Consider the following 57,671-nt stretch of genomic DNA (forward strand, 5'->3'; position numbering starts at 1 on the left):
GTCTCGGACGGCCCGGAGCGGTTCAGCGATTGGGTGACCGTCGAGTTCGCGGCGTCGGCAGTCACTCGGACAGTGACTCCGTTGTCGATCTGGGACTGCGAGATCGCGGGCGCCTCTGCGCCGCCGCCGTCGTCGGTCTCGTCCGACTCGTCGTCGAGATCGAAGCCGCCACCGCCACCGCCTCCGCCGCCGCCACCGCCTCCGCCACCGCCGTCACTACTGCTTTCGGCTTCGACAGCAAGCGTTTCAGTGGCGGCGTTGCCAATAGCGAGCGAGCGGTTGCCCTCGTTGTCGAAGGAGATACTGAAGGAGACAGTTACTGTTTCACCGCCGGCAATCGGGCCGATAGTTCTGGACTTGAGCGTCTGGTTGGTCTCTGTAAGCGCCGCGGTGTAGTTCCCACTCTCTGTCCCGACGTTTGCGACAGTCGCTGTCACGTCCACTGACTCGCCGGTTTCGGTGGACGAATTACTCAGTCGGGCGTCGCGAACCTCGAACGTCGCGGGTTGGGTCACTGAGATGTTTCCGCCGGAGTCACCGTTGACCGCCACGTCGTACTCTCCGCCGCTCTCGAAGACGTAGACGAAGGAGACCTCGGTCTGTTGACCGCCCGAGAGCGTGACGTTCCTCGTGTCCACGATGTCGTCGTTGGTCTGGAGGCGCACCGGGGAGGTCCCTGTCTCGTCGCCGTTGTTGACAACGGTGGCAGTCACCTCAATCGGTTCGCCTGTCCGAGCGCTCGTCCGGTTCAGGTCGACGGCAGCCGTGTCGAATGCCGCCGGCTCCTTGACCGTGACAGTGCCAGCCCGCTGGCCGTTGATGTCGACTACGTAGTTCCCGCTGTCGTTGAAGACGTGGTTATACGTGATTTCCGTCGCTTCACCGCCCTCCAGCGTCACTTCTCGGCTCTCCGCGATGGAGCCCGCGACGGCGAATTCACCGGTGACAGTCCCCGCTTGGCCACCGGTGTTCGTGAGGGTCGCGCTAAGCTCGACAGAGCCGCCCTGAGTCACGGACTCGCTACTGACCGCCGCGTTGCTGACCTCGAACGTCGCCGGTTCCGTGACCGTCACGCTGGCTCCGAACTGGTTGTCGACGGCGATGTCCCGCGTCCCCGCATCGCTGAACGACTGGACGAACGTGACGGTCGCTTCCTCGCCGCCGTCGAGTGTCACCGACTGCGTGTCTATCGTGTTGCCGTCCTCCTGCAGCCGTACATCGGCTGTCCCGGTCTGATCGCCTTCGTTCCGGACGGACGCGGTGACAGCTATCGGCTCCCCGGTGACGACGTCCGTTCGGTTCAGGTCGACGCTAGTGGTTTCGAACGTCGCCGCCTCGGAGACTCGAACTGTTCCGACCCGCTCGCCGTCGAGGTCGATAGGGTACGTGCCGACGGCGGTGAACGACTCCGTGAACGAGACAGTCGTCGATTCTCCAGGGCCTAATTGCAGTTCCGTGGCGTTCACCCGCTCGTCAGCGACTGTAAGCGGGACCTCGTAGGTACCGGTCTGGTCGCCAGTGTTCGTAACCGTCGCGGTCACCGCGACGCTCTCGCCCTCGCCCACCCTCGTCGTGTTCAGCGCCCTTTCGGAGACTTCGAACGTCGCTGGCTGCTCCACCGTGACGGTCTGAGTCTCGCTACCGACCGTGAACTGGTACGTGCCGGGCTCCTCGAACGTGTGCACGTACGTGTCCGTATCGGATGCATCGGGTTCCAGATCGAACGAGACGGCGTCGACGGCTTCATTCTCCGTTTCGACCCAGAACTCCTGCTTCGCGGTCACGGTCCCATCGTTTCTGGCCGTCACCGTCAGTTCTGCCGCGTCGCCCCGGGTGACCGTTGTTCTGTTCCACTTCGCGTCGGTGACCTGAATATCGGGCTGGCCGACAGTCAGGGTGCCGGCGGTGACACCGCCGACCGTGACCTCGTGGTCGCCCTCGTCAACAATATCTTCGAGTCGATAGCGGACCGTCTCGTTGACTGTCTCTCCGGTCGGGACCGGTATCGACTTCTGGCCGACCTGCGTGCCGCCGACTTCGATAGGCAGTGTAATTGTTCCGCTCTGTCCGCCGGTGTTCTCCACCGTAACCCACAGCTCCGGCTCACGGGTCCCGATGCCGCCCGTGTCCGTGTCAGTATTGACCTGGGTGTCGATGAGCCCGGCGTCCCGAACCTGAATTGAGGCCTCGTCCGCAACTTCGACAGACCCGACCGACTCCCCGTTTATTGTCAGATCGTACGTCCCTTCACTGTCGAAGGTCGGTGAGAACTCCAGCGTCTTCGTACCGCCGTTCTCGATTTCGACGGTCCGGGTGGCGATTTCAGTGCCGTCAGCCCGCAGAACGACATCCTCCGTTGCCGTCCCGTCCCCGTCTCTGGGGTTTTCCATCCAGACGGTTAGCTCAACTGGGTCGTCCGTTACTGTCGATTCGTCACTTAGCTGCCAGTAATCGACCGTGAACAGCGTCAACTCCTCGATAGTGATGGTCGGGCTCGAGCCGGAACCGTCCTGCAGTTCGTATTCCCCGGCAGACAGCTCGTCGAGGGTCCCGGTGTCCAGCGTCCACGAAGCTGTTTCCGTGTCACCGCCACCGACCTCGACATCGAGTTCGTTGACCATCTGAGACTCTCCGGTGTCCGTGTTCTTCAGCGTCGGTGTGACGGTCAGCGCGCCGGTTTTCCCGCCAGTGTTTTCCAGCGTGTGAGTTACTTCGATGTGTTCACCTCGCGTGACCGTAGTTCGGTTGACAGCCGTCTCAGTGACCGTGATATTCGGCGGTTCGACGACGGTCACCGTCCCGGCTGAGACACCGCCGACGGCGAGGTCGTGCTCGCCGGTGTCGTCGAGCGCGACAGGAACGGTCTTGTTCGTCTGCTGGCCGCTGTCGAGTGCAACGTCGACTTGCTCGACTTGCTCGCCGTCAACCGTGACGGCTACTTGTTTCGTGCTGTCGCGGTCTCCGGTGTTTGTAGCCGTGAACTCTACCTGAAACTCCATGTCGGGAACGACCGAGAACGGCGCGTCGTGCGTTCCGGAGCTGTTGGTCTTTGTCGTCGAGGCGTCGGTCACCTTGATAGTCCCTGTCTCGTGATTAGACGCAGCCGCAACGCCCGGCCCAAACATCGGGGCCGTCGACACCGCAACCACAGCCAGTAGCATCATCGCTGATAGCCACAGGCCCGTAATCTTACCCATGGGTTGGCCGATGACAGTATGGTAATTAGTTAGCGGGAACGAATCGCCAAGTAAGGTCCTATTATCGCGCCTACCGTCCGCTACTGCCGGTTCTAGTCTAATAAGGGATGCAGCCAGACATTACAGGTAATGGCCTAGTCACACCACTCCGGCAGTACAGCTGTCACGTCGGTATACATATAGTACCTCAAATGACGTCTGTCCTTTCAATCGTCGCCCAGCACCCGTGGCGCGGTGGCGGCACCGCACGCTGAGCGGACACACAACATCGCAGTTCTGTAGCTATGGGCCACTCACAAGCCGTGCGGTTACACGGTAGCGATGGGAAAGTCAGGTCGGAACGCTATCAGAGGCGCTTGCTCACGTACGGGCCGTCCTGCTTGTACCCCAGTTTCTCCCGGTAGTACTGCCGGACACCGATGCCGGAAATGACGGCCAGTTTCGGGAAGCCGGCGTCCCGGGCCAGTGCCTCCGCTTTCTCCAGCAGTTTCTTTCCGTAGCCTTTGTGCTGGTGGTCCTCATCGTCACCTTCCTGCCCGACGCCGACGGCGTTGCCGTAGACATGGAGTTCGCGGACGATTGCGGCGTCCTGTAGCTCCCGGCGCACCGGGTCGTTGGGGAACCGAAGCCGACAGAAGCCGACGAGGACATCGTTCTCGAAGTCCTCGAAGGAGATGAAGTGTTCCGTGCCGCCACAGGCCTCGTAGGTCATCACGTCGAGTTCGATGTTCTCGGCGACGTCATCGCTGTGTCCGGCCTCCCGACAGCGGATACAGTCACACGTCCAGTCGTGTTCTTCCATCCGCTTCCAGGCGAGTTGCCGGAGGTTCGACTTCCAGACCCCGCCTTCGATGAAGTCAGCCGGGATGTCCCGCTGGACGCGCTGAAGTCGGGTGTAGCGGGGAATCATGTCCTTGATTTCGGCGACTAACTCAGCGGCCTCGTCGTTGTCCAGCGGGTCGAACTCGTCGTTGCGCCACCAGTCGTATGTGACGGTTCCCTCGACAATCAGCGTCGGGTATATCTTGAGGTAGTCGGGCCGCCAGTCCGTCTGGTCGAAGATGCGCCGGAAGTCCTCCAGACACATCTCCTTGGACATCCCGGGCTGGCCTGGCATCATGTGAAAGCCCACCTTGAACCCGGAATCGCGCAGGCGGCGGTTCGCGTCGATGGAGGCCTGCACGCCGTGGCCGCGGTGCATCTCGCGGTTGATCCGCTCGAAGGTCGTCTGGACGCCGACCTCGACTTTCGTCCCGCCGAGGTCGAGCATCCGGTCGATCTGTTCCGGATCACACCAGTCCGGCTTCGTCTCGAACGTGGTGGCGACGTTGCGGACGTCAGCGGTCTCGTTTTCCGCGATGACATCTTCCAGATACCGGAACTCGTAGTCGTCCTCGGCGAAGCTCACGTCCTCCGCGGGCGTCGGTTCTCCGTCCACGTCGAAGTCGTTCATCGCCTCCAGGGCCCGCTTGACGAACCACTCCTGGTAGTCGTGGCTCCGGGCCGTCATCGTCCCGCCCATCACGATGAGTTCGGCCTTGTCGACAGGATGGCCGATCTCCCGCAGTTGGTTGAGTCGGAGGGTCACCTGGCCGTAGGGGTCGTAGTCGTTCTGTTCGCCGCGTGCGGCCGCGGGCTCGTGGCCGGTGTAGGACTGCGCGGAGGAGAACTCCGAATCCGGGCCGCCCGGACAGTACAGGCACTTCCCGTGAGGACACCGCTCGGGTGAGGTCATGATAGCGATAGGGGAGACACCCGAGGCAGTCCGAACGGGCTTGCGCTGGAGGACCTCCTCCAGCACCTCGCGGTGCTCCTGTGGCGCGTAATCGAGCAGTTCGGAGTTTTTCGGCACTTTCGGCGCGGAATACTCTCGACAGACATCTATCTTGGCCGATTCGACGTCGTCGCGCTCGACCTCGCCTGCGAGAATCCGGTCGACCAGCTCCGCACACACCTGCTGGAAGGTCTCTGTCTCGTCTGGGTCCGGCGTCTCCGTGCTCATCGGCGTTGTGCGAAATCGGCGTCTCGGCCGAATAAGCGTGTCGCTCGGGTATCGTCAGCGACGGGGGTGGCCGTGGGGTTCATTGTGCTGTCACACCAAAGAGAGGTATGAGAAGCGAAACGGACGACACCAGGAGCCCCGACCGACCTTCCGCGGCTGTGTGTTCTGTTACAGCGCGGAGTGGGCGTACTACGGTGCGAAGAAGGCAGCCAGGTCCGTCTCGGCGACTGATACGTAGCGGGACCCGGGTCGCAGTCGGCAGCGAATGAGCTGTCTGAAAACAACTCCAGAGTCGTTGAAGCCCCGCCTCAGGCGCTCTACCCCGTTATTTCGAATGATACTGCCAGGGGAGTCTTTTAGTCATTGCTCTCCTCGACTGTGTATATATGCCAGACACGACCAGTGGGTCTGCACAAACTCGCTCCCGGGAATTGACGCCGACGGAACGGTTCCAAGAGTTCATTGCATACATTCCGAGTGGCGATACGATCCCCGACGAGACATGGCGCGGCCGACACCGTAATATCCTCATTCTGCTGCTTGCGCATGTGCCGTTCCTGCTGGCACTCGGGCTGTATTCGGGAACTGAGTCGCTCGTCACGGGCGCGACGCTTCCCGAGATAGACACGCTCCACGTTCTCGCAGAGGTCGGGGTCGTCGTCGGCCTCGCCGTGTTAGCGAGGTTGCCCTGGTTCGGTCGGCGAACGCGAACCGCGCTGGCGACGATGGGACTCGTCACGACGTCCGGGTTCCTGGTCCACTTCTCCGGCGGGTACATCGAGGCTCACTTCCACTTTTTCATCGTGATGGCTGTGGTTGCCGTCTACGAAGACTGGCTGCCGTTCTTCCTCGGCATCGGGTACGTCTCCGTCCAGCACGGGATTTTCGGCATGATCGACCCGAGTCGGGTGTACAACCACTCGGCGGCGATCAACAACCCGTGGGTGTGGGCGTTCATCCACGCGGGCTTCGTTCTGATGCTGGCCGCGGCGCTGATGGCGCACTGGTCGTCGACCGAGCGATCCCGTGAAGCGGCGGAACAACAACTCGAACAGGCCAGAGAGAAGACCCAAGAGGTCGAAAACCTGGAGGAGAAGAAAGCCGAGATGGAACAGGCTATCGCCGAAGCCGAGGAGGCAAAAGCCGAGGCCGAGGCCCGACAGCAAGAGGTCGAAGAGTTCAACGAGCACCTCGAAGCCACGGCCGACGCTTACAGCGCGGCGATGTCCCGGGCGGCCGACGGAGACCTCACGGTCCGGATTGACCCCGACAGCGAGAGTGACGCGATGGCACAGATCGCCGAGTCGTTCAACAAGATGATGACGGAGACGGAGTCGGCGATGGCCGAAATACAGACGTTCTCGCAGGAGGTCGCGTCGACGAGCGACCAGGCCACGGCCGGTGCCAACGAGGCAACGGGGGCCAGCGAAGACATGAGCGAATCGATTCAGGGCATCGCCAGCGGGGCGGTCGACCAGCGTGAGATGCTCGAAACCGTCTCAAGCGAGATGACCGACCTGTCAGCCACCGTCGAGGAGGTCGCCGCTTCGGCCGAAACCGTCGCGGAACGGTCCCGCGAGACAGCCAAGATCGCGGACGACGGCGAGGAGACCGCACAGGAAGCGATAGCGGGCTCCCGAGAGGTCCAGACGGCCATCGATTCGACCGTCGAAAACGTGGAGCGACTGGACGAGAAGATGGCAGAGATCGGTGAGATCGTCGATCTCATCGGCGACATCGCCGAGCAGACGAACATGCTGGCCCTGAATGCCAACATCGAGGCCGCACGGGCCGGAAACGGGTCGGGCGGCGATGGGTTCGCCGTCGTCGCAGACGAGGTCAAACAGCTGGCAGAGGAGACCCAGGCATCGGCGACCGAAATCGAACAGCTCATCGCGGAGACCCAGGCCCAGACCGAAACCACGGTCACAGAGGCACGGGGGGCAAAGCAGGATATGCAGGAGAGTACAGAAGCCGTCGAAGACGTCGTCGACACGTTCACGCAGGTGGCCGAGAACGCCGAGGCGACCGACGACGGGATTCAGGAGATCAGCGACACGACCGACGACCAGGCCGCCACGACCGAGGAAGCGGTGTCGATGGTCGAGGAGGCCGTGGACATCAGCGAGGCGACCGCCGCGGAGACCGAGACCGCCTCCGCGACCGCGCAGGAACAGGCCGCGTCCATGTCGCAGGTCAGTGCCAGCATCGAATCACTCGCCGAGCAGTCCGAACGGCTCCAGACGATGCTGTCGGAGTTCGAAGTCGACAGCCGATAGCGGCTCACTCCTCCCAGTACTCTTTTTCCGCGTTCCTGTCGAGATACGTCGACAGCGTTCGGTCCGCTTTCTCGCCGCCCGGGGGTGACCCGGCGTACAGCCCGACCATCTCCCGGTCGGGGTACACGGTGATATCCGGTTCTTCCATCGTCGAAACCATCAGCAGTCGGAGTTCAGACTCGCCGGCTTCGATTTCGTGCGCACTCTCCTCGCCGGCCGGAAGCGCGACGAAATCGCCCGGCTTGAGTGCGTGTTCCTCAGCGTCGGGGCCGAGCCAGAGCGTGCCGGTCCCGGCCTGGACAAATATCGCTTCCTCGTTGCCTTCGTGGTAGTGGCGCACCCAGAGCCGTTTCCCCGGTGGGACGGCATAGAGGCTCGCGCCGAGTTGTTCGCCCCCGGCGGCGTCACCAAGCTGCTTGCGCCTGAACGTCCGGTCGCCGTGGTCGTGGTCGGTCCAGTCGAGGTCGGCTTCGTTGACGGGGCCGTCGCTCATGCCCGGTCAGACTGCCGGCGGATAGAAAAAGTCCTCTGCGCTACAGTTCGTCGGCCAGCACGTCGAGCGTGGCGTCGAGGACGGCCGGGCGCTCGCCAGCCAGATAGCGGATGGTCCCCTCGCGGACGCTCCGCGTCGCGACGCCGCCTTCGGGAACTCGCTCGCTGACTTCGCTGACTAGCTCGTGCAGGTCCAGGTCGCCGTTGGCACGGACGTACATCGTGTCCGTCGAGATGCCGAGCACGGCGTCGCTCTCGTCGCGGACATCCCGGTGGAGTTCATCCAGCAGGAGCGACTCCGGCGGGAACTCGTACTGGTGGGTAAAGGCGTCCGTGTCGAGCACGGCGATGTCCACGTCACCGACGGTCCGGTGGTCGAGGTTGGCCCGGGCGGTGGACACCTCTTCGTCGACCTTCTCGCGGAACTGCTCGGCGATGTGGCCGGCCAGGCCGCCCACGTCCTCCTCGTCGTCGCCGAACACGAGGTCGGTGATGAGTTCGCGCTTGTCCTCGTAGGACTGGTAGTGGGCTTCGAGCGCGACGGCTTCGCGGAGTTCCGACACGGCGGTCTCGTCGTAGCCGGCCTCGCTGGCGGCCTCGACGTACGGCTCGGGGATGTCCTCCCAGAAGCTCACGGCCGGAAGGTGTTGCAGGTCGTCACGAACGTCTTCGTTGACGTGTGCGGCGACGTTGGCCGCAAGCGCCGTCGAGGTGGTCTCGGAAACGGCGTCAGCGGAGGGGGAGACAACGGCGTCGACCGTGTCGACGACCGCGCCGTCGACGTCGATGTCGTCGATGACGACGCTCGGCGCGCCGTAGACGTTCAGCAGGTCGAAGCCGTCAAGGCTCTCGCGCGTGCCGCCGGCGGCGACGAAGACGAACAGCGGGAGTTTCTCCTCGTGGCGCTCCCGGTTGTCGAGCATCGTCGTCGTGTCCTTCGTCGCGTCGTCCATGTCGTAGACGCCGCCCTCGATTGGTCGCCGGTCGAAGTAGTGGTACTTCGCGTCGGCGCGGCGGTGCTGCTCGGTGACCAGCGGGAGTGCGGCGCGTTCGAGCGCGCTGCCGGCGAGATAGCCGTCCGCGGTGTTGGCGTGGCGGACGATGACCGGACGGTCCGTCAGCACTGCCTTCCGGATCTGGGTCGCCGCTTCGACCAGATCATCGGAGAGGGCCGCAACCGCCGTATCATCGGCGAGCGGTTCGGCCGTGTCAGGTCGGGCCTCGTCGTCGAGGGCGTCGGCGAGCCGCTGTTCGACTTCCTCGCGCTCCTCGGCTTCGAGGACATCGAGCTCCTCGGTCTCGACCTGCAGTTCACCGCGACGCTCGCGGACTTCGCCCGAGAGTCGGACGTAGTCGTCTTCTTCGACCTCGGGGTAGGCGCGGACGCCTGCCTCGACGAAGGCCGCGCAGTCGACAGTGCCGGTCTCGTCCTGCAGTTCGAACACCGTCGGCCCGGAGGTCTGTCGGATGCCGACGACTTCGCCTTCCAGTCGAACGTCCGCACCGACGTGGTCGTCGAGATCGCCGATAGCCGCGGCGACCGGTTCGGCCGTGGTCGCCTCGTCCGTCTGCTCCTCGCTTTCGTCGCTCTCTGCGTCGGCTTCCTCGTCGGACTCGGTCATGACGGCGGTGTTCGACCCGCTGTCGTTGCCGCCGACGGCCGCAGTGCCTTCGACGCGGTCGTCATCGCTGGCCCGACTGACTGCGCCGGCGTTCGTGGCGCTGCTGTCGTCGGATTCGGTGCCTTCGTCCGCGTCCGATTCGTCGTCGCTTTGTCCCGCTGACTCGTCAGTTGAGGGTCGAGACGCCTCCTCGTCCGAATCGTCGGACTGTGTCTCGTCTTCGTCGTCTTCGTTCTCAAGCAGGACGGAGTGACCGATTTCCGGGTCGTCGACGAGGACGCCGCGGAACTCGCGTTCGGACTGGCGGATCGACCAGCCGAGGTCGACGTTGCCGTTGTCCCGTACGTTCTTGACCTGGACGTAGACGGTGTCGCCCGAGTCCCAGTCGAGGGAATCGAGCCGCTGGTCCAGTTCGCTCCGGTGGAGCAGCCCCGTTACGCTGTCGCCGATGTCGACGAACACGCCGAACTCGGCGAAGCCGTCAACACTGCCGCGGTAGTAGCGGTCGACCGATAGCTGGTCGGCACGCGAGCCACGGAACTCGAACAGGGCGTCCTCCTCGTGGAGGTCACAGATGCGTCCTTCGACAGATTTGCCGCAGATGATACACGAACCCATTACACGGTGCAAGCATGTCGGGCCTAAAACGGTTGTCGAATTCCGGACGAACCAAACGGGGCCGCTATTCGAACATCTCGCTCTCTTCTTCCAGTAGTTCGAGCCCTGAAGCGACCGCTTTCGCCTGTTCAGGGAACAGAGCGACCTCGATTTCGCTTCCCTGTTCGTCTTCGAAGGCAATTTTCACGCGCTTGTCGCCGTACTCGCGAACGTCGACGCCCTCCACATCGTACATCTTGATCGTCGCTTCCTTGTTCGACGGGCCGACGCTCTTGAACGCTCCATCTTTGAGTTCCAGCATGAACTGGTCGATGTCGATACTGAGCATCGTGTGGAAACGCACGCCGGCGGACCCTAAAACCCGTAGTCAGCGGCCAGCACCGAGACGGCCTGAAAGCCCCGGAAGCCGTAGCCGAAAATAATTGCGGCGGGGACGGCTCCGACGATTGCGGCCACGGGGAGCCGGATATTGTGGACGACGGCAGTGCCGAGCAGGTACAGGCCCGCGCCCCAGGCGGTGACGAGCACCCGGACTTCTGCGCTGGGCAGACCCGCCAGCAGACAGGGGGCCATCGCGTAGCACATCACTTGGACGGTTTCGCTCACGCCGCCGCGGTCCGACGCGACGGGGAGCAGTCCGAGGGGAAGCAACAGCAGCGTCTGTAGCGCCGCCGTCAGATGCACCGTCGCCGGCGTGACGAACACGAGAATAGCAAACAGCGCCAGTACCGCGACGCCGGGCGAGAAGCCACCGATAGCGGGGTAGTCGAACGGCCCCGTAGACAGCAGTCCCCGCTGGGCCAGCTTGACGACGGCGTAACGGCTCACCTCCTCGAAGAGGACTACTGTCGCCGCAAACACCAGCCCCGGGGCCTGGTCACCCGGCGCGACGCCGGTCCGGAAGAACCGCCGCGGACGGCGGAGTATTTCCACCCACGCACGCACCAGCGCGGCTGGCCCGCGGTCCCGGCCACCGGTCGGATTCTCGACCCACTGAGTCACGCCTGAAACTTGGGCGCGAGCCGGTTTGACCGTTTCCTTCTATCCGTCAGCGATCCCCTTCGGCTCGGACACGCACAGCGGTCCTCACGGCTAATCGTCCGCTCCGACGTTCTCCGTACTCTCGAAACACGCCGAGTCCGGCTCGATGTTCGCGTACTTGACTGCTTCCTCACCGAGCGACGTCACGCGTTCCTCGATATCGGCGTCGACTATCTGACCGTCAGCGATGTGATTGTGTGCGTTCGGAACCGCGGCCTGATGCGGGATGACCCAGCAGTTCAGCGCCCGGCAGACCGAGCGGAGGTGTTCGAGCGCGGTGATGGGAAAGCCCCCGCCGGCGACCGCTAGCAATCCCACGGTTTTGTGTTCGAACTCGTCGAAGCCACAGTAGTCGAGTGCGTTCTTCAGCACGCCGGAATAGGACCCGTGATACACCGGCGTCCCCAGCAGAATTGAATCAGCCGCGTGAACTCTATCGGCGAACTCGACAGCGTCGCCGACCTCGCGATGGTCGGCATCGAACACCGGTAGGTCGAATTCCTGAAGATCCAGCAGTTCCGTGGTCGCCCCCAACTCCTCGGCGGCGACGAGCGCGCGCTCGATACCGACCCTGGTGTAGCTCTCCTCTCTGAGACTGCCGACGACACCGACGATGTGTGGTTCGGACATGTCGGGTCTATGGAGTGGGGCCGGTATATCGATGGGGGAGACGAGGCGCAGCGCTAGTCCCTTTCCGGCTGTCGGTTTGTCAGGCCATGAAGGTCGCTCTGGCCGACGCTCAGTTGTCGTGGTAGACGTAGAGGAGGTTCGGATACGGGATGTACGCGACACGTTCGAGCCCGCCACTGCCGACCTCCTTCTTCAGATGGACACCGTTCGACCCCTCGACCACGTCGTGAATGTTCTTGATTTCGGTGCCGTCACTCAGCTCAGCTGTCATGTGTGACATTATACTCCATAGGGACCCTGGTCGTAAAGCACCCCGGGCTGTGCGTGGTCGACGACAGCAGTCGATGAGTGGCTGGCGGATTACGCATGTTCGCTACGCTAACGGCTGCAAAAGGAGTCCGTGGCTCAGGAGCCGAGCTGAACCTTCTCGGACGACGCTTCCTCACGGGAGCGGTGGCCGAGGTCGGCTTTCAACGCCTCGATAGCCTCCTCAGGGTCGGTCTCCGAATCGAAGACCCGGTCGAAACCGAGCGCTTTGAACGTCTCGCGCGTCTCCTCGAAGGAGTCCTGCCCGACAGCGAGGTTGCCGCCGATGTAGGTCGTCACGTCCAGACCCGCCTCGTTGATCTGCTGCTGGAACCCCTGACAATCCTGCTCGGCGTGGCCGTACAGCGACGAAACGAGTATCGCTTCGGCGTCGTGTTCATCCGCGGCGTCGATGAACTCCGACTGGGACGACTGGACACCGAGGTTGACTACGTTGAACCCTGCCGCTTCGAACGCTCGTTCCAGAATGGTAATCCCAACGACGTGCGCGTCGGAGCCGATGACACCGAGGATGACTGTCCTCATACAAGACCACCAATGGGTGTCAACTACATAAACCTAATGATAAACCATGATAGATTATGGGAATGGTTCACACACCGGGGAGAGGATATTAGCCATGATAGCCCAAACGAACCGATAGACACAGCATCTATGGTACGCGACACGATTCAGCATCTGGCAGATCCCCGGGTACTGCGCCGCCTATCGCGTCAGTCCACCCACTGTGGCACCCGCTCGGAACAATCTGTCTGTCCGTCGTCGGGACACGCATGACGACCATCCGCCGAGCCTTCGACGCCGACGCCGACGGCATCCGCCGGGTCGCACGGGCGGCGTGGCACGACGCCTACGACTCGCTGGACTCCGACGTCATCGACGAGACGATATCCGACTGGTACGCCGACCCGCTGGGCAGCGCGCTCCACGGGTGGGCCGGCGGCGTCCCCGCCAACGACCTCGACGACATCGAGGCGACGTTACTGGTTGCCGAACAGGACGGCGAAATCATCGGCTTCACCCAGGGCATCACCATGCATACGATGGGGACGATGCTGCGGCTGTACGTCCACCCGGACTACCACGGGGAGGGTGTCGGGACGGCGCTGTACGACCGGCTCGAAGACATCTTTCTGGAACACGGCGTTGAGCAGTTCCGGGCGCTCGACCTGGCCTCGAACGACCGGAGCCGGGAGTTCTTCGAGAACCTCGGCTTCGAGCGGACCAAGACTCGGACACTCACTATCGGCGGCGATCCCTACGACGAGGCCGTGTATTCCCGCGAGCTGTCGCCCGAAGAAGGCGACGAGTAGCGTCAGCAAACGCGATCCGTCTCAGATACCACTGACCGTCTCGATGAGCCCGACCGATTCGAGGGCCATCCAGCAGACGAACACCACGTACAGACCAAGCAACGTGTACGCTTCGCGGTCAGAGAGTTCGAGGTCCGTCCGGATGAACACGATGAACACCAGCGTCACGAACCCCAGAAACCCCATCGTCGGAATCGCCACGAGAAAGTCGATTGTCGCCCGCCCTGCAAGGAGGACGCCGACGGGAATCGCCACCAGCAGATTGAACGTATTGCTTCCCAGAACGTTCGTCAGACTCGTGACGCTGTCGTCGTTTTTCGCGGCCCGGACGCTGACGAAGGCATCAGGGAGGCTCGTCCCGGCGGCGATGACGGTCAACCCCCAGAGGAACGTCGGCGTGTCGAAGATGACACCGAGGGCGAGCGCGCCCTGAACCATCCCCTCGACGCCGACCGTGATGACGACGAGTCCGACCCCCAGCATTCCCCACTCCCGTCCCGGACGGACGCTGTGGGTTTCGTCTGCGACGTGCTCGCTGGCGTCCTGCTGGTGCAAGAAGACGTAGATACCGTAGGCCATGAGCGGAACGGCGACGAGCGTCGGGGTCAGGATAGCCGCCCGATTGGTCCCGCCCGGAACGTACGTCGCCCCGAGCGCGAACACGATGAACAGGATGAGGACGCTGATGACGTAGAACTGGGCGTCTTTGTGGACGATGTCACGCGTCGACCGGAGTTCTTCGCTCGACAGCGCCGCGAGGGCCGGAATCACGAGCAGATTGAATATCGCGCTCCCGACGATTGCACCGACGCCCAGCGAGAACTCGTCGTGGACGACGGTGCTGATAACGACCGAACTTATCTCGGGAAAGCTCGACCCGACGGCGACGACGATTGCGCCGTGAACCGCCACCGGTAACCCGTAGTACTTGCTCAGCCGTTCTGCGGCCCGCTCGAAGTACGCGCTCCCTTTCCAGATGACAGCGGTTGCGACGACGATGAGAGCGACCGAACCCAGCAAGCCAGCCATTGTGGACGTATTGACCGCACGGGTTCAAGGGTGTATGCCACTGGCGGTCAGCGCTGGAGGCGCGCGACCGCCTCGCCGTCGCTGTTCTCGACATCGACTAGCCCGTCGTCGGCCAAATCCTCCAGAAGCCCTCGGAGCCATTCGCGGCCGTACTCCCCCTCGGGCGCGTAGTCCACGCGCACACGCGGCCCCAACTGGTCCAGTTGTAGCTCGTCGTACTCCTTGAGCGCCGAGATGACGCGGCCGCGCATCTGTCGACGGCTCCCCTCGAACTCGGGCTGGGTCGGGACGTCCGGCGCGGTGAAATCGCCCGTTTCGTAGGCCGAACACCACTCACGCCACGGGCACTGCGCGCCGTCACAATCCGGCGTCTTTTCGCAGGCAACCCCGCCCAGTTCCATGATGGCGTTGTTCCAGACTCGCGACTGGCCCCCGGGCATGAGTTTGCTTGCGGCCGCTTCAAACTCTGAATCGTCGTCCGGCACGTCGAAGACGCGGTACAGGACACGCTTGACGTTCGTATCGACGACGGCGTTCCCGTTGTTGAACGCGAAGGAGGCGACGGCGTTGGCGGTGTAGGGACCGACACCCATCAGGTCGCTGAGGCCGTCCGGGTCGCGGGGCCACTCGCCGTCGTAGTCGTCGACCACTTGGCCGGCCGCCTCGTGGAGGTACTTCGCACGATTGTTGTAGCCCAGCGAGTGACTGGTCCAGAAGCCCACGACATCCGAACGGTCGGCCTCGGCCAGGGCCGCCGCAGTCGGCCAGCGGTCCAGAAAGTCCTCCCAGGCGTCGACGACCCGGTCCAGTTGGGTCTGCTGGCTCATCACTTCGGAAACGAGAATCTCGTAGGGGTCAGTCGTCTCCCGCCACGGGTACGAGCGGTGGTCCGCCTCGTACCACTCCACGAGCGCGTCCTGGACAGCCGACGGGTCCGCGGGCACGGCCCCATGACGGTCCGTCGCTGTCGACTGGTCGGTCATACCCCCGTTTAGCCCTGTCCCGATTTGTGCGTGGCGGTCGTTGCCGCCCATCCCGTCGGCTGTACGTCTGGAAAGAATCGCCGCCCTGAGATGGCGGATATCTTACAGTAGTTACAGCCAACAGTATCAGTCGTCGACTTCGGACCGTCCCCACTCGAACTCGGTCCCGTACCAGTCCGGCTCGTCCTCGCTGAACACGTCCGCGAACACGAACATCGCGCCGTCGGGGTAGGTCGTATCGATGTACAGCCGCCAACCGTGGGCCTCCGCGATGGTCTTGACGATAGAGAGGCCGAGCCCGGTACCGTCCGCGCTCGTCGTGTGACCGTACTCGAAGATGTTGTCGACCGCTTCGCTCGGAATCCCCGGCCCGTCGTCGGCAACGTAGAAGCCGTGTTCCGTCAGCCCGACCGTGACGGTCACCTTCGGGCCGACGTGGTCGAGGGCGTTGCGAAACAGGTTCTCGAGGGCTCGCAAGAGCCGCGTCCGGTCGGCGTCGATGGTTCGACTGCCCGCGACCTCGATGCTGGCGCTTTTGTTGTCGATGTTGTCCCACGCATCGGTGACGACGGCCTCCAGCGGAACCGGGGCCGTCTCCTCGACGCTTGCGCCCTTTCTCGTCAGCGTCAACACGTCGTCGATTATGGACTCGATACGGTCGTGTGCGTCTTCGAGTTTCTCGATGTGTGACTGGAGGTCGGTCGAATCCGTCTCCGGGTCCGACAGCCGCGTCGCAAGCAGTTCGACGTGGCCCCGGGCGACCGTAAGCGGGTTTCGGAGATCGTGGCTCAGTGTCGACGCGAACTCGTCCAGCCGCTCGTTCTGACGTTCGAGTTCGTGGCTCGACCGCTCGGCCTCCTCGCGGGCCGCCTGGGCCTGGCGGATCTGACTCCGGAGCGTGTCCCGCATATTTCCGAAGGCGTCGTACAGCCTCCCGATCTCGTCCTGCCGGGCTGTCGAGATGTCAACGCCGAGGTCACCCTGTTCCATGGCCTGCGTCCGGTTACGGAGCTGTCTCAGGGGCCGAACCGTATGCCGTCCGAAAAGATATCCCGCGATGCCCAGCGCGGCGACTGCCGTCCCGATGACAGCGAGGAAGCCCCAGCGGACGAGCCGACTCGTTCCGTACAGTGTCTCTTGCGTCGCACTCGTCGTGACCACCCACGACGTACCGTTGACGGGCGTGTACGTCGCGACATGGGACCCCGTTTCGATAGTCGTCGTTCGGCCCGCTGTTGCGGCCCGGAGACCGTCCTGACTGATGGGCACGGAACCACCCTGGCCCCCGATAAGCGGGTCTCCGTCCCCAGTGAGCAGTTGCGTCTCGAACCCGTCGCGCCCGTCCTGAAACTGCTCGACCGGGACCCGGGCAACCAGCACTAGTGCTCCATCGCCATCGGAGACGGGAGTCACGAACGCCATCGAGTGGTTGTCACCGTCCGCGTATGCTGTCGAGTGGATAACTGTGCCAGTGTCGGTGGAGCCGTTCATCGTCGCCATCACGGGGGACTCCCACGCGGGTTCGACCGCCCGCGGTGGCCGGCCTTCTGTGTTCGTTCCGGTGCTCGCGACGACTATCTGAGAGTTGTCGACGGTGGAGACGTAGTGAAGCGAACGAATCTGTGACGACTCTGCCGTGGCTGCTGTCGTAAGGTACTGTCTGATATCTGCGGGCGTCCCAGTGACGTACACCCCTGCGGCTGCGATAGCGATGGCCTCCGTCTCGGTGGTCGTCCGCCACTGCCCGATACTGTCGGCGCGATGCGTGGCCGACGTTTCGAGGTCCGTCACCGCGTCGCTGACGACCCGGTCCTGTATCTGCAGGTAGCTGCCGAAGCCGACGGCTGCGAGTACGACGACGATTACCGCCAGCGCGACAGCGAACTTCGCCACGTAGTTACGCGTGTACACGTCCGGGAGGACTGCGTGAAGCCGCTCTAGCAGCCCGTCGGGCTGGCTGGACGCTGCTGTCTCGTCCCCACCACCTGTCATTATCTAATCTGAATCCTTCGGTAGTTGACCGCTACCAACCGTTATGTTCAGTCCATGATATAATTTATCATATGTTATAATCGTAGACATCCGTGTTTCGAGGGAGCGGTCCCAGACGAGTCGTAAGGGGTTTCCTCGCGCTCACCGTCCCCGTTCGTATGAGCCTCGACGATCTACAGGAGGATATCGAAGCGGCGTACGGCGACTTCGACGACGAGTTCGAACTGTCCATCGACCGCGAGACGCGCAACGAACTCGCGATGCTGTCAGTCGCACTCGACCCGGACGACCCGGACGAACTCGTCAGGCGCGCGGTCCATATGCTGTTTCAGTCGACCGTCGACCGCGGGACGCTGGATTTCCACCTCCGGTCGAGCTACGACTGTACGTACGACGAGTACCTCTCGGGGATGACCTTCGACCAGATGACCGGGAACGACTTCCCTCAGCAACAGGACAAGGACGACCGGCGCTACCAGTTTTAAACGAAGAGCCCAAGCGCCGGCACCGTTACCGTACCGAGGACGACCGAACGAAACATCCCGAGCGCCCCGCAAGCAGAATACGAAACACGGTCGTCTGAATCGGCTCCAGGGATCGCTGCAAGAGGGCCGACATAGCTCCCATATACATGAGATTAGTTAACAGTTAGTGGTGCTATAGAGTCTTTCCTCGCTACTTGTACGGCGAAGATATCCGCGACACGGCAACTGCCTCACCCAGCTATCCGTCAGGACAGCGTCTCTGCCGGGAACCGCCCCTGGGTTGAGAGCCCCGCTGACACGAAATAGGCAGTGCGTCCCAACAATGATCGGGGTCGAATCGCGTACCCCACTCACCACCGCCCATAGCCAAGACAGACTACCATCTGTTTCCGATAGTCTTTGCCAAAATATCAATAAATGAAACAGATGTTCCGAGCTACTGTCTTTTATCTTCCGTTAAATACAGCACAAACGGCCGATTCTAACACAATATGTGAGGTGTCGAACAGACTTATTCAAGTTTGATAGTTGGAGGGGAATTATAAAACGACCCTAAATCAACGCTGACGTGTGGGATTATCGCCAGGCATACCGACGTGGGTTCTCCTCATCGCGTTCGGCATAAACCTGGGAATTGCCGGTATTGCCGTTCGTCGGCGGAGTGTACGCGGGGCAGTGCCGCTCGCCGCGATAATGATCTCTGTCGCACTTTATTCGCTCGGCAACGGCGTTCTGTCGGCAAGCACGACAATGCCGACGTACCGGACCGGTCTCGTTATCAAATACATCGGGGCGGTCGGGCTCGGGCCAACACAGTTCTGGTTCGGGCTGACATACAGCGGCCGGGAATCACTCCTGACCCGCCGACGCTGGGCGCTACTGCTCGCTCCCCCAGTCGTCGTTTTCGGGCTTGTCGTGACTGCACAGTCACACAACCTGCTGTGGACCCTCGACGGGTTCGTGCAGGGACCGCCGCTCGCGAGTCCGGAGCGCGTGAACGGCCCCGTCTTCTGGTTCAATCTCCTGTACCAGTACATTCTGATAGGGACGACGTACGTCATCGTCGGGCTCTTCGGACTCAAGCGAAGCGGTCGGTATCGAACACAGGCGACGTTGATGTTGCTTGGCGGCATTATTCCGCTGATTGCGAGTTTAGTGTTCGTCTTCGGCAGTGATCCGATGGGGTCCGCTGACCCGACAGCGTTCGCGTTCACGTTTACGGGGGTTGTCTTCGCTATCGCGCTCTTTCGCTTTGACCTCCTCGACCTGATGCCCGTCGCGAGACACACGCTCGTTGAAGAGATGTCTGATCCCGTCTTCGTCGTTGATAAAGACGGGCGGCTTGTCGACGTAAACGAGACTGGCACAGACCTCCTCGACGATGAAGGGACGGCGATTGGCCGGTCTGCGTCGGAAGTCATGCCGTCCTACGACTCGCTACCAGACGACGACGGCAATGCCGACGCCGATGTCGTCATCGAAGCTGACGGCGGACCACACTACTTTGATATCAACCGTTCAACGCTCACCGACCAAACCGGCTCAGTGATCGGACAGCTGCTCATCTACCGTGACGTGACTGAGCGCCGTATCGCGGAAGAGCGCTTCCAGCGCCTCATCGAACGGTCTTCGGACATGGTGACGGTTCTGGACGAAGACGGGGAGTTCACGTACGTCAGCCAGCCAGTTAAGAAGATACTCGGATACGAACCTCCCGAGTTGGTCGGTGAGAACGCCGTCGAATACATCCATCCCGACGACAGACAGCGCGTTGTTGAGGACCTGGCCAGATACGTCGACGATTACGGCTACTCCGGCACGTACGTCGTGCGATTCCGCGACGCAGCGGGTAACTGGCGTTTCATCGAAGCGCACGCAACAAATCTGCTCGCCGACCCGTTCGTCGAGGGGATCGTCCTCAATTCCCGAGACGTGACCGAGCAACTACAGCGAAAGCGGAAACTGGAACGGCAGAACGAACGGCTCGACCAGTTTGCGAGCATCGTTGCGCACGACCTCCGGAACCCACTGAACGTCGCAAGTGGACGACTTAGCCTACTTGAGAGCGATGTCGCTAGCCACGACGCGTCGATCGGGACGATTCAGGAGCAACTCGAGCGCATGGAGTCGATCATCGACGACTCGCTCACGTTGGCTCGCTCAGGAGAAACGGTGACTGAGACCGACGAGGTAGACCTCGAACTGATCGCATACGATGCCTGGCAGAGCGTCGAGACTGGCGGGGCGACCCTCGTCGTCGAAACAACGCTCCAGATCGATGGCGACCGTAATCGGCTCCGGAATATGCTCGAAAACCTGTTCCGAAACAGCGTCGAGCACAACGAGTCGGCTGACCTGACCGTCAAAGCCGGGTCCTTACCCGACGCGGTCGGGTTCTACGTTGAAGACACCGGGGCAGGTATCCCCAGCGAAGAACGTGACGCAGTGTTCGAACAGGGATATACCACAAACGCGGAGGGGACAGGATTCGGCCTCGCTATCGTTAAAGACATCGTGCAGGCCCACGGGTGGGACATATCAGCCACTGAGGGCGAGAGCGGCGGAGCCAGGTTCGTGATCGAGTGCCACGAGTCACCTATGGTGAACCAACCCGACACCACATGACGCTGAACGACTCCAGCGACGAATGCCGTCATCGTAGCGTTACCCGCTCCCGTCACTGAAGACGGACCCACCGCTACCGACGATACGACGGCCTCAGCACAAGGGGCGGTGCGACACTCTTACAGGTCGACGTACTGGTCTTCCCATTCGCGGCGGGCGTCGATCTCACGACGCCCGCGGCGCGTAAGCGTATAGAAGTTGGTCCGGCGGTCGCGCTGGCCCTTCTCGACCAGTCCCTTGTCGACCAGAGTGTCGAGGTTCGGGTACAGACGACCGTGATGGATCTCCTTCTCGTAGTACGCTTCGAGCTCCTCCTTGATAGCTAAGCCGTGGGGCTCTTCCCTGCCAGCGATCACGTAGAGAAGGTCACGCTGGAATCCTGTCAAGTCGTGCATCGGTTTTCCTATGTAATGATTTAGTATCTATACTGTTAAATATATCGGCCCAGAGAACTTGATGTTGTTTCGGTAGTCCAGAGTGTCGAATTTTCTGTATTTAGGCCCTCAGTCATCGTTTTGTTCAAATGGTAAATACAGTCAGTATATCATCATTCTTCGGAAACTGATGGCGACAGTATTATTTGTCACTGGAGGGCACTGAGAGGTTGGTAGAAACAGTCCTGCTCGAAAGCGAGCAAGGACTCGACCACAGCGCCGTCGCAGCATATCTCAGAACGGTGGTCGACTCTCCGGGAGATAGATCTGAGATCACGCTCAGCGCAGGGAGGGGTCGGGGCCACGTCGCGCCGCCATCACAGGCGGAGTTCGAGGTGAACGCCGAGCGCGCGAGTCCGGAGTGGGCGACGGTAACTCAGTATCGGAGTCGAACCGGAGTGGCCCGAGAACGCGACAGACACAGAGTGGTCTATCGAGTACGTCGTATCGTCCAGCGGTTCCTTTTCGGATGTACAGCAATCGCTCGTATCTGGTCGTTAGCAGCGAAGTAAGTGGAAAGCGGTCGCGAAAAACGCGACCGCTTGCCGCCCTGAATTGGTCCCCGCTGACGCTTCGGCCCTCCAAGCGAAGCGTCACTTGGTCGAATGGGGCAGAATAACTTAAAAGTACCGGCCCCGTCCAGCAGATGTTAGTTATCGAATTAGAAGCGAATGTAAGCTGTAACTAACCTAGATATGTTCCTCCTCGAGCACCCATCCAAGTGCCCGCTTGTAGTGGGTGAACATCATACGGACCCGCTCGTGATCCATCTCCTCGTCGTCTAGCTGTTCAGCAAGGAACTCGTACTGCTCGCGGATCTCGTCTTCCGAGCGCATACGTTGGCGTAGACAGCCCTCACGGAACAATCTTGAGGGCTGGCCTCTCAGCATCACGTATGAAAGTCCGCGGGGAGCGCGAGTGCCAGGACTGTGGCACGCGATGGCGGTACTACGAGACGGGGAGCATCGCCTGTCCGGACTGTGGCAGCATCCACAGCGTCGGCATCGACGAGCACACCGAACACACGGACGCACCGGCCACCCTCGACCTGACGCCGGTCCGGAGCCGGATCGACGCAGACCCGACCCGGGAGCTCGCTGACGCGGCCGCCGAGCGCTGTCGGGAGTACACACGCAAGCGGGGGTTCATCGACGCGGGCGAGCTTCGCTCGCTCAACCCGACGTTCGTCGCCGCGGTCGAACTCCAGCACGTCGGTGCACACCTCTCCCGGGAGTTGCGCAGCGGCGACCCGGCGGAGCGGTACTTCTACGAACTTCTCGGCAGTGCTGACGACGGCGACCGTCCGGCTGTCGAGTCGGTCCCGTCGGAGCTTCGAGTGCCGTACGGCCTGGCGATGGCGGCCGCCGTCGATAGCTATCAGCGCGACGTACGGACGTATCTGGACGCCAATTCGGAACCGACCGCACGACAGCTCTCCGGACGGATTCGCGACCATCGAAAGCGGATCGAGGCGCTGGACGGCGATGTCGACCCCGCGGACGCCAACCGTCTCGTTCACGCGGCGCGGGACCTGGGGTCGTACATTACCGGCGACGAGAGCGCATTCGTCAGAGCCGAGAACTGGCTTGCCGGAATCGAGAACGACACGGTCTAAGCGGTCACTGGAGCCGCCGTACGAGGGTTTCGTCCAGACAGTTTTCCGGAACCGCATCCCGCCACGCTACGGTCTCTATCGACTCGCCGTCGAGTCCGGGGTCCGACGCGAGGTCCGTGGAGTCAGCCGTCGCGCGATAGGTCCCGAAAAAGAACGTCGCCTCTCGGCCGCCATCGGTCACCGTGACCTCGGTGACGGCAGCCAGTTCGTCGACGGTACTCTCGACGCCCGTCTCCTCGCGTACCTCGCGGCGCACCGCCTCTTGGCGCGTCTCGCCGGCTTCGACGCCGCCGCCCGGAAGCTTCCAGCTCTCGTCCTCGTAGACGAACAGTATCCGGTCCGCCGGGTCGGTGACGAGCGCGCCGACCGCCCAGTGGAGCCCCCGGTCAGCACGGGCGCGGACCCCTTCTACACCCGCTGTGTCGGTCTCGCGAGTCACCCGACGGGTGAGCACGTCACGGTTCTCGAAGGCCGCAAGCGACGGCATTCAGGGCAGGTCGACGTCGATGTCGTGTTGCAGGCCCGTCGCTTTCACCGTGTTGTACAGGAGCATTGCGCGGGTCATCGGGCCGACGCCGCCGGGAACCGGCGTGATCGCGCCCGCGACCTCCTTCGCGCTCTCGTATTCCACGTCGCCGACCAGTTCGTACCCCTTCTCGGTATCAGCGTCGACGCGGTTGATGCCCACGTCGATGACCGTCGCGCCCTCCCCAATCATGTCGCCGTCGATCATCTCCGGGACGCCGGCCGCAGCGACGAGAATGTCGGCGTTGCGGGTCCGCTCGGCGAGGTTCTCGGTGCGGGAGTGACACACCGTCGTCGTCGCATTGCCGCCCGGTGCCTTCTGGATGAGCAGGTTCGCCATCGGCTTACCGACGATGTCCGACCGGCCGACGACGACGGCGTCCTTGCCTTCTGTGTCCACACCCACGCTCTCGATGAGCTTCTGGATGCCGTGGGGTGTGCAGGGCTTGTAGCGGGCGTCACCGGCGACGAGTCGGCCAACGTTCTCCGGGTGGAAGCCGTCGACGTCTTTCATCGGGTCGATGGCTCGCAGGACCGACCTGTCCTCGACGTGGTCGGGGACCGGCATCTGGACCAGGATGCCGTTGACGTCGTCGTCGGCGTTGAGGTCCTCGATAGTGTCGTACAGTTCGGCAGCGTCCGCGTCGGGGTCGATGTCGATGTCGATTGCCTCGATACCGACCTCCTCGCAGTCGTTCTGTTTCATCGAGACGTAGGTCTCGCTGGCCGGGTCCTCGGACATCAGGACCGTCGCCAGCGACGGGCGCTCGCCCGCGTCGGCGAGGTGGTCGATGGACGCGACCAGGTCATCCCGAATCGACTGTGCGACGGCGTCGCCGTCGATAATCTCTGTCATTGGGTACAACGGCGGCGCGGGGCGGTATGAACGTCCCGGATTTCGGCCGGCCGCGACAGGCAGGCGCGCGCTCGCTCAGGGACAGTCCGACTCGGCGACCGACTTCCGCTCGGCCCCCTGCCGGATGGCCCGTGTCGGGCCGCCCGGGACAGCCACCGTCATCGCCTGGCCGCCGTAGCCGTGGGTCTGGTCGTGGCCCGGACTACGACACAGGTCGTATCGTCGGGAACAGTAATGGTCTCCGACCGGGTGAACGGAGCCGTCGAGTGAGCGTGCCGGAGATCACGGCGACCGAGTCGGTCGCCCGCCAGCGTTTCGACCTGCCACCAGTTCGCGTAGCCGTCCTCGCCGTCGTCATCGTGATAGAGTGTTACGTCGAAGCGGTAGTCGTCGCCTTCGTCCGTGAGTTCGACCCCGACGACGTTGGCCTCCCGCAGGTCGAGTTCTGTGGCTGTTTCGGTCTGTCCAGCAGTCGACTCCTGGCCTGTGGGGGTAGCGGCGTCTGTCTCCGCCGCCGTGGCCGTCACTGTCGGCTCGCTCGCGCCGCCGTCGCTTTGCCCGGTTTCCGCCCCTGACTCGCTCTCGAACTGCGTACAGCCAGCGAACACCGACAGGGAGGCACCCAGTGCATAGAGCGTCCGGCGTCGGGTTGTGCGGGGCATACCAGTCGTATCGGAGAGAGATGCCAAAAAGGAGGATGCCAGTGGGCGGACAGCAGAATCCGCGCTCCAGGGCTAGCCTGTCGCTACTCGTACAGCGTGTACTCGTCGGTCATCTCGTCCACGCGGTCGCTGACTTCCGCCACGACATCGTCGTCGTGGGGGGCGTCGACGACCTTGTAGATGAGATCGGCGACCTCGCGGCAGGCGTCCTCGTCGAAACCACGGGTGGTGAGCGCGGGCGTGCCGGCGCGGATGCCCGAGGGGTTGAACGCCGAGCGGGTCTCGCCGGGGACGGTGTTGGCGTTGAGGACGATGCCGGCCTCTTCGAGCGCTTCCTCGACTTCCTTGCCAGTCGTATCCGGATGGGACGGACGGAGGTCGATGAGCACGAGGTGGTTGTCCGTGCCACCGGAGACCAGGTCCAGGCCGTGTTCCTTGAGTCGGTCACCGAGGGCGACGGCGTTGTCGACGGTCTGCTGGGCGTATTGCTCGAACTCAGGGGCCAGCGCCTCGCCGAAGCCGACGGCCTTGCCGGCGACGTTGTGCATCAGCGGGCCGCCCTGGGAGCCGGGGAACACCGCGCTGTCGATGTCGTCGGCGTACTCCTCGTCGCACATGATGATGCCACCGCGGCCGGCGCGGATGGTCTTGTGCGTCGAGCCGGTGACGAAGTCGGCGACGCCGACCGGCGACTCGTGGACGCCAGCGGCGACGAGGCCGGTGATGTGGGCGATGTCCGCGAGGTGGTACGCGTCGACCGCGTCGGCGGCTTCCTGAATCCGCTCGAAGTCGACTTCCCGGGGGTACGCGGAGTAGCCCGAAACGATGATGTCCGGCTCGAACTCCTCTGCGTGGTCGTGGAGGCCCTCGTAGTCGATGTAGCCGGTTTCCTCGTCGACCTTGTACTGTTCGACCTCGTACACCTGGCCGGCGAAGTTCGCTGGGTGGCCGTGCGAGAGGTGGCCGCCGTGCGTCAGGTCCAGCGAGAGGATCTTGTCGCCGGGTTCGAGCACGCCGAGGTAGACGCCCATGTTGGCCTGGGAGCCGGAGTGTGGCTGGACGTTGACGTGGTCCGCGCCCCACAGTTCCTTCGCGCGGTCGATTGCCAGTTCCTCGACGTCGTCGGCGTACTCGCAGCCGCCGTAGTAGCGCTCACCGGGGTAGCCCTCGGCGTACTTGTTCGTCAGTTCGGAGCTCTGTGCCTCCATCACAGCCTCGCTGACGTGGTTCTCACTGGCGATCATCGCCAGCGTGTCGTTCTGCCGGCCTCGTTCGCCCTCCAGGGCGTCTGCGACTGCCGGGTCCGCTTCCCGTACGGTTTCGTAGCTCATGTATCCGAGTCAGGACCGATACGACAATAATCTACCCTTTGGGCCACGTATGTGCTATGTTATCACACATTGTCCGGTGCCGCGGGTACAGTTGGGGAGACGACATCCTGACACCCGTACGTATATATCAGATGACGTTCCACATGTCTATGCATGGTCACCTGGGGGGTGGCAGGCGAGCGGGTGGACCGGAACAGCAGTAACACGCCGGAGTGGGATGGAGAAACGGTCGACCCGAGCGCACTGGTGCGCCAGTTACACGATCGAGAAGTTACGGACGGCGAACAGTTACCACATCGTGTCGACGACTGCTACAGCGGGTCCGTCACCGAGTTAGCACTGCCGGCGGTGGATGCCACGGTAACCCGAGTCGCTACTGACACGAATACTGGAGCAGTTGATTCACCGACGACCCTAGAGGAGGGGGAGTACCTGCTGACGATGGAGGCCCGTGCTGCGGATAGCGACCGAGGGTCGCCGTTGGGCGTCGTTGACGACATTCGGATCCACGTCCGCTTCGACGGGCCGGCGTCGCTCCACTCGGCCGGCATTACCTCTGTCCTCGGTTTCCAAGAGCCGACGAGTATTACCGTCGGGTTCGTCTGGGAGACGAGCGCGGAGCGGCCGCATCTGCAGGTCCCCGCGACACCTGCCGGACTCGCAACGGCGATTACCCATCTGAGTGGGGCCCATCATACGATGCAGCCGTCCCGCTCACATCCGGAACTCCGCGGCCATCCGCCGATAGTCACGACCGGCGAGACGACCCGTATTCCCGAACCGGTTCGGCAGAACCGTCCGGAGACTGGCATCACGCTCCGTGTTCCGGAGTGCGAGGCGGAACTGCTCGTCAGCGCCCCGCTGGCGTACTATCTCGGGGCCGAAGTGGTAGTCGAGTCACGGGATGCAGCACTGTTGACGGCCGACGGCACGTCGGTACACCGCTCTTTCGACGCGTGGCCGTCGCTACAGGCCGGCGTCGCGGCGCTGCTCCGGAAGGTGTTCTACCTCGACTGTCTGGTCAGACGCGTCGATCCAGCCGAGAGTGGCGCTCGTATCACGTCCGCGCTCTCGCTCGACCCGGACACAGTTCGGTCGCTGTCGCCGGCTGGACGGCTCGAGCGGTACATCGATGTCTCCGACGAGGCCGTGAACTCGATTCTGCCGGAGTGGCCACTCTCGACGTACGTCTCACCCGAACCGGAACGAGTCCGATGCCTGCCGTTCCTGCTCGACCGACTCAGTCTCATCTACCTGCCGGACAGCTCCCGGCTCGACCAGGATGAGCTTCTCGACAGGACGCTGTCGGATTCGTATCTGAGCCGCGGTTCGGCCGAGCGCCCACCGGTCATCGAGCCGAACCTACGCGAGGGCCAACTGCACTCGTGGCTCGCTCCGGGGAACCCGATAGACGCCTGTAAAACGCCGGCGGAGGCGTACGTGAACCGCTACCGGAGTCAGAACCGGGATGCCGACAGCCAACGGGTCGCGGTCGTCCTCAACGACGAGGAGATGGCCGGCGAACACACGGAAGTCACAGAGATATACCGGGCCGCGGACCTGCCGATGGACGTCCAGGTCAGCGAACTGCTGTCGGTCAACGAACTGGCCGACGTGTTCGAACAGCCGGCCGATTTCGTCCACTTCATCGGCCACTGCGACGAGGAGGGACTGCGCTGTCCCGACGGCAATCTGGCGCTGTCGTCGCTGTCGGAAGCCCGAACGCAGACGTTCTTCCTGAACGCCTGTGGCTCCTATGACGAAGGGCTTGACCTCGTCAAACAGGGCGCGGTCGCCGGTGCGGTGACACTCACCGACGTGCTGGACAAACACGCCGCCCTGGTCGGGACCGCCTTCGCGCGCCTACTCAGTAACGGATTCAGCATTCAGCGAGCGCTGGAACTCGCTCGCCGGCGGATAATGATGTGCAAGGACTACGCGGTCGTCGGCGACGGCACCTACTCTATCGTTCCCAATCCCGCACACCCCGCGGTCGTCTGGGTCTCCAAAGGGGAAATGGGATTCGACGTCCAGTGTACGGTCGTGTCCCCGGAACGGCCCGGTGAGAGCTACCGCCTGCCGTTCGACGACAGCGCCGCGCTGAACGGCGAACAGACGAGCCACTCGCTCGGCGCTACGGAGTTGGCCGACGCGCTGGGCCAGACCTCACTGCCCGTCATCTTCGACGGGGAGTTTCACTGGTCCGACGACCTCGCTGCGCGTCTCCGGACGGACTTCTGACGAGCGCGAAGCTGTCAGACTCCGTGACGGAAGCCGAGACGGCCGTCATCTATTTTCGAACCGGCCACCCGAGGAGCCGTATTGATGCGACACTCTCCGTACGCACTCAGGTACAGATTTGATACTGTGCTCCAGTCGTGGCTTCCGGCGGGTAGGAGACAGTGACAGTAACCACTGATTCGAGCGAATTCGCGTGACGACGACGAGCAGAACAGATGGTTCAGTCCGTGAGACGAACGGCTTCTGCTTAGGACAGTTGACCAATATTTTATCGCCTCTCATCGGTGGGTGTTGTCGGATTGTTGGCGAAATCAACACAGTATGGCCGGTAAAATTAAATATAATAATACACTATATACTTGGAAGGGACAATGACTGAAAATCTCCTGCAAGACGACGTTGGGTCTATGTTGACCACGGTGTTTGGGGCAACTGACGAGCCGGTGTACGTCGTGAACCCGTCGCGGCGGACCATCTCTGAGCTTGTATCGACACTGGACGCGGATTCGGGCGCTCCCGAAGTTCGGCTGCTCGCCGACGAGCGCGCACTGAAAGACGTCATGGACGACTTCCTCGTTGCGAGCACCGCGGCCGACCTCATCGACGAGGAGCGGCTCACGATGCGACTGCTCGACGACGTGCCGAACCACTCGGTCGCGGTAACTGTCGATACGGTGTACGCACTCGTCACCATCAGCGACACGGTCGGCGGTCTCGGGACCGACGACGCGGCGTTCGTCGACAACGCCTACGACTACTACGGCTCGACCTGGGAAGACGCCGACGAGTACTCGCTCCGGACGCCGCCGCTCAACCGCGTCCAGAGCACGCTGGAAGCCGACATCGGCCCGGAAACCGCGTCGGACTTCAACGACGTTCTCAGCTCTCTGTCGACGGCTCGTGGCGACGGCGACGGTCTCGACGAGGTCACCATCAGCCTGCTCGTGGCCGCACGGAACGGCGAACTGCTGTACGACATCAGCAAATGGGGCGAAGACGTCGGACTGGCGAGCAAGGCGACGTTCTCGCGGACGAAGACGAAGCTCGAAGACATGAACCTCATCGACACGGAGAAGGTCCCGATCGACGTGGGCCGACCGCGGCTCCGCCTGATGCTCGGTGACGACCGGCTCAAAGACGCCGAGCCGGACGAGCTGGCCTCCGTGGCTCAGTCGATCCTCGCCGCGTAGGTTTTTCCCGCTCCACCGCGAGGGGTTCGGCATGCAAACTGTCGAAGTCGTCGGGCGTGGACCGGCCGTCGACGCACTCACTGCGTTTCTCGCTGATATCGACGTTACAGTAGCACAGCCGTCGACACCGGCGAACAGTAGTGGCGACCTCGCCGTCGTCGTCGATACTGTCGGGTCAGAGACGTTTGCGGCGTGGAACGACCGAGCGAAAGGCGATGACGTCCCGTGGGTCGCCGTCGAACTGGGCGGCGTCGGCGGCGTCCCGGTGACTGACGCCGCGATCAGCGGCTTCGGACCCGAAACGGGCTGTTTCGACTGTCTGCGGACTCGGGTCGAGGCGACGGTCGACGAGACCGAGGAGATCACAGAAGCCCCGGCGGCGGCCACGCAACGATTCACGGGAGCGCTGGCGGGCCGACTGGTAACCCAGTTTCTCGACGGCGACACTGCCCTCTTCGGGACAGTTACGGAACTCCCACATACGCAGCGCCGGTTCCTCCCCGTCCCGGGCTGTGACTGCAGTGAGACGCCGAGCCGTACCCTCGGCGACGGTCGCCGAACGGCCCCGGACAGCGAGGCGCTCTCGCGGGCGGAACTGGGCCTCGACGACCGGGTCGGTATCGCCACGGAGGTCGGCGAAGTCGAGTCGTTCCCCGCCCCGTACTACCTGTCGACGCTCGCCGAGACTGCCGGTTTCAGCGACGTATCGGCCGCCGCCAAGGCCGCCGGTGTTGCCATCGACTGGGACACGGCGTTCATGAAAGCGCTGGGCGAGAACTACGAGCGGTACGCGGCCGGGGTCTACCGAGAAAGGAATCTGCGGCACGGGACGGTCGTCGATGTTCCGGATGCCGTCGCACCCGACGCGTTCGTCAGGGACGAGGCCGAATGGGACGACTCGACGGCGCTTCCCTGGGTCCCGGCCGAAAATCTGCTGACCGACGAACGGCGGTCGCTTCCCGCCGAGACCGTCCACTATCCGCCGCCATCGAACGTGGTTAGACCGGCAACGACGACCGGGCTCGGGCTCGGAAACACCGTCACCGAGGCGCTGCTGACCGGGCTCTACGAGGTCATCGAGCGCGACGCCGCGATGCTGTCGTGGTACTCGACGTTCGAGCCGCTTCGAGTTGCCGTCGACGACCACGAGCGGTACGACACGCTCCGGCGTCGCGCGGCGTCCGAGGGGCTCGAGGTGACGGCGCTGTTACTGACACAGGACGTGGACGTGCCGGTCATCACCGTCGCACTGGAACAGGACGAGTGGCCTCGCTTCGCACTCGGCACCGATGCGGATCTGGACCCGGGTACGGCCGCCGTCGGTGCGCTGGAAGAGGCGCTCCAGAACTGGATGGAACTCGACAGCATGGGTCCCGAGGCGGCCATGGACGCACAGGGTGCAATCGGGCGCTACGCCGAATCACCCGGCGAGGGGGCCGACCTGACGGCCACCGAGACGGCGGTCCCGCTGGACTCGCTCGGCCCGGACGCAGACCTCTCCGGCGAGGCGGAGCTAGAGACGTTGTGTGACCGGGCAGCTGACGCGGGACTCACGCCCTACGGAGCGCGGCTGACGACGCGCGACCTCGAACAGCTCGGGTTCGAGGCCGTCCGTGTCGTCTGTCCGTCGGCACAGCCGCTGTTCTTCGGTGATTCGTTCTTCGGCGAGCGGGCCGAAGCCGTGCCTGCTGACCTGGGCTTCGAGCCGCGGCTCGACAGGGAGCATCATCCGTTCCCGTAGCAACAGCCGACGAGCGAGAGTCAGATACCGGACAGTCCGTATTCAGATGCCGAACGTCGCCCGCAGCATGTCCCGCGTGCCCGGCCCGAGGCCGACCGCGGTAACGGCGATGAGCAACAGCAGCGCGTACCGCGGGCTGTCGTCGATGAACTCCTGGTTGAACAGCGAGACGACCAGCGAGGCGACAGCGAGCTTGACAATCAGGAACGGCCACGACGTGCCGATAGCAGCAGTCAGACCGGCTGACTGGAGAGATTCGGTGGCTTCAATGATGAATGCGTTGGCCGGGTGTTTCGGGTAGTACGTCAGCGGGACGTTGAGCGCGTCAAGCCAGTCAGCCAGCAGGACGTTCGCGACGCCGTCGATGGCGTGGCCCCAGATGACCAGCAAGCCGATATAGCCGGTTCCGTCGTTCAGCGCCGGTCGATAGGACTCGAACAGGCGGTACAGACCGTACGACAGCGCCGATGCCAGTGCGACAGTCGTGATGAGGACTGACGGGTACAGCGTCGCGTACTCGCGTGTGAGCGCGACAAACGTAAGATAGAGTAGCGTCACGGCGACGAAAATGCTACCAACAGCGCCAGTCGTCCGGTAGTAGCTGTCGACGATGCCGCGCTGTTCGAGGTCCACGCAGACGACGAGGACGAGCAGCGTCAGTAGGAACACCGTGCCGTAAATAACGGGACTGATGATGAGTGAACTCAGCGGATACTCGACGATGGGTGAGACGCCGGCATCCACCGCGCGGTCGGTCGCGTCCTCGACAGTCCGCAACGCGCCGCCGAGCAACATGAACGGCACGAACGCGAAGTAGAGCTTCGGGTCCTCGGCGATGTCCAGTCGCTCGAGGAGGAAGTAGACGCCGACGAGCATATACACCAGAATCAACATGTAGCCGATCTCGGAGACGATAGTGTATCCCGGCTCGGCGATGAGCCGTCCCTCCTGAATAGCCGCCCTACAGCCATCGTACAGCGGTTGTGGCCCGGATGCAGTCATCTCGGCACAGCTGGCCGCCTTGGCGTCCGCGTACACTGGCCCCCAGAAGTACTGCCAGAGGAACCGATCCCAGACGGCCTGTGGAGCGGCCATAACGGCTCCGACCGCGACGAGGAGGACGGCAGCGAAAGAGCCCACCCAGAGCTGGCCGGGCCCGTACTCATCGACGGCTCGCTCGAACGTTTCCATGGCCGAGTGACCGGTGGCAGGCGGTTTTAGCGTTCCGGTCCCGTGTGCGTGGAGCGGACTTCCGCGAGCCAGACGCGGCGGGATTTGATGGAGAAACTGTGTTCAATCCTCAGCGAGTGCCTCGTTGCCGGCCACCACGAAGGCCTCGTGTGCCTCGCCGTTGGAGGCGACGACGGAATCGCTGTCGTGGGTCCAGGGCTCGCCATCGAGGTCAGTGACCGTGCCGCCAGCCCGTCTGACCATATGGACGCCAGCGAGCGTGTCCCAGGGGGCCATCGGGCGCGTGCAAACGAGCCCTTCGAGCGCCCCGTCGGCAACGTGTGCCAGCGTGGCCTGGAACGAACCCAGACGCCGAATGTCGCCGAAGCGGTCGCCGACAGCGCTACACAGCCGACCGAACTCGTCCCTATCGTCGCGATCCCACCAGCCGACAGGAGCCACGGCGAACGTCTCCGGGTCGGTTCGACCACTTACCGACAGTTCGGTCCCGTCTCGTGTCACGCTTTCGGGGCCAGCCGCGTAGAGGTCGCCATACGAGGGGAGATAGGTCACCGATGCGACCGGCTCGCCGTCGACAACTGCGCTGACGACCGTCCCCCACAGACGCATTCCACGGACGTAGTTCGCCGTCCCGTCGATCGGGTCGATGACCCACACAGAGCCGCTATTTGGGATGCTATCGACCGCTTCAGGCTCGGAGTCAACGTCCGGGCCAGCTAACGTTGAGAGGTCTTCCTCACAGAGGAACCGGTCACGGGAGAACTCCGCTCGAATCGTGGCGACGACTTGCCGCTGGGCGTCACGGTCCGTCTCCGTGACGAGATCGTTTTTGTTGGCCTTCGACTCGACACTGAGGTCGCCCCGGAACTGCTCCCGAGCAACGACACCGCCAGCGCGGGCCGCTCGCTCGGCGACCGCCGCCCGGTGGCTTGCATCTGTCATACCTGACGCTGGACCTCCCTTGTTCAAACCATCTCGCCTTCCAGCAAAACAGGGCCGACGGATGGCGATGGGTTACTCTTCTTCGACAGCCTCGTCAACAGCGTCGAGAATGGCTTCGGCGATGTCCCGCGCCTCATTGGGCGTGTACAGGACCTGGTTCCCCAGTGACTGTTCAATACGGACGTAGCCGTCGTCGTCCTCAATGGAGAAAAACGCTGTATTCTCCAGCGGTGGCACATGCAGGCTCGCCCCCTCGGACTGATCGGTGGCCATGTTATCGTTTAGCACACAGGGCGGCTTAAATCTACGGCTCTGGACAACAGCGGCCGCCCAATTACAAATATTAATAATCAGACCCCAACGGCTTATACTCAGTCCAGGTATGTACGTATATGGCATCGATACGTGGGGCACTTCGGTTCAGCAAGGACATCTCGGTTATCATGCTTTTGGGAGTCGTCTACGTCCTTGGGCTGAGCGTCGCAACGCTCATCAGTGCATCGGAGGAGCGACTGCCGCGGATACACGCCGTTAGTGGCGAGATACGGAGTCGGCTTCGTCGCCCAGTGTGAGACGCTCAGCAACCATGACGCCAAAGCCACCGACCGGTACATGGAATCAGGTGGCTGTACCCGGAACGCGCTACTCGAATTGACGCATTTTCCCGATTACAGACTATCCGAAACGACTGCCCAGTGCCTCTCGTAGTAGTTTCCCGGTGTAGTTCGACATTCGCAGACGTGACTTCCTAGTGATGGTTCTCGTTTTATCACCTTGCTTGAGATATCCGGCGCTGAAACCGCGGGAGACATAGTCTACTAGTCTGATAGATATCTGCTTCACAACGTACATTAGTGCGTGAATAATGTGCTTTATTGATAGATGGCACGCCACACTGTGGTCATGGGTCGAAGAGATCGTGTACAATCAGGGGAGGAGAGGGATTCTCATGACAACTATTGTTATTAATGATGGATTATCCCACCCGACAGCTTTATTATATGCTGCTTTGACATGACACTCTGTGTGGAAGCCGTGCGGTACATATCAGAAATTCGGCATTGAACTCAGATAAAATGGGGCCTACTAGCCGTGTTCATCGGAAGCCGCTCAGGGGAGTGGAGAGTGTATGCTACCAGACGCACCAGCGATAGCCGAGGTACGGGAATGACGATACAAGCAAATCAGGCAAATCAAGCGGGTCAACAGGGGATCACGAAGGCTGTAGACGAGTTTCTCGTCACGCCGGAGAGCGAAGTCACGCCGGTTTTGAGCGTCGTGATGCCCACCCTCAACGAGGAGAAAGGGATCGTCGAATGTATTGATCGGATCAAGACAGCGATCTCGGAGTTACGTGTGCCGACCGAGATCATCGTGAGCGACAGTTCGACCGACGCGACTCCGGAGTTAGCTCGCGAGCGGGGTGCGACAGTCGTGACACCTGATGAACCGGGCTATGGCTATGCGTATCGCTACGCGTTCGACAAGGCACGGGGAGAGTACATTGCGATGGGTGATGCTGACACGACGTACGATTTCGAGATGATTCCCCAGCTCCTCGAACCGGTCCAGAACGGCGACGCGGACATCTGTATGGGGAGCCGACTGGAGGGCGAGATCCGGGACGGGTCGATGCCGCCACTCCACAAATACGTCGGAAACCCGCTGTTGACGCGGTTCCTGAACACGTTCTATGGAGCCGGTGTAAGCGATGCACACAGCGGCTTCCGTGTGTTCACCAAGGACGCGCTCGAAACGCTAGAGCTAGAGACGACCGGGATGGAGTTCGCCAGCGAAATGATCATGGAAGCCGGTGCGAACGACCTCACCATAGAGGAGGTCCCGATTATCTACCACGAGCGGGAAGGCGAGGAGACGCTCGATAGTTTCAGTGACGGCTGGCGACACGTCCGCTTCATGCTCGTGAACGCGCCGGACTACCTGTTCTCGTATCCGGCTCTGTTGCTAGTGTCGGTCGGGGCAGTGTTGATGTCGCTATCAATCGCTCGGCTGTCGATCGGTGGCGTCAACTTCGGCATACAGACGATGGTCGGCGGGTCGTTGCTGGCAATCGTCGGGTATCAGGTCTGGACGCTCGCGCTGTTCAGTTCCATCGCCGCGAACCCGATAAACAAGCCCGAGGGTGTGCTTGTCGGCATGATACGGGAGCGGTTCCAGTTGGAGCACGGCGCGTCCATCGGCATTCTCGCGGCTGCAGTCGGGATTCTGTACCTCGGGAGCGTGTTCGGACAGTGGCTGCTCGCCGGCGAGGCGGCGTTACCGTCAGCTACAGCGACCCTTCTGGCCTCGACAGTCGTAGTGCTGGGGCTACAGACAGTGTTCGGGTCGTTCTTCATGAGTATGCTAGCAGACAGCAGCTAACCGTTGACAGTCGCTTTAGCGGAATTGGTCAGTTCTGCGTACACCTGCTAGGGCACGTTCCGTTCTCGACGCAGTCGATGTCGGGCTGTGTTCGGTTCTCGGCAACGAACTGCCACTCGTTTCGGCCTACACTGTCGGTGCCGTTGGAATAGGAAAGTTGTCTGTACAGCCCGTTGTAGTTCATCACGCTGTCGTACTCTGTCTGGGAGTACCGCTCCTCGTCGATACCGTCCTGATGGGCGTCGAGCCCCATCGCGTGCCCGAATTCGTGCATGAACAGCGAGGCGGTGATCTTCGGTGAATCGAACCGCTCCATCGCCGCGATTTCAGGTCGGCCCGCACCGACGAAGTAGTCGTCCCCGTTGTAGGCGACGTCGTCAGTTAGCAGGACGTAGTAGTAGCCGTCAGCACGGTGCTCGGAGTGGTTGGCCCGGAAGTCATAGATGTCGTTCCCGGCACCAGCACGGGATTTCGAGTGTACCGTCCCGTTGGCCGAGAGGTTCGTATCGTCTGTGACGAGATGGATATCGATCCCGGTGGAGCCGTCGGGGTTCGAAACGGGTGCATTCTCAAACGTCTCGACAATAGATGTCCGGACCGGGTCGCTGAGCGTCGTTGACTGTGTAGAGTCGACTTCGACGTAGATGTCCGTTCGGAGCGGGTCTGCATCCGGAAGAGCCTGCTCACAGCGGACTTCCATGCCGTCCGGATAACCGTCGCCGTCCGTGTCCGGGTCCGTCGGATCAGTGCCGTAAACGGAGCGCTCTAGCGAATCCGCCAGCCCGTCTCCGTCTGTATCAGTGGCGTTCGAATCGGCCTGAGCCTGCTGTACGTCCGGAGTATCGGCCCCGCCACCGCTAGCAGTGTTCACCTGCGGCGACGTCCCGGCGACTGGAAACACGACACCGGCGAGAAGCAGCGCCACGAGGACGACGGCACCGGCGCGAACCGTCGGCAGGCGACAGAACCAGTTGTTCGCGAGACGGCGGGCGCCAACTAAGATGTCTGTGAGCATAGTGCTAATATTAATACTGATTCCGATAGCTACATTTAGCAGAGTTCTCGAATTCCGACCCCTAGTGAACTCAGACCATCCATGACTAAGGATTTTTGAGTGACGGTTAAGTATATAATCCCCCAAATATCAATATCAATTTCGATATTAACGATAGATGCGAACTCCCAGCACTCGGCTGTGTCTGTCGGTATCTTCAATGGGCTCGGTTCAGTAACCGAAGCTAATGCGTGTCACCCGGCGGTTCTGGCTCACGATCACTGCTATCGGTAGTCTCGTCGTGAGTGGTGGGCTGCTCGATGCGCCCCTGTTAGTCGTCGGGGCCGTCGGGCTCGCAGGCTGGCTGCTCGCAATGCAGTTTGCGTTCGTCCGTGGCGTTTCACGACTCGAGGACGAACTCACCGTCAGCCAGTCGCTCGACCGGTCCCGAATACGGACCGACGCCAAAACGAAGTACACTCTCGAGGCATCAGTTGCCGCCGCCGGCGATCACCTGCCGCTCTCCGTCGAGGCAAGGATTCCACTCGCAGCGCGGATGGAAGCGGGTTCCTCTCCGGATATCCATCTCGATACGTCGATGCAGTCCTCGTCGGTGACGCTTCCGCTCACCTGGGAGACTGTTGGCAACTACACCGTTCCCGGAGCCACAGTAACCGTCAGTGACGGCACCGGGCTGTTTACCCAGTCGTTCACGACGGCTCCCGGCCCCGAACTAGCAGTCGAGTCGCCGTCGGTCGGTCCGATTCACGTTGGCCAGAGCGGGAAACAGTTGCTACGCGGTGTCGGCGAGCACGATGCCCGGGGGCGGACGGGTGGCCTGTCAGCTGAGGAGATTCGAAAATATGTCCCGGGTGACGCACTGAAATACGTCGACTGGAAGGCGACTGCCAGACTAGACGAGACGCACGTCCGCAACTACGAGGCTGAGAGTAACCGTAGCGTGGTGCTCGTCCTCGATCACCGGCAGACTCTGGGTGATGGGACACCTGGCGAAACGAAGCTAGATCACCTCAGAGCGGTCGCCGCAGCGTTCCAGCAACGTGCCGAAACGATCCGTGATCCCCTGGGCTATCTCACTATTGACGACGCGGGCGTGACGGAATCGAGAATCCCTGTGGCGAGAATCGAGGCCTACAGGTCGTGCCGGCATCGGATCAACGACCTCGACACCGAAACTGAGACGCCGGCAACAGCTACCACGACAGCGTCTCACACCGGCAGGATGACAGGGACGGTGAACCCGACGGCGGACACACAATCACCGATGGAAACGACGTTGCTCGCGTATCAAGATGCCGCCGGATCAAAACGACACCTTCCCAACCAGCCGCTGTACAACGGGCTCCAGGCGGCACCACACGAGATACGCAGCGCGAACCTGCTGGTCATCTGTACCGACGACAGCAACCCGAGTGAACTACGGAACGCGGTTGGACTGGCGAGACGCAACGCAACGGAGGTCGTCGTGTTTATCGCCCCATCAGTAGCCTTCGATACGGACCTCCTCACCGATCTCGATACCGCATACGAACGGTATCGAACCTTCGACCAGTTCCGGCGTGAACTGAACGAGGTCGACTCGGTGACGGCCTACGAGGTTGGGTCCCCGGACCAGATCTCGGCTATTCTGTCCGGCAGCCCAGCGAACACAGACCGGAGGGAGTACGCATGAGCGTCGCACTGAAAACGGCACGCTCGCGCCGATCACTACCCACCGTGCTCGGCCTGCTGGGCATCGTCGTAGCTACAGGCGGACTCGTCTGGGGCGGGCCGGTATGGCTTGGTTTCGTCGGTGTTGTCCTCGGCGGTCTCTACCTGTCCGGTACACCCGTTCTCGCGGTCGTGCTCGGACAGGTAGCGCTCGTCACAGTCGATACACCATCACTGCTACCGCTCGTCATCGTCGAAGGCGGCCTGTTCCTTGCGTTGCTTTCGGTACCTATCGAGACACCCGACAGGCGAGTCGCCGGCAGCCTCGTCGTACTTGTCGTTCCGCTGCTCGGCAGTCTCGCCTGGCTGTCGCTCTGGCGCTGGGACTTGGCCCCCCTCAGCGTCGGGGCCACCGCGGTCATCGGAATTGCCATCGTCGGCTATCTCTTCCATCGCTATCTGCTGATAGAACTCGACATCGTGACTGAAGACGCAGCTTCGGACCGTGATTTCCTATGAGCCAACCCGAGCCTACGCAACCGGACGCATCAGCCGATGACAGCACCCGGCAGACGGATATTGTACACGACCGCCAGACACTCGAAGCGGAGCTGGAAGTGTTACGGGAGGAGAACCGCCGGTTGCGCGACTCCTACGCGCATGCGAAGCGGGCAACGTTCAGACGGACCGCAGTGGGCTTCTTTGCGGTCGGTGGACTATCCCTCATAGCGGCACTCCTCTTTCCAACCCTGCAGACCATCTTCGTCGCGTTCGCAGGAACCGGTGTGTTTGCGGGCATCGTCACGTTCTATCTCACTCCCGAGCGGTTCGTCTCGGCGTCGGTCAGTGACACGGTGTTCGACACGTTGGCCGATGTCGAACAGCACCTCGTCAGCGAACTGGAACTCCAGACCGAGACGGTGTATGTCCCAACGGCATCCCGTCCGGAGACGAATGCGCGCCTGTTCGTCCCCCAACACGTCGAGTACGCGGTGCCCGATCCAGACCAGTTGGGAGACCTGTTCGTTACGAGCGGTGCCGAGGCGGAACAGGGCATATCGCTTCCCCCGACCGGAGACCGTCTGTACACCGAGTTCGAGCAAACGATCTCCGGCAAATTCGGTAACGACCCCGATGCAATAGCGGCGCAACTGACCGCAGCCCTGTCCGAGCAGTTCGAACTCGTCGATGACACAACAATCGAAATCGATGGCGGGAACCGAACTGCTACTATTGCCATCAGCAATCCCGCGTTCGGCGACGTTCACCAGCTAGATCACCCAGTGGTGTCCTTGCTCGCGGTGGGGTTTGCCACGGGACTTGATCGACCGGTTACTGTCGATACGCGCGATGACGACCGGTTCAGCGGTGTCGTGACCGTTTCGTGGAACGCACTCGAACAACCATCGGCGCAGTCCAATGGCGCGGCGACCCGAGAACGAGAGACGACACCAGCCCCGGAAAACAGCTAACTGCGGTCCAGTCGCTACTCGAACTCCCGTTTCGTTCCGCCGTCGCCGACCGCTGTCTCGACACCCGTACTGTGGTCGGTGTCGGACCCGGGCGGCGTAATCGACTGAAGGATTTCTTCGATAACCGTTTCGGCGCTGATCTGGCTTAGTTCGGCATCGCTGTTCATAATGAGACGATGCCGCAACACCGGGAGCGCCATCTCTTTGACGTCGTCCGGAATGACGTACTCCCGGCCGTTCAGACGAGCGACTGCTTTGGCCGTATTCTGCAGGGCGATTGTCGCCCGCGGTGAGGCCCCGTGAACGACGTTTCGGTGGTCCCGTGTCGCGCCGACGATAGCGAGAATGTACTCCTTGATGCTGTCTTCGATATGCGTCTCGGGGATGACTGACCGGGCGTCCAGAAGTTCGCTCCGGGAGATAACCTGCGAGATAGAGTCCGCGTCAAGCGTCGGGTTCGCGTCGAATCGGTCGAGGATCGCGCGCTCCTCCTCGGAGTTGGGAATCTCGGTGACGAGTTTCATCTGAAACCGGTCGCGCTGGGCCTCCGGGAGTTTGAACGTCCCTTCCATCTCAAGAGGGTTCATCGTCGCAACGACGGTAAACGGCGTCGGGAGTTCGAGCGTCGACCCTTCAATGGAAACCTGTCCCTCCTGCATCGCTTCGAGGAGTGCGCTCTGTGTTTTCGGCGGGGCGCGGTTGATCTCGTCGGCGATGACCAGATTGGTAAACACTGGGCCTTTCTGCAGCTCGAACTCGCCGTTTCGCTGGTGATACACCGTTGTTCCGGTGATATCCGCAGGGAGGAGGTCGGGCGTCATCTGGACCCGGGAGTGCTGGAGATCCGTCGCGTTGGCGACGAGCGTGGCGATCGTCGTTTTCGCGACACCGGGGACCCCCTCCAGAAGCACATGACCGCGTGTAAGCATGGCGACAGTAATGTGTCGGAGAACTTCCTCGTTACCGATAAGAACTGTCTCCGTCTCCTCCTTGAGACGGTCGTACAGCACCGACGGATCAGTCATTGCGTTGACGTTCGGCCCGCTGTTTAATAATGGCTTCCGTTACTCGCTCTACCTGTGCGGTCTCCCAGTCTGGATGACTGGCTCTGAGATACTTCTCAACGCCGTCCCTGGAGAGATTCGGGTCCGGATCGCCGCCACTGTATTCCCGGAGGCGATCCCGGAGATGCTCGTCGAGACGGCGGTCGTACGCGAGCAGCGCCCCGACCAGCACGACGCCACAGAGCAGTAACAGCGCGTCTGACCGCTGGACGGCCAGGACGGCAGCGGCCACCGGCGGGACGCTACTGGCGTGTGAGTAGTCCAGCAGTGCGTCGTCGTGGCTGGCGACGAGGTTCCGGACGAACCGTCGGTTGTCACCGCGTTCGAGCATCGCGTTCACGAAGATGCTCGGGTCACTGACGGCGATAACCCGGCCGTCGCCGACCGGTTCGCTCGTGACGACGGGTCGGGACGCTAACTGCTCCTCGCCGTCGAGTTCGCCGTTGCCGTTGGTGTCGAGGTAGGCGTATTCGGAGGTGTTGACGAGCGTCGTCGCGTTTCCGGCTCTGACAGTCGTCCCGTAGTTGAGGACGACAGTATCGACGCCGGCAGTCTCCGGATAGTCGCCGGCAGGCGTCGCTTCCGGGAGCGAGGAGTTGCGGTAGTAATTTCGGTTGTCGTACACCGGGCGACCGTCAAAACGCGCGTCAGCACCGACGGCAGCGAGCAGGGCATTCCCTTCTGGGCGGTAATCCTCGGCAACGACGAGTGTCCCACCGCTTCGAACGAACTCCGCGATTCGTGCCCGCTCGCTCGACGAGTACGGCTCCGCCGGCGAGAGAACGACCGCAACGGTGGTGTCCGTGTCACTCGTCAGATACTGACTCACGTTCGTTCCGACAGTCACGTTTGCACCGGCGTCAGCTGCGACGCTTCGGAGTTCACCTGCCCCGTCCCACTGGGAGTTGTATGCACCGAACGCTGCTGAGGACGTACTCGCGGCGTAGACGAGCGCGATGATCGTGAGGACGGTGTAAGCGGCCAGCAGGAGCTGCGGGAGAGTGAGCGACGGTAGCCAGGAGTCCTCGGAGAGCGGTGTCAGCGCCATCAGACCAGCCCCGGCGGTAGAATCTCGAGGATCCGTTTGATGACCACGTAGGCAAAGCCAACCAGTCCGAGCCCAATGAGCCACCAGAGCCGCCGTCGCCAGCGCGGCGACACGGCCTGCGGTGCGACCAGTTCGACAGTCACGAGAAACCCGATCAGCGAGACGACGAAAAACAGCTCCAACGTCAGCGCATCCAGGAGGGTCAACACGAGGATGGTACCAAGCACCCACATGAGATGCCCGTAAATGAACTGTTGGCGCTGTCGGGTCGCCATGGTACGGCGTTCTCCTCGGCAGACAGTCAAAGTTCCGACCGACGGCCGCTGACTGAGCCATGGGGGAACGGCTAACCTAGCAGTTCAGTCGTCGCTAGGCTGTCTCTCGTCGACCGACTCCTCGTCGGGCGTTCGCGTTCGGTCGCCGCTCGGGAGCAACGAGACCGGTGACGCCGTCAGATACGGCACCGTTGCGACGAGGGCACCGAACAGGGCGAGCGAAACGCCGCCGAGGAATATCGCTGCGAGGATAGCTGGCGGCGTCCGCGCGGAGAGGCGGAAGCCGAAGAAGACGAGCCAGCCAGCCCGCTCCAGCAACTGTAACGCGACGACCGAGAGGCCGAGAGCGAGCGCCGTCGCTGGGATCGCGATACGAGCGATGTCGGCCAGAATCGTCCGCAGGACCCGCCACTGCGTCGCGCCGGTCGAGCGATGGATGCCGATGGCCTGCCGACGCGCGTGGACTCCCTGGGCGAACGTCGCCGTGGTACTTCCGACGGTGCTCAGCGCCGAGAGGACGACGAGGACGCCGAGGATCAGCTGGACGTTCCCGAACACGCCCTCGACGGAGCGTTCGATGGGCGTTCCGGACGCGTACGACCCGCTACTTGCCACGGCAGACGCCAGCCGACGATCCCCGGTCACCTCGTACTCCGCCGTGGTGAGGGTGGTCCCGTTGGCCGTCACTCGGTAGGTGTAGGTTCCAGGCTGACTTCGTCCGCCGTCCGGGGAGAACCGCGTCTGTGTGACGTTTCCGGGCGGCATGTAGACGGTCCGGTTCCGGGAAACACCGGGGCCGATGACACCGACATTGCGGGTGATCGGCTCCTGCCAGGGGTTTGCGAGCCCGATCCTGAGGGTTGGCGTCGTCAGGACCGAGCCCGAAGACGGCGATATCGACAACTCCCCGTACAGTTCCCGCTCGGTACCACGGACGATCTGGATGTCGTGTGTCGCCGTCTGGTCGCCCGAACGAGCTGTTATCGTGTAGTTCCCCGGCTCGCGTGGCAGGGGAACGACGGCGACACCACTCGATCCAGTTCTGAGCGACGGCCCGTTCACCGTGACGGTGGCGTTCGAAACGCGGTCCCCCGTTTTGGTGACGACAGGAACTGAGAGACCCGATCCGGGCGGGGCCTGTGACGGCAGCTGGCTCGGAATCTCGATAGCGTTCGGCGAGACGACGGTCACGGAATGGGTGTACTCCCCGGCAGTGGCGTTTGCAGTCCCCAGTTCTGTCGCGGTAAAGGAGACGGACTCGGTCCGCTCCTGTCCCGGCGGGACGGCGACCGTCGTGGTTTGCTGCTCGCCCCGATATCGGACTGTGACCTCCCGGTCAGCCCGCTCGGTACCGACGTTTCGCACGGCGACAGTGAGGTTGACTGTGTCACCTTTCGTGACGCGTTTCGGACCCGATAACCCCGTCACGACAGCACCGGACCGGTTGGCGGCGACGCCGTCGGCGCCGTCAATCTCCGAAACGGACCCTTTCACGCGGATCATGTGGACCTCCCCTGGTCCGGTCGCCAAGTCGGCCGCGGAGTCGAGCGGCAGAATGAGCAGGTCATCGAGCGTTCTGGGGGCGTCGTACCGCCCGACGATAGTGACCCGTCGAACCCCGGGCTTGACGCTCCCACTGACAGTCAGTTCGTCACCGACCTCGACATCGAGCGTCCGCGCGAGGTCGCTCCCGATGACGGCCTCGTCGTACCGTTGCGGTCGCTTTCCGTCGACCAACGTGGCCCCGGTGACGTTCGCGAACGCGTCGTACTCCGCTCCGTGGGCCATGTACGGCTGGCCGTCCGACACCTGGGCGTAGATGATTTCCGGGCTGGCTGGCGTCCCGTCGGCCCGCAGGGCTGCGGCGTACTCAGCGTCGAGGCGACTGTTCAGCGGATGGGGCGCACCGGCTTCGGTGATGGTCCCGGAGCCCCCTCCCCCACCCCCAAGCGGAGACGCGAGACCGGCCAGGGAGACGACCAGCAGGAACGTGATGCCGAAGACGGTCAGCGTCGCCGCCGTCGGCACGACCGAGCGCCACGACAGGAACGTCGGCGCGACCCAGTTTCGGATCCTCCCAAGCGTCGACTGCTCGGACTGGCCGGACCGGGCGTGACGGCTCCCGAGCGCGGCTGGTGGGCGGGTCGCCGCGGGGTAGGCCGCGAGCGCGCCGGCAGCGAGGCCCATCAGAACGAACACACCGGCGACGCCACCGACGACGGTCGCGCTCTGGCCCGTGACGGTAACGTCGAGTGCGATGGGGAGACCGACGTAGATCGCGACGTTGACCAGCGCCTTGATGAGGATCAGTCCGACGGCGTAGCCCAGCACCACGCCGGTCGTCACGAGGAGGCCGGCCCGAAGTGTAAACAGGAGTCCCACGCGCCACCCCGGTGCGCCGGTCGAGCGGATGACCCGTATCGCGTCGAGTCGGTCACGGACGCTCATCCGCGTGACGTTGTAGACGACGATGAGGACCAACAAGCCACCGGCGGCCGCCGCGATGCCCAACGCCCAGAGTACCTGCTCTAAGCCGCCGAGGACGTACAGGAGCGCGCTGACCAGCGGTGCCCCTTCGCTTGGGAGGCTTCCCAGCCCGGTCCCGCTCGGACTGTGGTCGATGACGAAGTAGCCGGTGACGCCGACCTGCTGGGCGGTCGAGGCGTTCGTCGCGTACCACTGATTGGAGAGGAACGTCGTCCCCCGCTCCTGTGGGACAACGGTAAGCGAGACGGTCCCGTCCGACCCGCTCACCGTCCGGGTCCGCTGCTGTGAGACCGGTCCCCGGCCGTCAACGCCGTCGGTAATCGTCGGTAATCGTCCCTCCTGCCACTGGGCCGACCCCTCGATGAGCACCCTGGGCGTATCGGGCGGGATGCCAACGAGCCGAACATCAGTCCCGCTTGTGGTCGCCGTCGCTGTCGGGAGCACGGTGACGTCCCCACCGGTTTCGGGCGGGCCGTTTTCCGCGTCGTGGTAGGTGACCGTCCCGGAGTTCGCGAGCGGCTCTGCGAACGTTTCCGAGTACGTGACTGCGGTGAACAACAGCAAGACCGTACCGATGAGAAACGCGGCCGTCACGGCGACGACGACGACGGTGAGCCGGTCCCGTCTGGACCAGCGAAACAGGAGGGCGTTTCTGTATCCCATCGGTTCGTTAGTTCGTCTCCGTGGACGGGCTCGCGTCCGGCGTCGAGGCGGCATCGGAGACGAGCATGCCGCCGCGGATGAACAGCCGCTCGTCGAACCGCTGGGCCAGTTGGGGGTCGTGGCTGATGACGACGAGCGCGGTTTCCGTCGATTCCTTCATGCTGAACAGAAGGTTCAGCACCGACTCGGCCGTGTCCGGATCTAGCTGCCCGGTCGGCTCGTCGGCGAGGATCACCTCGGGGCGGTTCGCGAGCGCCCGTGCGATGGCGACGCGCTGTTTCTCGCCCCCGCTCAGCGTCGCAGGGTACTGGTGTTCGAGCCCGGCGATACCGAGGCGGTCGAACAGCGTGTCCAGCCAGTCTGGGTCGCGGTCGCCCGCGTGTTCCTGCGGGAGCGACGCGTTCTCGCGAGCGGTCAGATCGCCGATGAGCTGGAAGTCCTGAAAGACGAACCCGAGCGTCGTCCGCCGCAGGCTCGCGCGCTGGCGTTCGGACAGGGTACTCGCGTCCCGACCGTCGATCTCCAGTCGACCGCTAGACGGTGATTCTAGCAATCCGAGGACGTTGAACAGCGTCGACTTGCCGGCCCCGCTAGGGCCCTGAACGAGCATCGCCGCATCGGACCCGACCGAGAGTGAGACGCCGTCGAGAATCCTGGTGCCCCGTCGTGTGACACACAACTCCGAGCCGACGAGGACGGGGTCAGTCATTGTCGGCCTTTCTGCCGGCCCCGTATTGTATGCCACGGTTACATACCCGGGAGAGGTGAGGATGGGAGAGACCGTCGAACCGGGTCCGTTCAGAACTCGTCAACAACTCGTTCGGTTCCCGCCGGGCCGAACGAGGTACACGGAGTCGAGGCCGCGCGTGTCATAGACCACGTCGTTCTCGTAGCGCCACTCCGCCAGCGCCGCGGGCGTGGTCTTCTCGCTCGCTGCCGGGAACAGGTGCGCCCCTGTCGTCCCCCACGACGCCCGCGACAGCGTCGGGCAGTTGGGTTCCGTCCCACCACCGAGCCACCGGGCGGTCGGCTGGTACGTTCCGTTGGACGCGCTCGGATAGTACAGATCGACGATACGGCTGAACGGGTGGTCGGACGCCCACTGCTCGTCGACGTGGTCCGCGGTAAACGTCGCGGCCGCGAACTGCGATTCGGTCGCCCCGGTCGGGAACGCGAGCGTGTCGAGATTGACGAAGGCGATAGGCATCGTCGCAACTGCGGCAACCACGACGACGACCGTCAGGACTGTTGCGAGTCGGTGGCTGTGAGTCTTCGGCGTTCCAAGCCCGCCGTCCGGCGACCCCCGGTAGGCGACCGACGCGACGCCGATGCCGGCGAGGACGAACACGGGCAAGTGAACGAACGTCTGGCCGCGGAGCGCGGTCCCGTAGTACTCCGGCGTCAGCGAGGCGGTCAGCGAGAAGTACACGATGACAATCGGCGCCAGCAGCAACGCCAGCACGACTGGCCCGATCAGCCGGCGGTCGCGGCTCGCAAGTGGGAGGCCGACGACTGCAAACACAACCGGGACAGCGAAAGCCGCGACGAGCACCAAGAGGCCGGCCGGCGTGGTCTGTGTCCCGGGAAACACGGTCTGTACCGCGTTCGCACCCAGCGTCAGGAACCAGAGACCGACCGCGCCGCCGATGGTCACCCGCTGCAGGCGAGCGCTCGTCCGCTGGAACCAGACCAGTGTCGCCACCAGAACGACGACCCAGGCCAGGAACAGCCCCGGATACGCACTGACACGGTCGACGTACGGGACCTCCAGAAGCGAGCGTTCTGCAATCCGGTAGTACCCCCACATGTACACCCAGAAGCCCGCGACGGCGACGAGCGCAGTGACGGCGTCACGACGCGACGGAATCCTGGCGAGATGGGCGGCTAGCACCCCCGTCAGTACCAGCGCAGCGATGAGCGAGCTGAACGTATGCAGGAGCGGGAAGGCAGCGAACAGGACGACCACAACTGCGCCCCATCGACGCCTGTATCGCTCCGTCGTGAGCAACCGATGGACGGCAATCGCAAACAGCGGCAGCAAGAGAAACGCCAGCGCTTCCTCGTCCGTTTGTCCGGTCCGCCGGAGATAGATGCCTTCCACCGCGAGCCCCATCCCGACCACGCCCATCGCCAGCGTCGTCCGCGAGTGACGCCACCGACTCGACTGTGCGAGTCGTTTGACCAGCGCCATCGCCGTCAGGCAGGACGCTGCACCGGTGACCGCGACGACCAGCTGTGCGATGTACAGTGGCCGCTCGCCGGTGAGTGCGCCGACGACGGTCAGAACAGCGGTAAACACGATGTTGTCAGCGCGGAAGCGTCTGAGCGGAAACGTCCCCGTTTCGAGCGTGTCCCTGGCCAGAGCGACGTAGCCGAATCCGTCTAGCGTTGAGGGCAGCGGCGTCCAGTGGAGCGTCGTCAACCGGGCCGCGACTGCCACGGCCAGCACAGCCACGATGAGCAGCAATCGCCCCTTCCGGCCGTCACTCATTGGCGGGTCCTACAGCGGGTGGGTGTAAGATAGTTACCGCATTTCGACGGCCGACTCGGGAGCCCTGACAGTCTCTCGGTCTACCGCTAGCCCTGTCGAAAATCCGGGATTGCTGCCGGGCTCTAGACACACCTGGAGTGTCCATGACGATTGGCGGTCACTGGTCCCCGTTCGACTTGATCTTGCGGGCGCGTTCGACGGCCGCCTCCGCGCGTGACGGATCAACCGATGTCGGTGCGAACGCCGCCGTCTCGAAGGCTTCGACCACCGTTTCGATATCCGCCATGCGTTCCTCGGGAACGCCGTGTTCCTGGCTCTGCTGGAGGAGTTCCCAGTGTGTCGCCCCCTCGTCAATACCGTTTTTCACCGCTAGCTCATCGTGGACTGCAGTGTACGCTACCATCGCTGCGGCGTCGTAGTCCCCGCCATCCAGATACGTATCGACGCGGTCCGCAAACGTCGGACTCGTCGCGTTCGATGGCGTCGTCGCCTGGTCGGGTCCACTCATCGATACCTCAGTTGCCTCCACTGAGGAAGTCGCGTTCACATCCTGGGATTGGCGGCGCCGCGACACGATAAACCAAGCCCCGACGACAACTGCAAGCGCTACCCCGCCGCCCAGGACGGGCAGCCAGCTGTATCCGATGATCCCGTTCCCAAAGGCTACTTCCGGGTTCTCGTCAGAGCCGAACAGTATCGCTACCAGGGTATCGATAAGCAGATCCCTGTCCGAATCGGAGCCGACCGGTGGGTTTCCGCCGCCGGCTCCTGCGGCCAGCGTTGTCGTTGCGGTCGCGTTACCGAGGTTCGAACTCGGTTCGTCGTACGTAGCGGTAACGGTAACTGTCTCGTTGTTCTGCGGATATTCGAGGACGGTCTGGAACGACCCGTTCCGGTTCGTCTCGACGAGTTGGGTGCCGCCAGCACCGACCTGCAGGCGTACCGGGCGACCCGCGACAGGGTCCCCGGCAACGGTCTGGAGTTGCCCCCTGGCAAGGGCCCCATCATCCGTGCGTGACGCACTCACGGAGAGGGTCGTCTGAGTCTCGACGACGACAACAGGGGTCTCCGACTGGACGCCCGCAATCGCTCGGTTTTCGTACGGAACCCGAGCGACAACTACACGCTCACCGTCGTTTACCGACGCTGGGGCTCGGGTCGATGCTGTCGCCGTTCCGTTCGGTCCGGTCGTCGTTCGTGCAACGACAGTATCACCAACGGTGAACTCGACCGGTACTCCGTCGACACCTCTCGACTCGACTGTCACGGACGCCGTGGCGTCGAATCGGTCGCCGTACCCTACCGTCCCCGGTGCGATGTCGCTCGTCGCGTTCGGCGTCACCTGTTTCACGTCAATCGTGAACGTGGTGTCGTCGGACAGGTACACTGAGTCGGTATCCGGGACGTACTTGACCGGGACGGACTGCGACCCGAGTCTGGCTGAGCGTGGCCGGTACTGGGATTCGAACACACCGCTGGCATCAGTTCGAACAGTTTGTGTCCGGTTCCCGATCCTGAGTTCGACCACCTCGTCTGCGATGACCGAGCCGTTCTCAGTCCGTATCTGGCCGGAGACCGTTCCGGGATCGCTGAACGATGCAGTCGAGTCTATCGCCTGAACTGTGAGCGTCGTCCCAACGAGTGTCTCTTCGCGGATAACCGCCTGCGTCGTCGTAATGTTCTCTGTCGTCTCATTGATCTCGGTCTGTCCCGGAGAGAGGTCGACGGACGTGGTGTTCTCTATCCGTTCGAAGTTCCGGTTCAGTTCTTGGCTCCTATCGCTGATGTTCGACGCCGTTCGCTCCATCGCGCGCGCAGTGATGCGGGCCTTGCGTTCGTTACCGCGCTCGCGTGCCGCCTGATACGCCGTATATTGCTGGCGGTACCGCTGTACCTCGTTCGTGAGATTCCGCTGGTTCTCGCTCGCGGCCTCGAACTCCCTTGCAGCGGTGTCGTCCGTATCCGACGACGTGTCACCGGCAACGTCGACGTACTGCTCCAGACGCTTGTCGTAGTCGTCGCCGAGGACCGACCGAGCCTGGTCGTACTGGTCGTTCGACAGCGCAATACTGCTGTTTTCCAGCCGCCCCCCCATCGTCCGAGCTAACCAGGCGGCCGTTTCGTCGCTGTACTCGCCGTCCGATACCGAATCCGGGTTTTCCTGTTGCGTCTCGTTGTCGTCCGTCGGCGTCTCCACCTGCCGGTTCAGAGCCGGACCCCCATCGTCGGTCCCCATCGCTGCCACCCCACCAGCACCCGCTGTAAGTCCAAGTATTGTCAGGGTGACGAACACGGCCCACGACTGGCTCCGGAACACACCGAGTTATTCCGCTGGTTTGATAAAATGCGTTCGGTTGACTCACCGGAGTCGGTCGCAGTCACGTACCGTGGCAGAGAGGGACGCAATCAGCTATTTTTTTACCGTGCCGACATGACTCATTGCCAATGGCTGAAACCCAGACGTGGAAACTACTCTTGCCACGTCAACTCCGCCACCTCCCGGCCGATCTGGCAGGCGTTATCGGCGTGGTGATTCTGACGAATCTGGCTGCCCTGCTGCCGGTCATCTCCGACACGCCGGTCCGCATCGTCGCCGGGCTCGTGTTTGTCCTCTTCATTCCCGGCTATGCGTTCATCGCAGCGCTGTTTCCGGAGGCCGGGAGCGGCCCCACGGCCGACGACGAGACCGTTTCGGATCCACGAGCCGACGGAATCGACGGTATCGAACGGGTCGCACTCTCGTTCGGACTCAGTATCGCCCTCGTTCCCTTGGTCGGCCTGGTATTGAATTTCACGCCGTGGGGTATCCGCCTGCTTCCGATTCTCGTGTCGCTCAGCGGGCTGACGCTCGTGTTGACCGCTGTCGCGGCTGTTCGACGCTGGGCGGTACCCGCTGACGAACGGTTTCATGTCCCGTATCGCGCGTGGCTCAGTGCCGGACGTGCGGAGTTGTTCTCGCCGGCCTCACGGACGGACGCGGTCCTGAACGTGCTGTTGGTCCTGAGCATCCTGCTTGCGGCCGCCAGCGTCGGCTACGCGGTCACGGTACCAAAGGACGGCGAGCGGTTCAGCGAGTTCTACCTGCTGACCGAAGACGAAGACGGGGAACTCGTCGCTGACGGCTATCCGACGGAGTTTCAGCAGGGCGAAGGTCGCTCGTTGATCGTCGGTATCGGGAATCAGGAACACGAACGGACAGAGTACACCGTAGTCGCCGAGTTACAACGCGTCGAGCGCGTCGGCAACGAAACCCAGGTCCGGGAACGGTCGGAACTTCGGCGCTTCCAGCCGACCCTGGGCCACAACGAGACCTGGCACCGCCAGCACGAAGTGACGCCCAAGATGACTGGGGAGGGGCTTCGGCTCCAGTACCTGCTGTACCGCGGGTCACCACCTGAGACCGTGGACCAATCGACTGCGTACCGGGAAGTCCACCTCTGGGTGAACGTAACCGGCTGACCCAGGTTCTCGTAGCGAGCAGCGCTCCCCCAGGTAAAACAGGGACCGACTTACTGCCCATTCTTTTGAGATCTAACCCGGCAAACAGCTTTTCCTTGCCTGGATCATTGGTTTCACCGTGTACCCCGCAGGCCACTTCCTCCTCGCAGCCGTCCCGCTGACGGCATACATGGTGGCTCGGTGGCGTCGACTCCCGTCTGGGCCGATGGTACTGCTCTTGCTTGTTGCGACGCAACTCCCGGACGTAATCGACAAGCCGCTCGCGTGGACGGTCGCTATTCTTCCGAGCGGGCGTATGCTTGCCCATTCGCTGGTCGTCTCGCTACCCGTCCTCACCATCCTTGTACTGCTGGCTGCACGCCAGAGCTACGGACGGCACGCAGTGGTGTTTTCCGCCGGCTACCTCTCACACATCGCCGGCGACTTCTATCCGATTGTGCGGCTCGGGACGGACTACTACTTCTTTCCGAACCTGTTCTGGCCGCTGTTGTCGGCAACCCCCGATAGAACGCCGTCGTTTGCGGCGCATTCGCCCGACAGTCTACTCTCGCTTGCCGTCCCTGTGATCGTCTTCGGACTGGCCATCAGCTACAGCCTCGTGACGGTGTACTGGAGATACGAGCAGGTCTCAGCCGAAATACCACAACGGTAAAGCGTTCGCGGCCAACGGTCGTTGCTACTGAAGCAGTGGGTCTCAAGCGGCGGATTTCGAACTACCCGTCAGATATCAAAGCTACCGTTCCCGCCTCTGGAGATCGCGGAGTGAAGCTGAAACGCCTGTCTCAAACTGGGGTCGCCGATTCGATCGGTGCTTCGCCGCAGCTGACACAGATATACTCTTCGTCGACGGTGAGCACGACCGGTGAGTTACACTTGATGCACTTGATTTTCGCCGCACGGGATGGCTTTGCGTAGTCCCCCATTGTATGTACCTTACATAGCAATGTTATATGTAAAATGACATAAAATTACCCCTTTCAGCAATATTGTATCCGCAGCCGCTAGGAGGGGATAACTCAGTTATGCAGGAAAGCTAGCTCCGGCTAGTACACAACAGGAGAGAAATCCGTCAGAGAAAGAGATTCGTCAGAGAATAGACAAATGCCGCGTAAACTGTGGAAGTCCCTCAGTCCCGACGTGCCAAGAATCCAGCGCCTAGCAATGCTAGCACCGCGACGAGGACGGTGAAACCGGGGCCGCTCGAACTCGTGGTCTCGACCGAGCCCTCCGTTCCGGTTGTGTCTGTCTCATCAGGTTGCTGTGCCCCACCACCTGCGGTCGTGGCTGCTTCCGTTGGCACCTCTCCGTCTTCAGTCTCGACTGTCTCAGTGTCGTCGGTGTCGGTCGTAGCTTCGTCCTCAGTGTCTTCTTCAGTCCCCTCGGTATCGGAGTCGTCGTTCCCACTATCGTCATCGCTATCTCCGCTATCGCTGTCATCGCTCCCGTTATTGTTGTCGTCGTTGTCGTTGTTGTCGTTGTCGCCGTCACCGTTGTTGCCATCACTCCCGTCGTCGCCGCCGCCGTTGTTGCCATCACTCCCGTCGTCGCTATCGTCATCATCGTCGCCGGAATCGGTTTCATTCGACTGTGATAGCGTGACTGTCCCGGTCGCGGAGTTGATATCGTTTGAGTCTTCGCCAACAGCGACGTGAACATACGTGTACGTCCCGTTTGGCCAGGAGTCGAGTGTTTCGACGTCGACGGTGGTATCGGAGGCACCGGAGACCGTCGTCGACGAGGCGTGCATCACGTCATCACCGGTCGAATCCGGCGATGCTTCGGAGAGAACGAACCCGAACAGCCCGATCAGTCCCGCTGACGGCATCGCTCCTGCTGCCGTCGAGTCCTCACCGGTGAGGGTAGCGTCATCGTCGGCCGACGAGACGCCGTTGACGCCGTCGAAGGAGTTCTCGACCGTGACCTGGTCTTCCGAGAAATTCTCATCGATTTCGCCGGTCACACGGACGGTGCTCGTCCGCTGTTGGAGTTCGTCCTCGTCGAGTAGCAACACAGCGTGCGTGACAGAGTCGTCCTCCAGTTCGGTCTCGATATCGAGCGAGACGTTATCGCCAGCGGTGATATCGTCGGAGGTCGCATCGACCGTCGACGGGCTTTCCTGAACCAGCGTCTGTTCGACGCCGACGACGGTCACGTTCCCATCGACCGAGACATTGTTGTCCGAAACGGACATGCCCTGTCCGTCATCGACAGTGACCAGGACGAAGCCGTAGGCACCGCCCGAGTCAGGCGTGTACGAGGTTTCGAGCGCACCGTTGTCATCTATCGAACCGACACCGTCCCCGTCGTCTAGCAGTTCGACCGAGTTGGCGTTGGAGTCGTTCGTAAAGATACTGGCCAGATCGGTTCTGATGCTACCTTCGCTAAACCCTGCTGAAGATGGGTTCTCAGAGAGTCTGACAGCGAGCAGTTGCGCCTCGTCACCAGCAAGTCCCGTCGTTCCAGCCCCAGTCGTTGATTCGAACCGAAGGTCTACTGATTCGCCCGTCTCGTGAATCGTGTACTCCTCCCTGTTGAGAGGGACGTCACCTGTCTGGGCAGACTCGATGTTGATGTACGTCTCCGGGGCTGCTATCGCCGTTGGGCCGGTGGAGGACGTCCGAAGCGGGAGCAGCGACCGTTCCCAGACATCCACGTTTTCCGTCACCGCTGTCGTTTGCCCTTCATCGACTGGCGTTGCCGCCGCCGACGTTACCGACAGGGGGGCGGCTAACACCAGCAGCACTGTGATCGCACAAATTACAGTGCGTTTTCCGTTTGTTGTTTTATACATTACTGAATTTTTTCGGAGGGGTGCGGTATAATTCTTATGCAGTGACATTCGACGCTACACAGTGTCATATGACGGTTACAAAACACGTACCTGCTGTCCGGGGATTTACAGCGCGAATCGTGAGTCGTGTCTCGGTAAATTACCTATTCGCATTCATGACAGGTTCCCGAGTTGATGGATTCCTTATAGTAAATGCTCGACAGCGGACCCGGGTTTAACAGCAATCGGCCAACAGTCGGCCGTGTCATCGAGTAGAATCTGCACACGTCGGCGCACAAAGAGGTGCTGTGTTCGGTGGACACCACCAGTAAAGGCCGCCCGATCAGTTACTCTCCGTCCTCTTCGTCGTCGTCCCCAGCATCACTCGGTCCGCCAGCGTTGTCCGGGGGACCGCCACCGTTGCCCGGGCCACCACCGTTATCAGGGCCGCCGCCCGGACTCACTGCCACCGTGCCGGTATCCGAGTTGAGGGTCCCGGTTTCGTTACCGACTGCGACGTGGACGTACTGATACGCACCGTTTGGCCAAGAATCCAGGGTCTGGACCGTCACGTTGGCGTCAGCGTCACCGCTGACAATCGTTGCAGAGGCATGGATAACGTCCCCGCTAGCGTCCGATTCGGCCTCGGAAACCACCGTTCCGAACAGCCCCTGCAACCCGATTGCAGGTATCGACTGGTTCTCGGAGAGGGTGAAACTCCCCAGTCCAGTGTTGCTCTCAACCGTCCCAACACCGCTGATGTTATCGAAAGAATTCTCGACGGTGATCTGGTCAGCCGAGAAGCTCTCGTTCAGTTCGCCCGACACAGTCACCGTGCTCGACTGCCGCTGGAGTACGCCCTGTCGGACCAGCAGGACCGCGTGGGTGGCGTTTTCGTCTTCCATCTCAGTGTCGACAGCCAGCGTGACGTTGTCGCCGGGGTTGACCGGGTTCTGGGTCCGCTCGACGTTCGAGACGTTGTCCTGCACCACGGCCTGTTCGACACCGACGACGGTCACGTTCCCGTTGACGGAGACGTTACCGTCCGATACCGATAGCCCTTCATCGCCCTCGTCGACAGTCACCAGAACGAAGCCGTATGCGCCGCCCGATTCGGGGGTGTAGGACGCCTGCAGTTCGCCATCCTCGTCTATCGTGCCGACGTCTTCCGCGTCATCGAGTAGCTCCGACGACGTAGTGTCCGAGTTATTTGCGAAGACATCTTCGAGGGAAGCGCGGGAGATGTTACTGGCGTTTGCCCCTGCCGTAGTCGGTGCTTCATCCAACTTGACAGCCAGCAGTTGCGCCTCGTCGCCGGCGAGTGCCCTCGTTCCGGCACCGATTCTGGGTTCGAAGGACATGTTTATTGACTCGTTGCGCTCGTGGATCGTCATCGTCCGCTTGTTGAGCGGCAAGTCGCCAGTCGCAGCTGATTCGACGTTGAGGAACGTCCGCGGTGCCACTATCGTGGTCGGCCCTTCTGACGTCGTTCGGAGCGTGAGCGGGGACCGGTCCCACACGTCGACGTTTTCGGTCACCGAGAGCGACTGGCTCTCAGCGACGGGGGTTGCCCCAACAGTGGTCGTCACTGATAACGGACCAGCGAGTACCAACGCGACTGCCATGACGAAGATGACAGCCGGCGTTATTATTGGTGTTTTTACCATTACTGAAACATTACTGAAGACTGTGGTATATTTCTTGTGCAGTGATACTATTCTGAGGCCTTTAGAAGCTTTCTGGGCCGAGATAGTACATGAACTGAGGTATAATTGATTGTTTTCCTGTATTTATTAGTTTTTGATATATATTCACAAATAAGATGGTAACTAACCGATGCTAAAAGAGTCTAAATAATGCCTCAGTAACTGTAGTCCGCGTTTAGAGCGGTACTTACTGAACTGATCTGGGGCAATTCACGGGAGAGCCAGCTTCATCGGGCTGGTGTCACAGGGTGCCACATCGCTGAGACACGTCTCTAGCAGATCGGTTCGGAGAATTGCGAGGGAAGATCGCTCCGTGCGAGTCTTCCGGCACCGGTCGGCCGTCGTCTTCACAGCGAGACACCATCGGGGTCGATGGCGTACTCGCGACCGTGACGAGGGCCGCTCACTGTTTGCGAGGGACCGCGTCGGTCCAACAGTGCGAGGGAAGGGATTTGAACCCTTGGACCCCTACGGGAGCGGATCTTGAGTCCGCCGCCGTTTCCTGGCTTGGCTACCCTCGCACGCGTAGTGCATTCGGTACACATGGCGGTACGGTATAAATGTCGTACGGAAGCGACTCAAGGCCGGTGGGACAGTATGTCAGTAATTGAAAGCGTTTGCGTACTGGCCGCACTGCCGCCGCGCGATCAGGTGGGCATTGCGTTCCAATGGCGACTGTCGCCGATAGAACCGGTGGTTTGACCCACCGTGAACAAGTAGCGTAGGCATGGACGACCACACGCGCGACCCGACCGTCGAGGCCCCGACGGGAACCCTTCGGGCTGGCGAACCGACGGTCAATGGGAACACGAGACGCTCAGGCGGGCCGTCGTCCACGGCGTCCGTCTGTACAACTCCGGGGAGTTCCACGAATCACACGACTGTTTCGAAGACGAATGGTACAACTACGGCCGCGGGAACACGGAGAGCAAGTTCCTCCACGGGATGGTGCAGGTCGCCGCCGGCGCGTACAAGCACTTCGACTTCGAGGACGACGACGGGATGCGATCGCTGTTTCGCACATCGCTGCAGTACTTCCGTGGCGTCCCCAACGACTACTACGGCGTCGACCTGCTAGATGTGCGGACGACGGTGACGAATGCGCTGTCGGACCCGTCAGCGCTCCAGGGCTGGCAGATCCGTCTCGACGGCGAGTATCCGACGTGTCGCCCGGAGGACATCGAGTTCGCTGAGTCGCTCGAACATTGACCGAATCCGGATAATTCTAAAGGCTGGAAGCGTTAGCACGGACAGATGCGAATCGAGCAACTGGGAGACGGGGTTCCGGAGGTGGCCGTCGTGGGAAGCATCCACGGCGACGAACCGTGCGGTCGGGACGGCATCGAAGCCGTCCTTGCCGACCCACCGGAGGTCGAGCGACCGGTCAAGTTCATCATCGCGAACGAGGCCGCCCTCGACGCAAACAAGCGATATCTCGATACGGACCTCAACCGATCGTTCCCAGGCGACGCTGACAGCGAGTCCCACGAGACACGGCTGGCCGCGGCTCTCGCCGCAGAACTCCACGATTGCACCGTGCTTTCGCTGCACTCCACACAGTCCTACGACGGAATGTTCGCCCTCGTCGACGACCTCACACCGGAAATGGAGGCACTCTGTAGCGCCCTCTCCGTGGACGCCGTCGTTCAGACGAAAGGCGCAAACGAGGGACGATTGTTCGCGACGGTAGACTCAGTCGTCGAAGTCGAATGTGGCTATCAGGGCTCCGCGGAAGCCGCCGAGAACGCGGAGCAGGTCATCCGGGAGTTCCTCGCTGCCACTGGAGTCACCGCGGAGTCACCTCAACAACGGGAGACGTCACTCCC

General features: G+C 62.4%; 47 protein-coding genes, 1 tRNA gene and 2 pseudogenes (2 of these 50 running past the window's edge). 18 read left to right on the forward strand and 32 right to left on the reverse strand.

The window, feature by feature from the left end:
* Together SG26_RS15955 and SG26_RS15960 are read right to left on the reverse strand one after the other, a co-directional pair.
* Positions 1 to 3,197 carry the 5' portion of a CARDB domain-containing protein gene (locus SG26_RS15955; protein WP_228841564.1) on the reverse strand. Its footprint begins 865 nt before the window's first position, so 3,197 of the gene's 4,062 nt are visible here — the first part of the coding sequence; the start codon lies at positions 3,195 to 3,197; its stop codon lies beyond the left edge, outside the window.
* 346 nt (positions 3,198 to 3,543) lie between these two features.
* Positions 3,544 to 5,199: a tRNA uridine(34) 5-carboxymethylaminomethyl modification radical SAM/GNAT enzyme Elp3 gene (locus SG26_RS15960; protein WP_050038107.1), complete on the reverse strand. Its 1,656-nt coding sequence runs from the start codon at positions 5,197 to 5,199 to the stop codon at positions 3,544 to 3,546.
* Between the two features lie 386 nt (positions 5,200 to 5,585).
* Here SG26_RS15960 and SG26_RS15965 point away from each other — a divergent pair, with 386 nt between their 5' ends.
* Positions 5,586 to 7,478 carry a methyl-accepting chemotaxis protein gene (locus tag SG26_RS15965; RefSeq protein ID WP_050038108.1) on the forward strand — a complete coding sequence of 631 codons (1,893 nt, stop codon included), beginning with the start codon at positions 5,586 to 5,588 and terminating at the stop codon, positions 7,476 to 7,478.
* 4 nt (positions 7,479 to 7,482) lie between these two features.
* Here SG26_RS15965 and SG26_RS15970 read toward each other — a convergent pair whose 3' ends face one another.
* The 7 genes from SG26_RS15970 to glmS form a co-directional block, all read right to left on the reverse strand.
* Positions 7,483 to 7,971, reverse strand: a complete 489-nt coding sequence (locus SG26_RS15970; RefSeq protein WP_014040431.1) for a cupin domain-containing protein — start codon at positions 7,969 to 7,971, stop codon at positions 7,483 to 7,485.
* Positions 7,972 to 8,011: 40 nt separating this feature from the next.
* Positions 8,012 to 10,210: a DHH family phosphoesterase gene (locus SG26_RS15975; RefSeq protein ID WP_050038109.1), complete on the reverse strand. Its 2,199-nt coding sequence runs from the start codon at positions 10,208 to 10,210 to the stop codon at positions 8,012 to 8,014.
* Positions 10,211 to 10,274: 64 nt separating this feature from the next.
* Positions 10,275 to 10,538 (reverse strand): hypothetical protein, encoded by a 264-nt coding sequence (locus tag SG26_RS15980; protein ID WP_004592637.1) that lies wholly within the window; start codon positions 10,536 to 10,538, stop codon positions 10,275 to 10,277.
* Between the two features lie 26 nt (positions 10,539 to 10,564).
* Positions 10,565 to 11,212: a YIP1 family protein gene (locus tag SG26_RS15985; RefSeq protein ID WP_050038110.1), complete on the reverse strand. Its 648-nt coding sequence runs from the start codon at positions 11,210 to 11,212 to the stop codon at positions 10,565 to 10,567.
* A 90-nt stretch (positions 11,213 to 11,302) separates the two neighbouring features.
* Positions 11,303 to 11,881 (reverse strand): NADPH-dependent FMN reductase, encoded by a 579-nt coding sequence (locus SG26_RS15990; protein WP_050038111.1) that lies wholly within the window; start codon positions 11,879 to 11,881, stop codon positions 11,303 to 11,305.
* A gap of 109 nt (positions 11,882 to 11,990) precedes the next feature.
* Positions 11,991 to 12,161, reverse strand: coding sequence for a hypothetical protein (locus tag SG26_RS21700; protein ID WP_004518074.1), 171 nt, complete (start codon positions 12,159 to 12,161; stop codon positions 11,991 to 11,993).
* A 125-nt stretch (positions 12,162 to 12,286) separates the two neighbouring features.
* The gene (gene glmS, locus SG26_RS15995; RefSeq protein WP_014040435.1) at positions 12,287 to 12,733 is read right to left on the reverse strand and encodes a methylaspartate mutase subunit S; all 447 of its coding nucleotides are present in this window, start codon (positions 12,731 to 12,733) and stop codon (positions 12,287 to 12,289) included.
* Positions 12,734 to 12,981: 248 nt separating this feature from the next.
* Here glmS and SG26_RS16000 point away from each other — a divergent pair, with 248 nt between their 5' ends.
* A complete protein-coding gene (locus SG26_RS16000; protein ID WP_014040436.1) occupies positions 12,982 to 13,521 on the forward strand; it encodes a GNAT family N-acetyltransferase in 540 nt (179 codons plus the stop codon).
* A 21-nt stretch (positions 13,522 to 13,542) separates the two neighbouring features.
* On the opposite strand, the gene SG26_RS16005 is transcribed toward SG26_RS16000, so the two are convergent.
* From SG26_RS16005 to SG26_RS16015, 3 genes are all read right to left on the reverse strand, one after another.
* Entirely contained in the window at positions 13,543 to 14,550 is a 1,008-nt protein-coding gene (locus SG26_RS16005) for a sodium:calcium antiporter (protein ID WP_014040437.1), read from the reverse strand.
* Positions 14,551 to 14,597: 47 nt separating this feature from the next.
* Positions 14,598 to 15,533 (reverse strand): A/G-specific adenine glycosylase, encoded by a 936-nt coding sequence (locus SG26_RS16010; RefSeq protein WP_050038299.1) that lies wholly within the window; start codon positions 15,531 to 15,533, stop codon positions 14,598 to 14,600.
* A gap of 126 nt (positions 15,534 to 15,659) precedes the next feature.
* Complete coding sequence (locus SG26_RS16015) at positions 15,660 to 17,525, reverse strand: ATP-binding protein (protein WP_050038112.1); 1,866 nt, start codon at positions 17,523 to 17,525, stop codon at positions 15,660 to 15,662.
* Positions 17,526 to 17,683: 158 nt separating this feature from the next.
* Here SG26_RS16015 and SG26_RS16020 point away from each other — a divergent pair, with 158 nt between their 5' ends.
* Together SG26_RS16020 and SG26_RS16025 are read left to right on the forward strand one after the other, a co-directional pair.
* A complete protein-coding gene (locus SG26_RS16020) occupies positions 17,684 to 18,010 on the forward strand; it encodes a hypothetical protein (RefSeq protein WP_008309033.1) in 327 nt (108 codons plus the stop codon).
* Positions 18,011 to 18,580: 570 nt separating this feature from the next.
* A complete protein-coding gene (locus tag SG26_RS16025; RefSeq protein WP_079980832.1) occupies positions 18,581 to 20,635 on the forward strand; it encodes a histidine kinase N-terminal 7TM domain-containing protein in 2,055 nt (684 codons plus the stop codon).
* 119 nt (positions 20,636 to 20,754) lie between these two features.
* On the opposite strand, the gene SG26_RS16030 is transcribed toward SG26_RS16025, so the two are convergent.
* Positions 20,755 to 21,030, reverse strand: coding sequence for a PadR family transcriptional regulator (locus SG26_RS16030; RefSeq protein ID WP_004518082.1), 276 nt, complete (start codon positions 21,028 to 21,030; stop codon positions 20,755 to 20,757).
* Positions 21,031 to 21,239: 209 nt separating this feature from the next.
* Here SG26_RS16030 and SG26_RS21190 point away from each other — a divergent pair, with 209 nt between their 5' ends.
* Positions 21,240 to 21,581: an amphi-Trp domain-containing protein gene (locus tag SG26_RS21190; protein WP_175055157.1), complete on the forward strand. Its 342-nt coding sequence runs from the start codon at positions 21,240 to 21,242 to the stop codon at positions 21,579 to 21,581.
* A gap of 177 nt (positions 21,582 to 21,758) precedes the next feature.
* Here SG26_RS21190 and SG26_RS21705 read toward each other — a convergent pair whose 3' ends face one another.
* Positions 21,759 to 21,905 carry a hypothetical protein gene (locus tag SG26_RS21705; protein ID WP_004961170.1) on the reverse strand — a complete coding sequence of 49 codons (147 nt, stop codon included), beginning with the start codon at positions 21,903 to 21,905 and terminating at the stop codon, positions 21,759 to 21,761.
* Between the two features lie 59 nt (positions 21,906 to 21,964).
* Between SG26_RS21705 and SG26_RS16035 the strand changes: the two genes are divergently transcribed.
* A complete protein-coding gene (locus SG26_RS16035) occupies positions 21,965 to 22,684 on the forward strand; it encodes a hypothetical protein (RefSeq protein ID WP_050007612.1) in 720 nt (239 codons plus the stop codon).
* A gap of 4 nt (positions 22,685 to 22,688) precedes the next feature.
* On the opposite strand, the gene SG26_RS16040 is transcribed toward SG26_RS16035, so the two are convergent.
* From SG26_RS16040 to glyA, 4 genes and pseudogenes are all read right to left on the reverse strand, one after another.
* A complete protein-coding gene (locus SG26_RS16040) occupies positions 22,689 to 23,171 on the reverse strand; it encodes an NUDIX hydrolase (protein WP_050038113.1) in 483 nt (160 codons plus the stop codon).
* Positions 23,172 to 24,065 carry a bifunctional methylenetetrahydrofolate dehydrogenase/methenyltetrahydrofolate cyclohydrolase gene (locus tag SG26_RS16045; RefSeq protein WP_050038114.1) on the reverse strand — a complete coding sequence of 298 codons (894 nt, stop codon included), beginning with the start codon at positions 24,063 to 24,065 and terminating at the stop codon, positions 23,172 to 23,174. It lies immediately after the preceding gene.
* A 75-nt stretch (positions 24,066 to 24,140) separates the two neighbouring features.
* A pseudogene (locus tag SG26_RS16050) lies at positions 24,141 to 24,727 on the reverse strand (hypothetical protein).
* An 83-nt stretch (positions 24,728 to 24,810) separates the two neighbouring features.
* Positions 24,811 to 26,058, reverse strand: coding sequence for a serine hydroxymethyltransferase (gene glyA / locus SG26_RS16055; RefSeq protein ID WP_050038115.1), 1,248 nt, complete (start codon positions 26,056 to 26,058; stop codon positions 24,811 to 24,813).
* A gap of 153 nt (positions 26,059 to 26,211) precedes the next feature.
* On the opposite strand from glyA, the gene SG26_RS16060 reads away from it, so the two are divergent.
* The 3 genes from SG26_RS16060 to SG26_RS16070 all read left to right on the forward strand — a co-directional run bounded on the left by SG26_RS16060 (position 26,212) and on the right by SG26_RS16070 (position 31,230).
* On the forward strand, positions 26,212 to 28,299 hold the full coding sequence (locus SG26_RS16060) for a hypothetical protein (RefSeq protein ID WP_050038116.1): 2,088 nt from the start codon (positions 26,212 to 26,214) through the stop codon (positions 28,297 to 28,299).
* A gap of 371 nt (positions 28,300 to 28,670) precedes the next feature.
* Positions 28,671 to 29,489 carry a transcriptional regulator TbsP gene (gene tbsP, locus SG26_RS16065; RefSeq protein WP_008309020.1) on the forward strand — a complete coding sequence of 273 codons (819 nt, stop codon included), beginning with the start codon at positions 28,671 to 28,673 and terminating at the stop codon, positions 29,487 to 29,489.
* A 31-nt stretch (positions 29,490 to 29,520) separates the two neighbouring features.
* Entirely contained in the window at positions 29,521 to 31,230 is a 1,710-nt protein-coding gene (locus tag SG26_RS16070; RefSeq protein WP_050038117.1) for a YcaO-like family protein, read from the forward strand.
* A gap of 42 nt (positions 31,231 to 31,272) precedes the next feature.
* On the opposite strand, the gene SG26_RS16075 is transcribed toward SG26_RS16070, so the two are convergent.
* From SG26_RS16075 to SG26_RS16085, 3 genes are all read right to left on the reverse strand, one after another.
* Complete coding sequence (locus SG26_RS16075) at positions 31,273 to 32,421, reverse strand: DUF63 family protein (RefSeq protein WP_014040450.1); 1,149 nt, start codon at positions 32,419 to 32,421, stop codon at positions 31,273 to 31,275.
* 102 nt (positions 32,422 to 32,523) lie between these two features.
* The gene (locus SG26_RS16080) at positions 32,524 to 33,363 is read right to left on the reverse strand and encodes an inositol monophosphatase (protein WP_050038118.1); all 840 of its coding nucleotides are present in this window, start codon (positions 33,361 to 33,363) and stop codon (positions 32,524 to 32,526) included.
* Positions 33,364 to 33,435: 72 nt separating this feature from the next.
* Entirely contained in the window at positions 33,436 to 33,636 is a 201-nt protein-coding gene (locus SG26_RS16085) for a hypothetical protein (RefSeq protein ID WP_004518094.1), read from the reverse strand.
* Positions 33,637 to 33,755: 119 nt separating this feature from the next.
* Between SG26_RS16085 and SG26_RS21195 the strand changes: the two genes are divergently transcribed.
* Positions 33,756 to 33,935 carry a hypothetical protein gene (locus tag SG26_RS21195; RefSeq protein ID WP_129755198.1) on the forward strand — a complete coding sequence of 60 codons (180 nt, stop codon included), beginning with the start codon at positions 33,756 to 33,758 and terminating at the stop codon, positions 33,933 to 33,935.
* A gap of 595 nt (positions 33,936 to 34,530) precedes the next feature.
* Positions 34,531 to 35,745 carry a glycosyltransferase family 2 protein gene (locus SG26_RS16090; RefSeq protein WP_014040453.1) on the forward strand — a complete coding sequence of 405 codons (1,215 nt, stop codon included), beginning with the start codon at positions 34,531 to 34,533 and terminating at the stop codon, positions 35,743 to 35,745.
* A gap of 28 nt (positions 35,746 to 35,773) precedes the next feature.
* Here the strand turns inward: SG26_RS16090 and SG26_RS16095 are convergent, their stop codons facing one another.
* Positions 35,774 to 36,760: a hypothetical protein gene (locus tag SG26_RS16095; RefSeq protein WP_050007609.1), complete on the reverse strand. Its 987-nt coding sequence runs from the start codon at positions 36,758 to 36,760 to the stop codon at positions 35,774 to 35,776.
* A 226-nt stretch (positions 36,761 to 36,986) separates the two neighbouring features.
* Here SG26_RS16095 and SG26_RS16100 point away from each other — a divergent pair, with 226 nt between their 5' ends.
* From SG26_RS16100 to SG26_RS16110, 3 genes are read left to right on the forward strand one after another with little or no spacing between them, the layout of a single operon-like run.
* On the forward strand, positions 36,987 to 38,432 hold the full coding sequence (locus SG26_RS16100; RefSeq protein ID WP_050038119.1) for a DUF58 domain-containing protein: 1,446 nt from the start codon (positions 36,987 to 36,989) through the stop codon (positions 38,430 to 38,432).
* Positions 38,429 to 38,929 carry a hypothetical protein gene (locus SG26_RS16105; RefSeq protein WP_050038120.1) on the forward strand — a complete coding sequence of 167 codons (501 nt, stop codon included), beginning with the start codon at positions 38,429 to 38,431 and terminating at the stop codon, positions 38,927 to 38,929. The genes SG26_RS16100 and SG26_RS16105 overlap by 4 nt, the downstream gene beginning before the upstream one ends.
* Positions 38,926 to 39,882, forward strand: a complete 957-nt coding sequence (locus SG26_RS16110; RefSeq protein WP_050038121.1) for a hypothetical protein — start codon at positions 38,926 to 38,928, stop codon at positions 39,880 to 39,882. The genes SG26_RS16105 and SG26_RS16110 overlap by 4 nt, the downstream gene beginning before the upstream one ends.
* Before the next feature lie 14 nt (positions 39,883 to 39,896).
* On the opposite strand, the gene SG26_RS16115 is transcribed toward SG26_RS16110, so the two are convergent.
* From SG26_RS16115 to SG26_RS16145, 7 genes are all read right to left on the reverse strand, one after another.
* Positions 39,897 to 40,907 (reverse strand): MoxR family ATPase, encoded by a 1,011-nt coding sequence (locus tag SG26_RS16115; RefSeq protein WP_050038122.1) that lies wholly within the window; start codon positions 40,905 to 40,907, stop codon positions 39,897 to 39,899.
* The gene (locus SG26_RS16120; protein ID WP_050038123.1) at positions 40,900 to 41,994 is read right to left on the reverse strand and encodes a DUF4350 domain-containing protein; all 1,095 of its coding nucleotides are present in this window, start codon (positions 41,992 to 41,994) and stop codon (positions 40,900 to 40,902) included. The genes SG26_RS16115 and SG26_RS16120 overlap by 8 nt, the downstream gene beginning before the upstream one ends.
* Positions 41,994 to 42,269 (reverse strand): hypothetical protein, encoded by a 276-nt coding sequence (locus tag SG26_RS16125; protein WP_014040460.1) that lies wholly within the window; start codon positions 42,267 to 42,269, stop codon positions 41,994 to 41,996. The genes SG26_RS16120 and SG26_RS16125 overlap by 1 nt, the downstream gene beginning before the upstream one ends.
* Before the next feature lie 84 nt (positions 42,270 to 42,353).
* A complete protein-coding gene (locus SG26_RS16130) occupies positions 42,354 to 45,419 on the reverse strand; it encodes an FtsX-like permease family protein (protein WP_050038124.1) in 3,066 nt (1,021 codons plus the stop codon).
* A 7-nt stretch (positions 45,420 to 45,426) separates the two neighbouring features.
* Positions 45,427 to 46,128: an ABC transporter ATP-binding protein gene (locus SG26_RS16135; protein WP_050038125.1), complete on the reverse strand. Its 702-nt coding sequence runs from the start codon at positions 46,126 to 46,128 to the stop codon at positions 45,427 to 45,429.
* A 99-nt stretch (positions 46,129 to 46,227) separates the two neighbouring features.
* On the reverse strand, positions 46,228 to 47,910 hold the full coding sequence (locus SG26_RS16140; protein ID WP_050038126.1) for a hypothetical protein: 1,683 nt from the start codon (positions 47,908 to 47,910) through the stop codon (positions 46,228 to 46,230).
* A 157-nt stretch (positions 47,911 to 48,067) separates the two neighbouring features.
* Positions 48,068 to 50,146: a hypothetical protein gene (locus SG26_RS16145; protein WP_050038127.1), complete on the reverse strand. Its 2,079-nt coding sequence runs from the start codon at positions 50,144 to 50,146 to the stop codon at positions 48,068 to 48,070.
* A 209-nt stretch (positions 50,147 to 50,355) separates the two neighbouring features.
* On the opposite strand from SG26_RS16145, the gene SG26_RS16150 reads away from it, so the two are divergent.
* Positions 50,356 to 51,369 carry a DUF1616 domain-containing protein gene (locus SG26_RS16150; protein ID WP_050038128.1) on the forward strand — a complete coding sequence of 338 codons (1,014 nt, stop codon included), beginning with the start codon at positions 50,356 to 50,358 and terminating at the stop codon, positions 51,367 to 51,369.
* Positions 51,370 to 51,487: 118 nt separating this feature from the next.
* On the forward strand, positions 51,488 to 52,021 hold the full coding sequence (locus tag SG26_RS16155; protein ID WP_023843273.1) for a metal-dependent hydrolase: 534 nt from the start codon (positions 51,488 to 51,490) through the stop codon (positions 52,019 to 52,021).
* Positions 52,022 to 52,495: 474 nt separating this feature from the next.
* Here the strand turns inward: SG26_RS16155 and SG26_RS16160 are convergent, their stop codons facing one another.
* From SG26_RS16160 to SG26_RS16170, 3 genes are all read right to left on the reverse strand, one after another.
* Positions 52,496 to 54,160: a PGF-CTERM sorting domain-containing protein gene (locus SG26_RS16160; protein WP_050038129.1), complete on the reverse strand. Its 1,665-nt coding sequence runs from the start codon at positions 54,158 to 54,160 to the stop codon at positions 52,496 to 52,498.
* Between the two features lie 326 nt (positions 54,161 to 54,486).
* A complete protein-coding gene (locus tag SG26_RS16165) occupies positions 54,487 to 55,764 on the reverse strand; it encodes a hypothetical protein (protein ID WP_050038301.1) in 1,278 nt (425 codons plus the stop codon).
* A 518-nt stretch (positions 55,765 to 56,282) separates the two neighbouring features.
* Positions 56,283 to 56,366: transfer RNA gene (locus SG26_RS16170), tRNA-Leu, on the reverse strand.
* Between the two features lie 206 nt (positions 56,367 to 56,572).
* Between SG26_RS16170 and SG26_RS16175 the strand changes: the two are divergent.
* Both SG26_RS16175 and SG26_RS16180 read left to right on the forward strand, forming a co-directional pair.
* Positions 56,573 to 57,054, forward strand: a pseudogene (locus SG26_RS16175) (DUF309 domain-containing protein).
* A 45-nt stretch (positions 57,055 to 57,099) separates the two neighbouring features.
* A protein-coding gene (locus SG26_RS16180; protein ID WP_014040470.1) for a succinylglutamate desuccinylase/aspartoacylase family protein crosses the window boundary here: on the forward strand, positions 57,100 to 57,671 show its 5' portion. It continues 217 nt past the right edge of the window; 572 of the gene's 789 nt are visible here — the first part of the coding sequence; its start codon is at positions 57,100 to 57,102; its stop codon lies off the right edge, out of view.

Origin of the sequence: Haloarcula sp. CBA1115, from assembly GCF_000827835.1 — an archaeon.
In the GTDB taxonomy this organism is placed as follows: domain Archaea; phylum Halobacteriota; class Halobacteria; order Halobacteriales; family Haloarculaceae; genus Haloarcula; species Haloarcula hispanica.

What these genes read in the sequence shown, in the direction of transcription:
- SG26_RS15960 (WP_050038107.1), bottom strand. Translation starts at nt 5,199, where the DNA reads ATGAGCACGGAGACGCCGGACCCAGACGAGACAGAGACCTTCCAGCAG.
- SG26_RS15965 (WP_050038108.1), top strand. Translation starts at nt 5,586, where the DNA reads ATGCCAGACACGACCAGTGGGTCTGCACAAACTCGCTCCCGGGAATTG.
- SG26_RS15970 (WP_014040431.1), bottom strand. Translation starts at nt 7,971, where the DNA reads ATGAGCGACGGCCCCGTCAACGAAGCCGACCTCGACTGGACCGACCAC.
- SG26_RS15975 (WP_050038109.1), bottom strand. Translation starts at nt 10,210, where the DNA reads ATGGGTTCGTGTATCATCTGCGGCAAATCTGTCGAAGGACGCATCTGT.
- SG26_RS15980 (WP_004592637.1), bottom strand. Translation starts at nt 10,538, where the DNA reads ATGCTCAGTATCGACATCGACCAGTTCATGCTGGAACTCAAAGATGGA.
- SG26_RS15990 (WP_050038111.1), bottom strand. Translation starts at nt 11,881, where the DNA reads ATGTCCGAACCACACATCGTCGGTGTCGTCGGCAGTCTCAGAGAGGAG.
- SG26_RS21700 (WP_004518074.1), bottom strand. Translation starts at nt 12,161, where the DNA reads ATGTCACACATGACAGCTGAGCTGAGTGACGGCACCGAAATCAAGAAC.
- glmS (WP_014040435.1), bottom strand. Translation starts at nt 12,733, where the DNA reads ATGAGGACAGTCATCCTCGGTGTCATCGGCTCCGACGCGCACGTCGTT.
- SG26_RS16000 (WP_014040436.1), top strand. Translation starts at nt 12,982, where the DNA reads ATGACGACCATCCGCCGAGCCTTCGACGCCGACGCCGACGGCATCCGC.
- SG26_RS16005 (WP_014040437.1), bottom strand. Translation starts at nt 14,550, where the DNA reads ATGGCTGGCTTGCTGGGTTCGGTCGCTCTCATCGTCGTCGCAACCGCT.
- SG26_RS16010 (WP_050038299.1), bottom strand. Translation starts at nt 15,533, where the DNA reads ATGACCGACCAGTCGACAGCGACGGACCGTCATGGGGCCGTGCCCGCG.
- SG26_RS16015 (WP_050038112.1), bottom strand. Translation starts at nt 17,525, where the DNA reads ATGACAGGTGGTGGGGACGAGACAGCAGCGTCCAGCCAGCCCGACGGG.
- SG26_RS16020 (WP_008309033.1), top strand. Translation starts at nt 17,684, where the DNA reads ATGAGCCTCGACGATCTACAGGAGGATATCGAAGCGGCGTACGGCGAC.
- SG26_RS16030 (WP_004518082.1), bottom strand. Translation starts at nt 21,030, where the DNA reads ATGCACGACTTGACAGGATTCCAGCGTGACCTTCTCTACGTGATCGCT.
- SG26_RS21705 (WP_004961170.1), bottom strand. Translation starts at nt 21,905, where the DNA reads ATGCGCTCGGAAGACGAGATCCGCGAGCAGTACGAGTTCCTTGCTGAA.
- SG26_RS16035 (WP_050007612.1), top strand. Translation starts at nt 21,965, where the DNA reads ATGAAAGTCCGCGGGGAGCGCGAGTGCCAGGACTGTGGCACGCGATGG.
- SG26_RS16040 (WP_050038113.1), bottom strand. Translation starts at nt 23,171, where the DNA reads ATGCCGTCGCTTGCGGCCTTCGAGAACCGTGACGTGCTCACCCGTCGG.
- SG26_RS16045 (WP_050038114.1), bottom strand. Translation starts at nt 24,065, where the DNA reads ATGACAGAGATTATCGACGGCGACGCCGTCGCACAGTCGATTCGGGAT.
- glyA (WP_050038115.1), bottom strand. Translation starts at nt 26,058, where the DNA reads ATGAGCTACGAAACCGTACGGGAAGCGGACCCGGCAGTCGCAGACGCC.
- SG26_RS16060 (WP_050038116.1), top strand. Translation starts at nt 26,212, where the DNA reads ATGGTCACCTGGGGGGTGGCAGGCGAGCGGGTGGACCGGAACAGCAGT.
- tbsP (WP_008309020.1), top strand. Translation starts at nt 28,671, where the DNA reads ATGACTGAAAATCTCCTGCAAGACGACGTTGGGTCTATGTTGACCACG.
- SG26_RS16070 (WP_050038117.1), top strand. Translation starts at nt 29,521, where the DNA reads ATGCAAACTGTCGAAGTCGTCGGGCGTGGACCGGCCGTCGACGCACTC.
- SG26_RS16075 (WP_014040450.1), bottom strand. Translation starts at nt 32,421, where the DNA reads ATGGAAACGTTCGAGCGAGCCGTCGATGAGTACGGGCCCGGCCAGCTC.
- SG26_RS16080 (WP_050038118.1), bottom strand. Translation starts at nt 33,363, where the DNA reads ATGACAGATGCAAGCCACCGGGCGGCGGTCGCCGAGCGAGCGGCCCGC.
- SG26_RS16085 (WP_004518094.1), bottom strand. Translation starts at nt 33,636, where the DNA reads ATGGCCACCGATCAGTCCGAGGGGGCGAGCCTGCATGTGCCACCGCTG.
- SG26_RS21195 (WP_129755198.1), top strand. Translation starts at nt 33,756, where the DNA reads ATGGCATCGATACGTGGGGCACTTCGGTTCAGCAAGGACATCTCGGTT.
- SG26_RS16090 (WP_014040453.1), top strand. Translation starts at nt 34,531, where the DNA reads ATGACGATACAAGCAAATCAGGCAAATCAAGCGGGTCAACAGGGGATC.
- SG26_RS16095 (WP_050007609.1), bottom strand. Translation starts at nt 36,760, where the DNA reads ATGCTCACAGACATCTTAGTTGGCGCCCGCCGTCTCGCGAACAACTGG.
- SG26_RS16100 (WP_050038119.1), top strand. Translation starts at nt 36,987, where the DNA reads ATGCGTGTCACCCGGCGGTTCTGGCTCACGATCACTGCTATCGGTAGT.
- SG26_RS16105 (WP_050038120.1), top strand. Translation starts at nt 38,429, where the DNA reads ATGAGCGTCGCACTGAAAACGGCACGCTCGCGCCGATCACTACCCACC.
- SG26_RS16110 (WP_050038121.1), top strand. Translation starts at nt 38,926, where the DNA reads ATGAGCCAACCCGAGCCTACGCAACCGGACGCATCAGCCGATGACAGC.
- SG26_RS16115 (WP_050038122.1), bottom strand. Translation starts at nt 40,907, where the DNA reads ATGACTGATCCGTCGGTGCTGTACGACCGTCTCAAGGAGGAGACGGAG.
- SG26_RS16120 (WP_050038123.1), bottom strand. Translation starts at nt 41,994, where the DNA reads ATGGCGCTGACACCGCTCTCCGAGGACTCCTGGCTACCGTCGCTCACT.
- SG26_RS16125 (WP_014040460.1), bottom strand. Translation starts at nt 42,269, where the DNA reads ATGGCGACCCGACAGCGCCAACAGTTCATTTACGGGCATCTCATGTGG.
- SG26_RS16130 (WP_050038124.1), bottom strand. Translation starts at nt 45,419, where the DNA reads ATGGGATACAGAAACGCCCTCCTGTTTCGCTGGTCCAGACGGGACCGG.
- SG26_RS16135 (WP_050038125.1), bottom strand. Translation starts at nt 46,128, where the DNA reads ATGACTGACCCCGTCCTCGTCGGCTCGGAGTTGTGTGTCACACGACGG.
- SG26_RS16140 (WP_050038126.1), bottom strand. Translation starts at nt 47,910, where the DNA reads ATGAGTGACGGCCGGAAGGGGCGATTGCTGCTCATCGTGGCTGTGCTG.
- SG26_RS16145 (WP_050038127.1), bottom strand. Translation starts at nt 50,146, where the DNA reads ATGGGGACCGACGATGGGGGTCCGGCTCTGAACCGGCAGGTGGAGACG.
- SG26_RS16150 (WP_050038128.1), top strand. Translation starts at nt 50,356, where the DNA reads ATGGCTGAAACCCAGACGTGGAAACTACTCTTGCCACGTCAACTCCGC.
- SG26_RS16160 (WP_050038129.1), bottom strand. Translation starts at nt 54,160, where the DNA reads ATGTATAAAACAACAAACGGAAAACGCACTGTAATTTGTGCGATCACA.
- SG26_RS16165 (WP_050038301.1), bottom strand. Translation starts at nt 55,764, where the DNA reads ATGGCAGTCGCGTTGGTACTCGCTGGTCCGTTATCAGTGACGACCACT.